Source organism: Thermodesulfobacteriota bacterium (genome assembly GCA_040756475.1).
Taxonomy (GTDB): Bacteria; Desulfobacterota; Deferrisomatia; order Deferrisomatales; family JACRMM01; genus JBFLZB01.
This window is the reverse complement of sequence record JBFLZB010000018.1, coordinates 1-41,956: the sequence shown is the minus strand read 5'-3', so window position 1 is coordinate 41,956 and position 41,956 is coordinate 1. Positions and strand designations below refer to the sequence as shown.

General features: G+C 71.9%; 37 protein-coding genes. 16 read left to right on the top strand and 21 right to left on the bottom strand.

The window, feature by feature from the left end:
- Positions 1-532: 532 nt before the first annotated feature.
- Positions 533-1,108 (top strand): NUDIX hydrolase, encoded by a 576-nt coding sequence (locus AB1578_04455; protein ID MEW6487153.1) that lies wholly within the window; start codon positions 533-535, stop codon positions 1,106-1,108.
- Positions 1,105-1,608, top strand: coding sequence for a hypothetical protein (locus tag AB1578_04450; protein MEW6487152.1), 504 nt, complete (start codon positions 1,105-1,107; stop codon positions 1,606-1,608). The genes AB1578_04455 and AB1578_04450 overlap by 4 nt, the downstream gene beginning before the upstream one ends.
- A gap of 31 nt (positions 1,609-1,639) precedes the next feature.
- Here AB1578_04450 and AB1578_04445 read toward each other — a convergent pair whose 3' ends face one another.
- From AB1578_04445 to pdhA, 5 genes are all read right to left on the bottom strand, one after another.
- A complete protein-coding gene (locus tag AB1578_04445) occupies positions 1,640-3,214 on the bottom strand; it encodes a HAMP domain-containing sensor histidine kinase (GenBank protein MEW6487151.1) in 1,575 nt (524 codons plus the stop codon).
- A 4-nt stretch (positions 3,215-3,218) separates the two neighbouring features.
- Positions 3,219-3,593: a pyridoxamine 5'-phosphate oxidase family protein gene (locus AB1578_04440; protein MEW6487150.1), complete on the bottom strand. Its 375-nt coding sequence runs from the start codon at positions 3,591-3,593 to the stop codon at positions 3,219-3,221.
- A gap of 35 nt (positions 3,594-3,628) precedes the next feature.
- Positions 3,629-4,993, bottom strand: coding sequence for a dihydrolipoamide acetyltransferase family protein (locus tag AB1578_04435; GenBank protein ID MEW6487149.1), 1,365 nt, complete (start codon positions 4,991-4,993; stop codon positions 3,629-3,631).
- A gap of 145 nt (positions 4,994-5,138) precedes the next feature.
- A complete protein-coding gene (locus tag AB1578_04430) occupies positions 5,139-6,116 on the bottom strand; it encodes an alpha-ketoacid dehydrogenase subunit beta (protein MEW6487148.1) in 978 nt (325 codons plus the stop codon).
- A complete protein-coding gene (pdhA, locus tag AB1578_04425; protein ID MEW6487147.1) occupies positions 6,109-7,194 on the bottom strand; it encodes a pyruvate dehydrogenase (acetyl-transferring) E1 component subunit alpha in 1,086 nt (361 codons plus the stop codon). The genes AB1578_04430 and pdhA overlap by 8 nt, the downstream gene beginning before the upstream one ends.
- 502 nt (positions 7,195-7,696) lie before the next feature.
- Between pdhA and ilvA the strand changes: the two genes are divergently transcribed.
- Positions 7,697-8,947, top strand: coding sequence for a threonine ammonia-lyase (gene ilvA / locus AB1578_04420; GenBank protein ID MEW6487146.1), 1,251 nt, complete (start codon positions 7,697-7,699; stop codon positions 8,945-8,947).
- Positions 8,944-11,931 (top strand): proline dehydrogenase family protein, encoded by a 2,988-nt coding sequence (locus tag AB1578_04415; protein ID MEW6487145.1) that lies wholly within the window; start codon positions 8,944-8,946, stop codon positions 11,929-11,931. Before ilvA ends, AB1578_04415 begins: the two co-directional genes overlap by 4 nt.
- A 365-nt stretch (positions 11,932-12,296) precedes the next feature.
- Here AB1578_04415 and AB1578_04410 read toward each other — a convergent pair whose 3' ends face one another.
- The 3 genes from AB1578_04410 to AB1578_04400 all read right to left on the bottom strand — a co-directional run bounded on the left by AB1578_04410 (position 12,297) and on the right by AB1578_04400 (position 14,717).
- Positions 12,297-13,085, bottom strand: coding sequence for an ABC transporter permease (locus AB1578_04410; GenBank protein MEW6487144.1), 789 nt, complete (start codon positions 13,083-13,085; stop codon positions 12,297-12,299).
- Between the two features lie 40 nt (positions 13,086-13,125).
- On the bottom strand, positions 13,126-13,707 hold the full coding sequence (locus tag AB1578_04405; GenBank protein MEW6487143.1) for a Uma2 family endonuclease: 582 nt from the start codon (positions 13,705-13,707) through the stop codon (positions 13,126-13,128).
- A gap of 77 nt (positions 13,708-13,784) precedes the next feature.
- Positions 13,785-14,717 carry an ABC transporter ATP-binding protein gene (locus AB1578_04400; GenBank protein MEW6487142.1) on the bottom strand — a complete coding sequence of 311 codons (933 nt, stop codon included), beginning with the start codon at positions 14,715-14,717 and terminating at the stop codon, positions 13,785-13,787.
- 420 nt (positions 14,718-15,137) lie between these two features.
- Between AB1578_04400 and AB1578_04395 the strand changes: the two genes are divergently transcribed.
- Positions 15,138-15,440, top strand: coding sequence for a GIY-YIG nuclease family protein (locus AB1578_04395; GenBank protein ID MEW6487141.1), 303 nt, complete (start codon positions 15,138-15,140; stop codon positions 15,438-15,440).
- 61 nt (positions 15,441-15,501) lie between these two features.
- On the opposite strand, the gene AB1578_04390 is transcribed toward AB1578_04395, so the two are convergent.
- Positions 15,502-16,596: an LbtU family siderophore porin gene (locus tag AB1578_04390; GenBank protein MEW6487140.1), complete on the bottom strand. Its 1,095-nt coding sequence runs from the start codon at positions 16,594-16,596 to the stop codon at positions 15,502-15,504.
- A gap of 30 nt (positions 16,597-16,626) precedes the next feature.
- On the bottom strand, positions 16,627-17,658 hold the full coding sequence (locus tag AB1578_04385; protein ID MEW6487139.1) for an energy-coupling factor ABC transporter permease: 1,032 nt from the start codon (positions 17,656-17,658) through the stop codon (positions 16,627-16,629).
- Positions 17,659-18,224: 566 nt separating this feature from the next.
- On the opposite strand from AB1578_04385, the gene nikR reads away from it, so the two are divergent.
- The 4 genes from nikR to AB1578_04365 all read left to right on the top strand — a co-directional run bounded on the left by nikR (position 18,225) and on the right by AB1578_04365 (position 21,444).
- Entirely contained in the window at positions 18,225-18,644 is a 420-nt protein-coding gene (nikR, locus tag AB1578_04380) for a nickel-responsive transcriptional regulator NikR (GenBank protein MEW6487138.1), read from the top strand.
- A gap of 6 nt (positions 18,645-18,650) precedes the next feature.
- Positions 18,651-19,463 (top strand): cobalt ECF transporter T component CbiQ, encoded by an 813-nt coding sequence (gene cbiQ, locus AB1578_04375; GenBank protein MEW6487137.1) that lies wholly within the window; start codon positions 18,651-18,653, stop codon positions 19,461-19,463.
- Positions 19,460-20,233: an ABC transporter ATP-binding protein gene (locus AB1578_04370; GenBank protein MEW6487136.1), complete on the top strand. Its 774-nt coding sequence runs from the start codon at positions 19,460-19,462 to the stop codon at positions 20,231-20,233. The genes cbiQ and AB1578_04370 overlap by 4 nt, the downstream gene beginning before the upstream one ends.
- Positions 20,234-20,619: 386 nt before the next feature.
- Entirely contained in the window at positions 20,620-21,444 is an 825-nt protein-coding gene (locus AB1578_04365) for an alpha/beta hydrolase (protein MEW6487135.1), read from the top strand.
- Positions 21,445-21,536: 92 nt separating this feature from the next.
- Here the strand turns inward: AB1578_04365 and AB1578_04360 are convergent, their stop codons facing one another.
- The 9 genes from AB1578_04360 to AB1578_04320 form a co-directional block, all read right to left on the bottom strand.
- Complete coding sequence (locus tag AB1578_04360) at positions 21,537-22,292, bottom strand: FmdE family protein (GenBank protein ID MEW6487134.1); 756 nt, start codon at positions 22,290-22,292, stop codon at positions 21,537-21,539.
- A 278-nt stretch (positions 22,293-22,570) separates the two neighbouring features.
- The gene (locus tag AB1578_04355; protein ID MEW6487133.1) at positions 22,571-24,352 is read right to left on the bottom strand and encodes an ABC transporter ATP-binding protein; all 1,782 of its coding nucleotides are present in this window, start codon (positions 24,350-24,352) and stop codon (positions 22,571-22,573) included.
- Positions 24,349-25,191: an ABC transporter permease gene (locus AB1578_04350; protein ID MEW6487132.1), complete on the bottom strand. Its 843-nt coding sequence runs from the start codon at positions 25,189-25,191 to the stop codon at positions 24,349-24,351. The genes AB1578_04355 and AB1578_04350 overlap by 4 nt, the downstream gene beginning before the upstream one ends.
- On the bottom strand, positions 25,181-26,143 hold the full coding sequence (locus tag AB1578_04345) for an ABC transporter permease (GenBank protein MEW6487131.1): 963 nt from the start codon (positions 26,141-26,143) through the stop codon (positions 25,181-25,183). Before AB1578_04345 ends, AB1578_04350 begins: the two co-directional genes overlap by 11 nt.
- Positions 26,140-27,726 carry an ABC transporter substrate-binding protein gene (locus AB1578_04340; protein MEW6487130.1) on the bottom strand — a complete coding sequence of 529 codons (1,587 nt, stop codon included), beginning with the start codon at positions 27,724-27,726 and terminating at the stop codon, positions 26,140-26,142. Before AB1578_04340 ends, AB1578_04345 begins: the two co-directional genes overlap by 4 nt.
- Positions 27,723-29,936 (bottom strand): TonB-dependent receptor, encoded by a 2,214-nt coding sequence (locus AB1578_04335; protein ID MEW6487129.1) that lies wholly within the window; start codon positions 29,934-29,936, stop codon positions 27,723-27,725. Before AB1578_04335 ends, AB1578_04340 begins: the two co-directional genes overlap by 4 nt.
- Positions 29,937-30,121: 185 nt before the next feature.
- Complete coding sequence (locus tag AB1578_04330; GenBank protein MEW6487128.1) at positions 30,122-30,961, bottom strand: TonB family protein; 840 nt, start codon at positions 30,959-30,961, stop codon at positions 30,122-30,124.
- Positions 30,958-31,356, bottom strand: a complete 399-nt coding sequence (locus tag AB1578_04325; protein MEW6487127.1) for a biopolymer transporter ExbD — start codon at positions 31,354-31,356, stop codon at positions 30,958-30,960. The genes AB1578_04330 and AB1578_04325 overlap by 4 nt, the downstream gene beginning before the upstream one ends.
- On the bottom strand, positions 31,356-32,036 hold the full coding sequence (locus AB1578_04320; protein ID MEW6487126.1) for a MotA/TolQ/ExbB proton channel family protein: 681 nt from the start codon (positions 32,034-32,036) through the stop codon (positions 31,356-31,358). Before AB1578_04320 ends, AB1578_04325 begins: the two co-directional genes overlap by 1 nt.
- Positions 32,037-32,495: 459 nt before the next feature.
- On the opposite strand from AB1578_04320, the gene AB1578_04315 reads away from it, so the two are divergent.
- Together AB1578_04315 and AB1578_04310 are read left to right on the top strand one after the other, a co-directional pair.
- Complete coding sequence (locus tag AB1578_04315) at positions 32,496-33,326, top strand: ChbG/HpnK family deacetylase (GenBank protein MEW6487125.1); 831 nt, start codon at positions 32,496-32,498, stop codon at positions 33,324-33,326.
- Positions 33,320-34,354 (top strand): glycosyltransferase, encoded by a 1,035-nt coding sequence (locus tag AB1578_04310; GenBank protein ID MEW6487124.1) that lies wholly within the window; start codon positions 33,320-33,322, stop codon positions 34,352-34,354. Before AB1578_04315 ends, AB1578_04310 begins: the two co-directional genes overlap by 7 nt.
- Before the next feature lie 128 nt (positions 34,355-34,482).
- On the opposite strand, the gene fusA is transcribed toward AB1578_04310, so the two are convergent.
- Complete coding sequence (gene fusA, locus AB1578_04305) at positions 34,483-36,522, bottom strand: elongation factor G (protein ID MEW6487123.1); 2,040 nt, start codon at positions 36,520-36,522, stop codon at positions 34,483-34,485.
- A gap of 12 nt (positions 36,523-36,534) precedes the next feature.
- Complete coding sequence (locus AB1578_04300; protein MEW6487122.1) at positions 36,535-37,185, bottom strand: GerMN domain-containing protein; 651 nt, start codon at positions 37,183-37,185, stop codon at positions 36,535-36,537.
- A 159-nt stretch (positions 37,186-37,344) separates the two neighbouring features.
- Here AB1578_04300 and hisC point away from each other — a divergent pair, with 159 nt between their 5' ends.
- From hisC to AB1578_04275, 5 genes are all read left to right on the top strand, one after another.
- Positions 37,345-38,484 carry a histidinol-phosphate transaminase gene (gene hisC / locus AB1578_04295; GenBank protein ID MEW6487121.1) on the top strand — a complete coding sequence of 380 codons (1,140 nt, stop codon included), beginning with the start codon at positions 37,345-37,347 and terminating at the stop codon, positions 38,482-38,484.
- Positions 38,481-39,518 carry a 3-deoxy-7-phosphoheptulonate synthase gene (gene aroF, locus AB1578_04290; GenBank protein ID MEW6487120.1) on the top strand — a complete coding sequence of 346 codons (1,038 nt, stop codon included), beginning with the start codon at positions 38,481-38,483 and terminating at the stop codon, positions 39,516-39,518. Before hisC ends, aroF begins: the two co-directional genes overlap by 4 nt.
- Positions 39,515-40,369, top strand: coding sequence for a prephenate dehydrogenase/arogenate dehydrogenase family protein (locus AB1578_04285; GenBank protein MEW6487119.1), 855 nt, complete (start codon positions 39,515-39,517; stop codon positions 40,367-40,369). Before aroF ends, AB1578_04285 begins: the two co-directional genes overlap by 4 nt.
- Positions 40,357-41,637 (top strand): 3-phosphoshikimate 1-carboxyvinyltransferase, encoded by a 1,281-nt coding sequence (gene aroA, locus AB1578_04280; GenBank protein ID MEW6487118.1) that lies wholly within the window; start codon positions 40,357-40,359, stop codon positions 41,635-41,637. The genes AB1578_04285 and aroA overlap by 13 nt, the downstream gene beginning before the upstream one ends.
- 126 nt (positions 41,638-41,763) lie before the next feature.
- A partial coding sequence (locus AB1578_04275) for a signal recognition particle-docking protein FtsY (protein MEW6487117.1) occupies positions 41,764-41,956 on the top strand: 193 nt, incomplete at its 3' end.

The window sequence follows — 41,956 nt, the reverse complement described above, 5'->3', positions numbered from 1 at the left end:
GAATCTCCTCACCCAGGAAACCTCCATCAAGCGCGGTACCCAGACCAAGCGCCGCCGCGCAGGCTGGGATGACGCCTATCGCCTCAAAGTGCTGGCTGGCTAAGGTTTTTATGTGCGATCGCCCTGGCCGACACGCCGAAACCGCTACCAGGCGCCCCAGAATCCACCACCGAATCTTGGGGCGGGGTCGCCCCGGAGCGTAGCCCCGTACCGCATCGACCGATCCGCCGCAACCGGTGGAAACCGAGGCGCGCCGGTTTCGTGAGGGGCCCCTCATCGAATGAGCGCGGATTGCGGGGTCGCTCCCGCCGCTCCTGGGCTCCGCGACACGCGCCCTTCGTGGCCAGCGGCGAAGCGCAGGGGCTCCCGGACCCCGCTCGCCACCCAGGTGGTGGATCGCGGGGCCGCCCCGGCGTGGGAAAGTCGCACGCAGGGTGGTAGGATGGCGCCTCGCGCAGCGTCGGCTGACCGGGAGGCGGCTTCCCCTGCGAACCACATGCCGGCCACGGCCCCCGGGAGAGAGGAGCGAGCGATGCCCCGGCACTGGCCCGTCACCGAGACCGTCGTGGAAGGGGACTACCGGATCTTTCGCCTCCGGCGCGACCGGGCTGTGAGCCCGCGCACGGGGGCCTCCCACGACTTCTACGTGCTCGAGACCCGGGACTGGGTCAACGTGATCCCCGTGACCGAGGCGGGCGAGGTGGTGATGGTACGCCAGTACCGCCACGGGGTGCGGGCCGTGACCCTGGAGATCCCCGGGGGCATCCTCGACGGACCGGGAGAGGACCCGGCGGCGGCCGCCCGGCGGGAGCTTCTGGAGGAGACCGGGTACGCCCCTCGGGAAATCCTGCCCTTGGGCGCGGTCCAGGCCCAGCCGGCCCTTCAGGACAACCTCTGCCACACCTACCTGGCTTTGGGGTGCGAGAAGGTCGCGGACCCCGAGCCCGACGCCGGGGAGGATTTGCGGGTGTTGCGCTTCCCCCTGGACGAGGTGCCGGCCCGAATCGCCTCGGGCGAGATCCGGCACGGGCTGGTGCTCGCGGCGTTCTACTGGTACGAGCTGTGGCGGCGCAACGCGAGGACGGGCGCGGGTCGGGAACCCCGGTGAAGGTCCTGCTGGCCTGGTGCAGCCGCACCGGGACGACGGCCGCCGCCGCGGCTCGCTCCCGAAGCCTCCTGGAGGAATGGGGCCACTGCGTCGCCGAGGCCCCCCTCGTGCCCCGCTGGGACCTGCCCTACCCCGTGTGGCTGCTGCTCTCCTTCGTTCCGGGCTGTCGAGTGCCGCTGGCGCCGGAAGACTCGGCCCAGGGGTGGCCCGATCCCCGGGCCTTCGACCGCTGCCTTCTCGCGCTTCCCAAGTGGACCTTTTCCTGCCCCCCCGTCAACGAATACCTGGCTCGCTTCGGCCCCCGACTGCCGCCCACCGCTCTCCTGGTCACGTGCGGCGGGTGGGACCAGGACCGCTACCTCGGAAGCCTCGCCCGCCGGCTCCAGGCCGGAGGCGTACCGGTGCTGGGAACCCTGGCGCTCCGGCGCCGACGGTTGGAGGAGGGGACTGCCGATGGGGCCCTGGGGGCCTTCCTTCTCCGGGCGTTTCCGCCGGCCTGAGGGCGGAGCGGGGACGGCCGGCCGCCGGGGCTCACGTCGCCGCCTCGCCAAAGGGGGGTGGAGGGGGCGCAGCAGGCGGGGCGGGAGGCAGCCGAAGGACGACCCGGGTGCCCTGCCCCACGGCGCTCTCCACGGCGAGCGCACCGCCGTGGAGCTCGGCAATCCGCCGCGAGAGGGAGAGCCCCACCCCCACCCCCCCGCCGCCCCCCTTGGGCACGAATCCCCGGAGGGCGCCGCGAAGGGTCTCGGCCTCCACCCCCGGCCCGGTATCGGACACCTCGATCTCGGCCCACCCATCCGCGGCCTCCCCTACCCTCACCCGAACCCATCCCTCCTCCGTATGGCGCACCGCGTTCTCCACCAGGTGGAAGAGGACGTTTCGCAGGGCCGACGCCTCTCCGAGCACGGCCGGGCACCCGGGTTCCACCCGGAGCTCCACGTCCAGGGGCTTGCCGGCCGCCAGCCGGCGACCGGACTCCACCACGGCTTCCGCGATGTCGTCGAGTCGAATGCGGTCCACGCACAGGAAGCGACGATGCCCTTCGAGCCGCGCCAGCTCCAGCAGGTTTTCCACCAGGTGGAGCAGGAGGCCGCCGTTTCGCCGGATGGTCTCGATGTCGCGGCGCTGCTCCGGGGCGAGCTCTCCTTCGATGCCGTCCAGGAGGAGGTCCGCGTACCCGATCACCGCCTGCAGCGGGGTCGAGAGCTCGTGGCTGATGCCCGCCAGGAACTCGGTCTTCATGCGGTCGCTGTCCTGCGCGGCCGCCAGGGCGACCTCCAGGTCGGCCGTGCGCGCCGCCACCTGGGCCTCCAGTTCGCGGTTGAGGGCTTCCAGGTCGGCGCGGGCCTGGGCGAGGGCCCCGATCATGATGTCGAACGCCCCCAGGAGCTCTCCCCACTCGTCGCTCCGGGAGAGCCGGCTTCGGGCCGCCAGGTCGCTTCGCCCCACGGCCCGCACGAGCCGCAGACACTCGGCCAGGGGTTTCTCGAAGGCCCAGCGAAACACCAGGAGCAGCGGCAGCACCGCCACCGCCAGCACCACGAGCCCCGCCACCACGGCCCGGGCCCCGAAGTCTTGCACCTGGCGGGCGATGTGGGACTCGTCCATCTCCACTTCGAGCACCCCCAACAGGCGCCACCCGTCGGCGTGGCAGCCCGGGCCGGCACACTCGGGATCGCTCGGCACCTGGGTATACAGGCGCAAGACCTCCCCTTCCCGGTGAAGGCACTGCTCCGGCATCAGCGGGCCCAGGCGGGGATCGGGGTGGCACCGCGTGCAGGCCGGCCCGGCCAGGTCCAGATCCGGTCCTTCCTCCGCGAGGGGGTGGCGGTGGCGACCGGCTTCGTCGTAGAGCCGCAGCCCCCGGACTCCCCGCTGCCGCGAGACGGTTTCCATGATGGCGTCCACATCGTCCCGGTTGAAGCTCAGCATGGCGTGCCGCGTCGCCCGGCGCACGGTGTCGGCAAAGGCGGCCGCGTGGGCCTCCGACTCCTTGCGCAGATCCTTGGCGGCCACCCTCACCAGGGCGGCCGACGAGACCACCACCACCGGCAACAGGCACAGCACGCTTAGCATGGCGATGCGGTAGCGAAGCGGCACGGTCACGAATTCACGCCAGGGGGCGGTCGGTGTGGGCCCGGTCGGTCATGACCAGCGTCTGCGCGGGCTTCACTGCCAGGCGGTACCGCACCTGGGGCACGTCCCTGTCGGCTGCCCCATACCCGTCGAGCACGGCGTCGATGGTCTTCTCCTCCACCGTCCCCACGAACTGGAGACCGTCGGGCCCGAGCCCCACGGCCAGGGACACCGCCCGGTTGTCCTCCAGGTTCGCCAGGGTGCGTGGGCAGAGCCAGCCCCGAAAGAGCAGGGCCTCCGCACGCACCTCCACGATCTCCCCGACGGCGAGGTGGGGCACCCCGGCGGCGTCGGCGGTGGCCAGGTAGGCGGTCTTTCCTTCCAGGTCCTGGAATCGAGCTGTGGCCATCCTCGCCTCCTGACCGCGCCGTTCCCGCCGGGTTCTCAGCCTCCCAGCAGGAACCGGTCCGGGTCCTCCAGGTTTCGCACGACGTTGCGCAGGAAGTGCTGGGCGGTGGCGCCGTCCACGGCCCGGTGATCGAAGGTGAGGGACAGGGGGAGCGTCTTCTCCACCTTGAGCCCCCCGTGCGCGGCCACCGGCCGGTCGGCGGCCCTCCCGAGCCCCAGGAGCGCCACCTCCGGGGGATTGAGGATCGGCGTCCCATAGAGCCCGCCGATGGAGCCGAAGTTGCTGAGGGTGAACGTGCCCCCCCGGAGCTCGTCCAGGGCGAGGACCCGGCGGCGCGCACGTTCGGCCAAGTCCCGCAGGTCCCGGGCGATCTCCAGCACGGACTTGCGGTCTGCGTCGCGCACCACGGGCACGAGGAGCCCGTCGCGGGTCTCCACCGCGACCCCGATGTGGTAGTAGCCCTTGAGCACCACCTCGCCGGCTTCGTCGTCGTAGGAGGCGTTGAGCCAGGGGTCCCGGCGCAGAGCCGAGACCACCGCCTTGACCGCGAAGGCGAGCAAAGTGAGCGGCACCCCCCGCTCCGCCGCAGCCGCTCTCTCCTTCTCCCGGATGTGCTCCAAGAGCCCCACCCGCGCCTCGTCGGTGGTGGTAACCTGGGCCGCCGTGGCCAGGGAACGCACCATGGCCTCGGCCACCTTGCGCCGCACCCCCCGCAGGGGCACCCGCTCCACGGGTCCCCAGGCGTCCCGGCCGGGCCTCCCCGCCGCCGGGGTCACGGCGCGGCCCGGGAGCCCCCGTTCGGCTGCCCGCCGCAGATCCTCCTCCGTCACCCTCCCGCCGGGCCCCGTGCCCCGCAGGGCATCGGGATCCACGTCGAGCTTCCGGGCCAGGAGCCGGTCCCGGGGCAGCACTCGGGCCCGGGGGCGGGAAACTCCCGCCTCGGGCTCCGCCTGCTCCCGAGCCTCCCCGTCGTCCTCCGGCGCCTCCTCCAACTCCCCCACGACCCCCACGGACCCTCGGGAAACCGCCACGGCAGGCTCCGCTCCCCGAAGCCCGGGGCGGGTTCCCCGCCGGCCTCCGGGGATGGGAATCTCCACGGCGAACTCCGGACGTTGCATCCCATCCGGGGGGGCCGGCTCGCGGGCGGGAGGCGCCGCCTCTCCCTCCTGGGCGATGACCGCCAGCACCTGCCCCACCGGGATCACGTCTCCCGGCTCTCCCCGGATCTCCCGGACCACCCCGGCCACGGGCGAGGGGATCTCCGCCACGGCCTTGTCGGTCTCCACGACCACGAGGATCTGGTGGGCCGCCACGGCGTCGCCGGGACGCACGCGCCACTCCACGATCTCGCCCTCGGCGATGCCTTCTCCGACGTCGGGAAAACGGAATTCGTAGGGCATTTGCGGGTTGCTCGTTGGAGGTTGGGGGTGGGGGGGGTGCGCCGGCCTAATCCGACGGATCCGTCGGATCGGTCCGATCGGTCGGATGGCCGACGCGCCGCCCCCGGCACCATTCACCTTTCACGTTTCACACTCTCGGCCGCCCTCAAAACCTCACCGCCCGGCGCACGCCGGCGGCGATCCGCTTCGCGTCGGGCAGGTAGTGGTGCTCCAGCTTCGCCAAGGGGACGACGGTGTCGAAGCCGGTGACGCGCACGACCGGGGCCAGGAGGTCGGTGAGGCAGTCCTCGGCCACCCGGGCGGCGAGCTCGGCGCCAAGACCGCAGGTGCGGGGTGCCTCGTGGGCCACGACGAGGCGGCCGGTCTTGCGTACCGACGCGGCCACGGTCTCCCCGTCCAGGGGCGCCAGGGTGCGCAGGTCCACCACCTCCGCCGAGACCCCCTCCTCGGCCAGGAGGTCGGCGGCCCCCAGGGCCTCCCGAACGAGCGCGCCCCACGCCACGACCGTGGCGTCCCTCCCCTCCCGCACCACGGCGGCCTTCCCGATGGGGACCAGGTAATCCTCCTCGGGGACCTCCTGCTTCACGGCACGGTAGATGCGCTTGGGCTCGCAGAAGACCACCGGATCGGGGTGGCGGAGCGCCGCCGTGAGAAGGCCCTTGGCGTCGTAGGGACTCGACGGCGTCACCACCGTGAGGCCCGGGGTGTGGGCCAGGAGGGCCTCGGGGGCGTCGGAGTGGTGCTCGGGGGCATGGATGCCGCCCCCCCAGGGGCAGCGCAGCACCAGCTGCACGGGCCGTCCCCCCCGGGTGCGGGTGCGGTACCGGGCGATGTGGTTACAGAGCTGGTTCAGGGCCGGGTAGAGAAACCCCTCGAACTGGATCTCGGGCACCGGGAGCATGCCCCCCAGGGCGAGGCCCAGCGCCGTCCCCACGATCCCGGCCTCCGCCAGGGGCGTGTCCACCACGCGCTGGGCGCCGTACTTCTCCTGGAGCCCCTCCGTGACCCGAAAGACTCCCCCTTCGCCCCCCACATCCTCCCCCAGGAGCACGATCCGCTCGTTGCGGGCCATCTCCCGATCGAGGGCCAGATTCAGGGCAGAGACGACGTTGCGCCTAGCCACGGCCTGCGCCCCCCCCGAGGGAGCCCAGGAGCTCCTCCTTCTGTCGCTGCAAGTAGGGCGGGAGCGCCGCGTAGGTGTGGTCGAAGATAACGGAGGGGTCCGGCTCGGGGACCGCGTAGGTCTCCTCCACGGCCCGCTCCACCTCTGCCCGCACCTCGGCGGCCAAGGCTTCCTCGTCGGCCTCGGACCAGAGCCCCTTGCCCTCCAGGTACGCCCGCACCCGCCGCAGCGGATCGAAGGGGCGCATCCGCTCCACTTCCGCCTCGTCCCGGTAGCGGGTGGGATCGTCGGCGGTGGTGTGGGGGCCCAGCCGATAGGTGAGGGCCTCGATGAGCGCCGGCCCCTGGCCCGAACGGGCCCGGTCCAGGGCCTCGCCCACGGCGCCGATCACCGAGAAGAGGTCGTTTCCGTAGATCTGAATCCCCGGGAAGCCAAACGCCACCGCCTTCTGGGCAATGGTCCGGGCGGCCGTCTGCCGGCGGCGGGGCACGCTGATGGCGTACTGGTTGTTCTGGCAGAAGAAGACGGTAGGCGTCTGGAACACCCCGGCGAAGTTCATGGCCTCCAGGACCTCCCCCTGGGAGGTGGCCCCGTCGCCGAAGAAGACGAGCACCGCGCCGGGCTCCTTGCGGAGCTTGAGCGCCCAGGCGAGCCCCACGGCGTGGAGCGCCTGGCTCCCCACCGGGATCGCGACCGGAAGGACCTGGAGCTCCCCGGGCCACACGCTGCCGCGCTCATCCCCGATCCAGTAGCGGTAGAGCGTGGCAAGCGGCACACCCCGCAGCCACATCGCCCCCGTCTCCCGGTACGACGGCACGAGCCAGTCGGCTTCTCCCAGGGCGGCAGCGGCCATCTGGCACGCCTCCTGACCCTCCATGGGGGCGTAGGTGCCCATGCGCCCCTCCCGCTGGAGGGCGAGCGCCATGCGGTCGGCGGCCCGCACCCGGTGCAACCACCCGTACAGCCGCCGGACCTCCCCGTCGGGCAGGTCCGGGCGCAGTGCCTCGTCCACCCTCCCCTCGGCGTCGAGGATCTCGAGCCTCTCGCCCTTGAGCGGATCGAAACGGTCCAGGTACATCGGTCCTCCATGCCGGGGAAATCGGATGGCCGGGAGTGTACCGTCGGTCCCGGCCGTGTCAAAGCCGAGCCGGCAACGAGGATTTCCTGACGGAGACTCCAAACCGCCGCCGCGCGGCAATCGGGAAACGGGGCCTCGCCCTACTACCTCGATGCATAAGTTCGTGTGACGCATGTATTCGTTCCCCGCCAGCGCGGTGTGCGGCTCACTCGTCGGCGGTTTAGCACACGAACGAGTAGTCTTTGGTACTAGAGGCTGTCCTTGAACCACTATGACACAAAGAATGGGCACTTCTTATTCCAGTGATCTCCTTTGTGTCTTCGTGTCTTTGTGGTTCGATGGTTTCAGACCTCTGCGTCGTGGGATTCGCCGAGCGCAGCTGGATGCGATTCGCACACGAACTGGTGATTTGGGGTACTACGGTTTGCGCGACACCCCCTGCGAGGTATCTTCGCCGGGACGCAACCCGCCGCGTCCCCCGAACCGCGAACGGGAGGTCCCCATGGTCGACCCCGCCACCCTCCGCCGGGCCCTCGAGGTGGTGCGCACCCACGTGCCCCCCTCGCCGCTGATCCTCTCGGAGCACTTCAGCCGGGTCACGGGCGCCCAGGTGTACCTCAAGCTCGAGAACTTGCAGCGCACCGGCTCCTTCAAGATCCGGGGCGCCCTCTTCAAGCTTTCCCGGTGCCGCGAAGCCGTAGGCCCCCAAGGGGTGGTGACGGCCTCGGCGGGAAACCACGCCCAGGGGGTCGCCCTGGCCGCCACGTGGACGGGCGTGCCCGCCACGGTGGTGATGCCCGAGGGCGCCTCCATCTCGAAGCAGCTCGCCACCCGGGACTACGGCGCCACGGTGATCCTCCACGGCCGCACGATCGCGGAGGCCCTGGAACGGGCATCGACGATGGTCCGCCAAGGCTACACCTTCGTCCACCCCTACGACGACGAAGACATCGTGGCGGGCCAGGGCACCGCGGGGCTCGAGATCCTGGACCAGGTGCCGGGCTTCGACGAGGTCTGGGTGCCGGTCGGGGGCGGCGGGCTCATCGCCGGAATCACGGCGGCGGTGAAGGACGCCCGGCCGGGCGTCCGGGTCGTCGGGGTCCAGGCCGAGGCCTGCCCCTCCGCCCGGGAGGCGCGGCGGGTCGGAGGCCCGGTGACGGTGGTGCCGGCCCGCAGCATCGCCGACGGCATTCTCGTACCCCGGGTGGGGGCGGTGACCTACCCGGTCCTCGCGACCGCGGTAGACGAGGTGCGCACCGTGGACGAGGACCGGATCGCCATGACCATCGTGGAGCTCCTGGAGAAGAAGAAGGTCCTGGCGGAGGGGGCCGGAGCGGCAGCCCTGGCCGCCCTGTTGGCGGCCCCGCCCGAGAGCATCCGAGGCCACCGGGTGGTGGTGGTGGTGAGCGGCGGCAACGTGGATCTCAACACCCTGGACCGCATCCTGGAGCAGGGCCTCATCCGCACGGGCCGCATCCTGCGCTTCGCCGTGGTCCTGGACGACGCCCCCGGCGCCCTGGGCACGCTGCTCTCGGTGGTCGCCCGGGAAAGGGCCAACATCCTCCACATCGTCCACGACCGCCTGAGCCTCGACCTCCCGCTGGGCCGCACCCGCGTGGAGGTAAGCGTGGAAACCCGGGGGGAGGACCACATCGGCACCCTGTGCGGGGCGCTGGCCGCCGCCGGCTTCCCGGCGGAGCCCCGGGGCCGCCCCTGCGCCCCGGCGGGCCGCCCGCCGGAAGAGCGCCCATGACCGCGCACCAGCCCCTGTCTCCCGAGACGCGCGACGCCGAGGTCCTGGCCCTGGGCCGGGAGCTCCTCCGCCGCATGGGGGATCGGGTCCCGGGCCTCTTCGACACCCGATGGTGGGTGGGTCGCGCTTTGGACTGGGCCATGCGCGATCCGGCCTTCAAGACCGACCTCTTCCGCTTCGTGGACGTCTTCCCCTCCCTGGGGAGCTCCCGGCAGGTGGCGCGCCACGTGCAGGAGTACCTGCTTACCGAGGGTCGAGAGCTCCCCGGACTTCCCGCCGCCGCCCTGAAGATCGCCGGGTCGGAAGCAGCGGCACCCGTCACGGCCCGGCTCGTGCGCCGCAACGTGGAGGCCCTGGCCCGCCGCTTCATCCTGGGAGCCGAGGCTGCCCAGGCGCTGCCGGGCCTCGAAGCCCTCCACCGGCAGGGGCTGGCCTTTACCGTGGACCTGCTGGGCGAGGCGACCCTGAGCGAAGGCGAGGCCGACGCCTGCCGGGACCGGTACCGGGACCTGATCGCCAACCTGCCGGCGCGGGTGGCCTCCTGGCCGCCGGACGGCCGGATCGACCGGGGGCACCTGGGCCCGCTCCCCCGGGCAAACGTCTCCCTCAAGGTCTCGGCGCTCGACCCGCGGCTGGAGGCAGCCGACCCGGCGGGGGGCGTCGCCCGCCTGGCAAGGCGGCTCCTCCCCTTGCTCCTCGAGGCGCAAGAGCTCGGCGCCTCGGTTCACCTGGACCTGGAACAGTGGGAGCTCCACGACCTCACCTTCGACCTCTTTGAGGAGGTCGCGTCCCACCCGGGCCTGCGCAGCTGGCCGCACCTGGGGATGACGCTCCAGGCTTACCTGCGCGGCTCCCGCCGCGACCTGGAGCGGCTGCTCTCCATCGCCCGCGCCCGACAGGCGCCCGTGGGGGTGCGCTTGGCCAAGGGGGCCTACTGGGACGCCGAGGTCGTGCGCTCGCGCCAGCACGGCTACCCCTGCCCCGTCTTCACCGACAAGGCCGCCACCGACGCCCGCTTCGAGGAGCTCACCGTGGGCCTGCTTCGGGAGCCACAGTGGTTCCAGGCAGCGTTCGCGAGCCACAACCTGCGGTCCCTGGCCCACGCCGCGGTGGCCGCCCGGGAGCTGGGTCTTCCCACGGAGGCCATCGAGATCCAGACCCTGGCAGGCATGGCCGAGCCGGAGCGGCTGGCCTTTCGCGACCTGGGCTACCGGGTCCGGGTGTACGCCCCCGTGGGAGAGCTCGTCCCGGGCATGGCGTACCTGGTGCGCCGCCTGCTCGAAAATACCTCCACCCAGGGGTTTCTGCGCCTGACCCACCGGGAGCGGGAAGCCCCGGAGGTCCTCTTCGCCCGCCCGGCCCCCGAGTCCTCCCGGGCGCGCACCCCGCGGCAGCCGCTCCGGGGCGTCGAAGTGCCCTTCGAGAACTGTCCCTTCTCGGACTTTGCGGACCGGAACACCCGCGGCGCCTTCTCCGCCGCCGTGGCCGCGGTATGGCGCCGGCTGCCCCTTGTCGCCCCGGTCGTCGTGGCCGGCAGGACCCGACCGGGGCAGCACTTTCTGGAGCACCCGTGCCCGGGCACCCCCGACCGCACAGCCACCCGCGTGGCCCTCGCCTCGAGTCAGGACGTGGCGCACGCGGTGGAGGAGGCCTCCCGGGCCTGGCCCGGCTGGCGGGACGAACCCATCGAGAAGCGCGCCGCGCTCCTGGAGCGCCTGGCGGACCGCCTCGAGGCGGACCGCCTGGCCCTGGCCGCGGTCCAGGTCGCCGAGGCCGGAAAGCCCTGGCGGGAGGCCGACGCAGACGTGGCCGAGGCCGTGGACTACTGCCGCTACTATGCGCGCCGGGCCCCGGCCGAGCTCGGCCCCCGCGCCCTCGGGGGCGCCCCCGGAGAAGAGAACACCCTCTGGTACGAAGGGCGCGGACCCACCGCCGTCATCGCCCCCTGGAACTTTCCCCTGGCCATCCTCACCGGCATGGCATCCGCGGCGCTGGTGGCCGGCAACCCTGTCCTCCTCAAGCCTGCCGAGCAGGCCAGCGGCACCGGCTACACCCTTTTCGAGCACCTGCTCGCCGCCGGATTTCCCGCCGGTGTCGTGTGCTTCTTGCCGGGCCTGGGAGAGGAAGTCGGCGCCCGGCTCGTGGGCGACCCCCGGGTAGCCACGGTGGCCTTTACCGGGAGCAAGGCCGTGGGGCTCGCCATCCTCCGGGCTGCCGGCGAGACGGCGGCCGGCCAGCGCCACGTCAAGCGGGTCGTGTGCGAGATGGGGGGAAAGAACGCGATCGTGGTGGACGAGACCGCCGACGTGGACGCCGCCGTGGCCGGCGTGCTCCAGGGGGCCTTCGGGTACGCGGGCCAGAAGTGCTCCGCGTGTTCCCGGGTCATCACCGTGGGAACAGCCCACGAGCCCTTTGCCCGGCGCCTGGCAGACGCCTGCCGGAGCCTGCCCCAGCTCCCCCCGGACGACCCCGGCTGCCGGCTGGGGCCGGTGGTGGACCGGGAGTCCTACGCGCGGCTCCAAACGGTGCTCGCGGACCCCGGCCCCGGGGCCGAGCCCCTCTTCGTGGGCGCCCCGCGGGAAGGCGGCTGGTACGTCCCCCCCGCCGTCTACCGGGTCTCGAGCCCCGACCACCCCCTCATGCGCGACGAGCTCTTCGGGCCCGTCGTCGCCCTCTGCCGGGCCGAGACCTTCGAGGAGGGCCTCCAGGTCGCCACCGCCACCGACTACGCCCTCACCGGCGCCGTCTACTCCCGCACCCCGAGCCACCTCGCCCTCGCCACCCGCAAATTCCGGGTCGGCAACCTCTACCTCAACCGCACCTGCACCGGGGCCGTGGTGGGCCGCCAGCCCTTCGGGGGCTTCGGCCTGAGCGGGGGCGGCACCAAGGCGGGAGGGCCAGGGTACCTCCTCCACTTCGCCGATCCCCGGGTCGTGTGCGAAAACACGGTGCGCCGCGGGTTCTCACCGGGGGTCCAGATCTGACCCCCCGGAGGTCCTTGCAACACACGATACTGCCTCTGCCGACTCGGGATCAACGAGCGCCGCCCTTCCTTTCGGTAGGGAAACCCTCCCGCGGATGGCCGGGGCGCGGGGCGGCAACGCGTCAACCTGTGGACAACCCCGGTTGACCGCGCCGATCGCCTTGGCTGGCCTGGGTTTTTTCGGGCACACCTCGAATTTTCCCGTCAAATCAACACTTCGCTCCTTGCACAAGAATCCATCGCTCCCGGCGGCAAGCCCGCGCCGGCCGGGATCGCCGCCGCCTTCCACAGGCTTACCCACACGTTATCCACAGACCCCTGTTGACGGCCCGCAGGGGGCGCGATCGGCCCTGCCGAGGGGAGCACCTATCGGATGAGCCGGCGGCGCATGCGGGCCACGGCCACGGGGTAGAAGACCCCCGCGAACGCGGCCAGGTAGGCCAGGGAGAACCACCACCCCGGGGGGCCCTGGCCCAGGGCCAGGGCCCGGACCAGGGCCACCAGGTGGGTGAGGGGAAAGACCTGGGCGAACGCCTGGGCCCAGCGCGGCAGGGCCTCCAGGGGGAAGAAGGTGCCGCTGAAGAGGAACATGGGGGTCACGAAGAGGAACACCGGCAGGTTGAAGACCTCGATGTTGGGTACCATCCCGGTGAACCACATGCCCACGCACCCGAAGGCAATGCCCCCCAGGAGGGCCAGAGGGAGGACCCCCAGGACGTGGGGGTAGGCCACGAGGCCAAAGGGCGTGAGCACGGCCAGCATGATCGCGGCAGAGATGAGCGCCTTGGTGGCCCCCCAGGCGATCTCGCCGGTAATCACGTCCTCCAGGGAGAGGGGCGTGGCGAGCATGGCGTCGAAGGTCTTCTGGTAGTACATCCGGACGTAGGAGGCGTAGGTGGTCTCGAAGAAGGCATTCTGCATGATGGTCACGGCCAGGAGCGCCGGCGCGATGAAGCGCACGTACGACACCGCCGCGCCCTGGTAGGTCACCTCGCCCACCAGGGTTCCCAGGCCGGCGCCGAAGGCCACCAGGTAGAAGAGCGGCTCCAGGAGCGGCGGCACGAACCCGATCTTCCAGGTCTTCTTGTAGACGGTGAGGTTTCGCTGCCAGACGCGCAGGAACCGCCGGGAGAGTCTGGGGGATGATGCGCTCATGCCCCGCGGGTCCTTCCGAGGAAACCGCCCGGCAGCCCCATCACGCGGCCCCGATGCCCTCGATCTTCTCGTACACCTCGGCGAGCGGAAGCGCGCACCCGATCGACGAAAGCTCTGCCGTCGCCGCGATTTCCGAGGCCTCGGAGAAGAGCCAGGTGCCCCCTTCCTGGCGCAGGAACCGCTCCACCCTGGGCGCGGTCGGTGACACCAGCACGTATTCCTGGAGGGAATCGATCCGGCGGTAGTGCTCAAACTTCTTTCCCCGGTCGTAGGCCTCGGTGGCGTCGGAGAGCACCTCGACCAGCAGGGTGGGGTTCAGGAGCGTGTCGCGCTTTTCGTCGAGGAAACGGGGCTCGCCGCACACGACCACGACGTCGGGGTAAGTGTAGAGACCGGTCTCGCTCACGAGCACCCGCAGGTCGCTGGGGTAGACGCGGCAGGGGCGCTGCTTCAGCCGCTGGCGAAGCTCGCCCACCACGTTGGCCACAACCAGATTGTGGGCCTCCCCGGCTCCCGCCATCGCGAACACCTCGCCCGCGAAGTACTCGCTCTTCGTCTCCGCCGACCGCTCGGCCTCCAGGTACTCTTCGGGCGTCATTCTGGACGCAGGGGAAACGAGCATGGTCCGCCCTCCCTTCTCCTTCGGCGAAGCCGCACAGTCGGCCCCATCATACCGCGGACCGACGGCCCCCCAAAGGGCTACTCCCGAAGATCCCGGCCGGTGAGCTTCAAGAACACGTCCTCCAGCGTCGCCATGCGGAGCACGCACCCCCCCCGGCAGTGCCCCTCGCCGATCCGGCGAAACACCTCCTCTCCAGCGCTGGAATACACCAGGAGCCGATGGGGCAGCGCCTCGTGGGACCACCCCTCCTGGGCCACCAGGGCGCGCAGCTCCGGGCTCGGGTCGTCCACCTCGATGACGTCGCGCCCCACGTGCTCCCGCACCAGGGCTGCGGGCTCCCCCTCCACCAGCACGCGGCCGTGGTCGAGGATCAACAGGCGGTCGCACAGGCGCGCGGCCTCCTCCATGTAGTGGGTGGTGAGGAGCACCGTGAGCCCCCGGGCGCGCAGCTCCTCCACCTTGTCCCACACCTGGTGGCGGGCCTGGGGGTCGAGGCCGGTGGTGGGCTCGTCGAGGATGAGGAGCTCGGGGTCGTTGATGAGGGCGCGGGCGAGCACCAGGCGGCGCATCATGCCCCCCGAGAGCTCGGGCACCCGGGAGGTGCGGCGGTGGTCCAGGGCCATGAAGCGCAGGAGCTCGCCGGCCCGCTCCGCCGCGCGGGCCCGGGGGATGTCGAAGTACCGGGCGAAGACCGCCAGGTTCTCCTCCACCGTGAGGTCGGGGTCGAGGTTGTTTTCCTGCTGGCACACCCCCACCCGTTGAGCGACCGCACGGCGATCCTGGGTCACGTCGATGCCGAAGACCGTGAGGGCGCCGGACGTGACCGGGCTGTAGCCGTAGGTCATCCGGATGGTGGTGGTCTTGCCCGCCCCGTTGGGCCCCAGGAGCCCGAAGCACTCGCCCCGGCGCACGCGAAAATCCACCCCGTCCACGGCGCGAAGGCCCCCGAAGGCCTTCACCAGCCCCCGGGCCTCCACCACCACGTCGCTCTCCCCTTGGGATGACACCACCCCGCGGCCCCCGGGCCTCGGCGGCGACCCGTCCACGCACCACCTCCCGGCAAGGCTTCCCGTGCGGCCCAACCCCGGCCGGAGGCGCAAGGTAGCACGCGGCGGACAGGCGGGCAACGGGGCGGGGCGACCGCGATCCGCCACCCGGGTGGCAAACGGGGTCCGGGAGCCCTTGCGCTCCGCCCCGTAATCCGCGGTGTTCGGATGCAGCGTAGCCGAGGGAGCCGGCGCGCCGACCCTCACCGCTTTCGGCCTCGCTGCTGCGGTTCGGTCGAGGCGGTACGGGGCTGCGCTCCAGGACTCCCGGACCCCGCCCCAAAGATTTGGGTCGCGGATTCTGGACGGCCTGGAATCCCCAACGCTGTCGATGATAGGTTCGCCAGACCGATGGGCTGCGACGACGGGGGGAGGAGATGGGGCGTGGGCGTAGATCCGTGCGCGGTTCCCCCCTCTGCTTGGTACTGTTACCTCCTTCTGTGCGCCGACGGCACCTTCTACGCCGGCATCACCACCGACGTCGCGCGCCGGCTGGCCCAGCACAACCGGGGCGCCGCCTCCCGGTGCACCCGGGCCCGCCGGCCCGTGCGCCTGGTCTACGCCGAACCCCACCCCGACCGCAGCTCCGCCACCCGGCGGGAGCGGGAGCTCAAGGCCCTGCCGCGGACGGCGAAGGCGGCGCTGGCCCGGCAGGCAGCCGGCGCCGCTGCCTTCCAAGGGACGTAGGGGCGACGCATGTGTCGCCCCTACCTGCCCCACCTGCTCCCGGAACACTGGCGGCGGATCGTCAGAACTCCACCGCCAGCTGGGCCGTGACGCGGTCGCGGGACTTGAGCCCCTCGCCGAAGTCCCGGTCGAAACGACCCCGCAGGTACTCGAGCGATAGGCTCACGTGCTCCCAGGGACCCCAGGAGGCACACAGGCCGTACTGGAGCTCGGGCTGGCCGGCGAACTCCCGGCTGCCCTCCACCCGGCCTGCGAGTTCCACACTTTCCAGGGCCTCCCACGCGGCCTCCACGTTCCAGGCCAGGGGGCGGTCGCCCGAACCGTCGCCGTCCTCGTCCAGGTCCTCGGACGAAAACGCCCGCACCGCGCCCAGCACCTCACCGCTCACCGCCACCGGGCCGAGGGAGGCGGCCGCGTAGGCGCTCCACCCGGGCACCCGCCGTCGGTACTCCGCAGCCAGCTCCGCATCCGTGTCGGCCAGGTCCGAGAGGAAGCTCCCCCCGAGCTCCAGCCACTCCACGGGCATCAGCTTTACGCCCACGCCCCAATCCTTCAGGTGGCTCTCCTCGGCCTCGCCGGCCGCGTTGACCCGTTCGGCATCTCCGTTGAACAGGAAGGCCGCGATGGAGAAGGGCTCGTGCGCGTAACCCACCAGGGCCGCCGTCTCCCGGGTCTCGCCCAGCTCCAGGGTCAAGGGGTCGGAGACGAAGTGGCTCGAAAACTCCCCGAAGGGCACGTACTGGCGCCCGAAGCGCGCGAACCACCCGTCGCGGGCGTAGCCGATGATCGCCTCATCCACCTCCGGCGGGTCGGTCTCGCCCTCCTCGAAGAGAAACGCGATCGCCCCATCCACGTGCTCGGTGATCCGGGCCCCGAAGCCGAGCTGCGCGGCGGCCACCACGAGGTCGCTGGTCGACTCGTGCCCCTCGTCTCCGAACTTGAGCCGCTCGTAGGACGCCTCGACCTCCAGGAGCCCCGAGACCCAGAGGCGCTCACCGATGGAAGCCAGAAGACCTGCCGACTTTCGCTCGGCCAGGGTGTGGTAGAGCTCGGCGTCGCGCTTCTCCAGGGTTTCCACCCGTTCCTCCAGAGTGGCGGCGGCTACGCTCAAGGGCACGAGTGTGGACGCGAGGACCACGGCAAGCGGCTTCTTCACGGTTCCTCCTCCCCTGCGAATGGGAACAGGTCAGGCCGTTCTCGCTCGGCGTCGCAGAACCCATCCGGCCGCACCGGCCACGACCAACGTCAGCACGCCGCCCACCACCCCGGAAACGCTCGTGCCGGGATCCACCGCGGGCCACGCCGGCTCCCCCTCCCCCTCCCCTTCTTCCCCGGACGACTGGAACCCGTAGTCGGGCAAGAAGGAGAGCTTCTCCTGGAGGCGGCCCAGGCTCTCGTGCACGCCGCCCTCCGGGGGCTCCACCTCCTCGGAGCCCGTCACCCCGGCGATGGACCACTCGAGCCCGTCGGGGTGGGAGGAGGCGAACCAGGAAACCACGGCCCCGATCACCAGGGCCGCTGCCCCCAGCCCCAGCAGGACGCTCCGGACCGAGGCCCCGGGCCGCGCCCGGGGGGCCGACTGCCGGGCCAGGATGTCCGGCTGGGCGCGCGCTACGAAGGTGACCACCGCCGCCGTGACGAGCCCCTCCACCACCCCGATGGCCAGGTGGATCGGCAGCATGAGGGCGAGGAACGGGGCAAAGCGCAGCTCGGAGATCCCCGAGAGCACCGTCTGGAGTACCACGCCCAGGGCGCCGAACTGGAGGCCGATCACTGACGCCAGCACGGCGGCGGCGGCGATGCGCCCCGGGGTGGGGTCGCGCCCCGCCAAGGGCCGGTACAGGAGGGGATAGGCCACGAAACACGGGAAAACGCCCAGGTTGAAGATGTTGGCCCCCAGGGCCAGGAGCCCCCCGTCGGCGAAGAAGAGCGCCTGCACCGCCAGCACCGAGGCCATCACGAGAAAGGCCGCGTGGGGGCCGAGGAGGATCGCCAGGAGCAGCCCTCCCCCCAGGTGGCCGCTCGACCCGGTGCCCGGGATCGCGAAGTTGATCATCTGGGCCGCGAAGACGAACGCCCCCAACACCCCCATCAGAGGCACCTTCCGGTCGTCCATCTCCTCGCGGACCTTCCGGGAGCAGTAAGCCGTGGACGCCGCAGTAGCGGCCCACATGGCCCCGCCCACGGCGGGGGACAAGAGCGCATCGGCCATGTGCATGGGCGACCTCCTGTGTAATCACTTTTGATAATCGTAACACGAAACGCGGCAACCATAGCCCGGCGTCGCACCCAAGGTCAAGAGTCTTGTGGGTGCGTAGCACGGGGTTGGCAGGTTGCAGGTTGCGCGTTGCGGGTTGCGGGTTGCGCGTTGCGGGTTGGGGACCGGGCGGTCCATGGGACCGCTCGGACAGATCCGACCGAGCCGACGAATGGGGCAGATGGCAGGCCCGGGTTCTCGCCGGTGCCCCCCGGCTCCATGCCCCATGCCCCACGCCCCAGAATCCACCACCAAGGTCTGGGGCGGGGTCCGGGAGCCCTGGAGCGGAGCCCCGTGCCGCCTCGACCGAACTGCAGCAGCTCAGCCGAAAGCAGTGAAGCTCGGAGCACCGGCTCCCTCGACTACACTGCTTCCGGACATCGTGGATTGCGGGGCGGAGCGCAAGGGCTCCCGGACCCCGCTTGCCACCGAGGAGTTGGATCCAGGATGTGCCCCCCACGCCCTTGACCGCCCGGCTTCCGATGGTCTACACAGGAGCCCTCTGCACTGTGGAGGGGAGACATGTCATGGCCGAGGTGGTGCGGTTTGGAATCTCCATCGACGACCGCTTGCTCCAGCGGTTCGATGAGCTCATCGACCGCAAGGGGTACGTGAACCGCTCGGAGGCCATCCGGGACCTCATCCGCAACGCCCTGGTGGAGGACCAGTGGTCCCGGTCCGACGAGGAGATCGTGGGCACCGTCACCCTCGTCTACGACCACCACACCCGGGACCTCTCGGACAAGCTCACCGAGCAGCAGCACAGCCACCACGGCTCCATCGTCTCGGCGCTCCACGTGCACCTCGACGCCCACCACTGCCTGGAGGTCGTGGTGGTGCGGGGCAAGACCACCGAGGTGCGCCGCCTGGCGGACGAGCTCATCGGCACCAAGGGCGTCAAACACGGCAAGCTCGTCACGTCTACCACCGGCAAGGATCTGGTCTAAGCGCCCGTGGCCCGCATCGACGCCTCCTACTTCGACGTGGGCCGCCTCGACCGGCTGGCCCGCCAGGACACCTCGGTCCACCGCCTCGACGCCCGCGCGAAGCTCTTGACCACGATGGCGTTCCTCGTCGCCGTGGTCTCCTTCGGCAAGTACGAGATCTCGGCGCTCCTTCCCTTCTTCCTCTACCCCGTAGCACTGGCGAGCGCCGGGCGGATCCCCTTGGGCTACCTGGGCCTTCGGCTCCTGGCCGTGACCCCTTTCGCCATCCTCGTCGGGATCTTCAACCCCCTGCTGGACCGGGAGATCCTCGTGCGGCTCGGACCCCTGGAGCTGAGCGGGGGATGGGTGTCCTTCCTCTCCATTCAACTGCGGTTCTGCCTCACGGTGGGCACGGCGCTGGTCCTCATCGCCACCACGAGCTTCCAGGGGCTGTGCGCCGCCCTGCAGCGGCTCGGCACGCCCCAGGTGCTCACGGTGCAACTCCTCTTCCTGTACCGCTACATCTTCGTGCTGGGTGAGGAGGCGGTGCGCCTGGTGCGCGCCCGGGCGCTGCGTACCTTCGGGAAGAAGGGCTTGGGGATGGGGGTGTACGGGAGCCTGCTCGGCCACCTGCTCCTGCGCACCCTGGACCGGGCCCAGCGCATCCACCTGGCCATGCGCTGCCGGGGATTCACCGGCGAGCTGCGGGGCCGGCACGGGGCGCGGCTGGGCGCCCGGGAGCTCGCCTTCGGGACCGGGTGGGGGCTCGCCTTCCTGGCGTTTCGGCTCTTCGACCTCCCCCAGCTCCTGGGAGCAGCGGTCACGGGGCTCGTAGGATGAGCCACCACATTATAGAGGTGGAGGGGCTCGCCTACGCCTACCCGGACGGCACCCGGGCCCTGCGGGGCCTCTCCTTCCGGGTGGTGCACGGGGAATCGGTGGCGGTGGTGGGGGCCAACGGGGCAGGCAAGTCCACGCTGCTCCTGCACCTCAACGGCTACCTCACCCCCCAGGAAGGCCGCGTGCGCATCGGCGATTTCCCTCTGACGAGGCAGACCCTGGGGGAGGTGCGAAAGACCGTGGGCATGGTCTTCCAGGACCCGGACGACCAGCTCTTCATGCCCACGGTGGGCGACGACGTGGCCTTCGGCCCCCTGAACCTGGGCCTCCCCGCCGACGAGGTGGAGGCGCGGGTCGCCCGGTCGCTGGAGCGGGTGGGGGCGCTGGCCCTGCGGGAACGGCCCCCCTACCATCTCTCGGGGGGCGAGAAGCGGGCCGTGGCCATCGCCACCGTGCTAGCCATGAGCCCCGACATCCTGGTGATGGACGAGCCCTCCTCCAACCTCGACCCGGGGGCCCGCCGCCGCCTGATTCGGCTCCTCCAGTCCTTCGAGCACACCAAGATCATCGCCACCCACGACCTGGATCTCGTCCTCGAGCTCTGCCGGCGCACCATCGTGATCCGCCAGGGCCAGGTGGCCGCCGACGGCCCCACGACCGAGATCTTCCGGGACGATGCGCTGCTCGCGGCCTGCGGCCTGGAGCGGCCCCTGAGCCTCCAGGGGTGCCCCGTCTGCGGCGCCCGCGCCCCCGGGGGGCCCGCTACCTGACCCGTCGGCAGCGCGCCCGGGACGCCAGAGTCCACCACCAAATCCTTGGGGCGGGGTCCGGGAGTCCTGGAGCGCAGCCCCGTACCGCCTCGACCGAACCGCGGCGGCGAGGCCGAAAGCGGTGAGGCTCGGCGCGCCGGCTCCCTCGGCTACGCGGCCTTCGAACATCGCGGATTGCGGGGCGGAGCGCAAGGGCTCCCGGACGCCGCTTGCCACCCAGGTGGTGGAGCGTAGGACGCGTGAAGCCTTGGAGTCATCCAGACGTTCGTGCTACCATTCGCAACATGCGTCACACCATGGCCGTTTCCCCGACACCCTGGGCCCCTCCCGCCCCCTGCGCTTCCGCTGCCCTTCGTCTGCCCGAAGTGCGGGCGCTCGAGGTCGGGGTGCGGCTGTGCCTGCGCCTCTGGCCCGGGGAAGAGCCCGGCTTCGTCCTCCTCCACGGCCTGGCGAGCAACGCCCGGACCTGGGACCTGGTGGCCCGGGAGCTCAGTGCCGCAGGCCACGCCGTGGCGGCGCCGGACCTGCGCGGGCACGGGTGCAGTGAAAAGCCCCCGGCGGGCTACGGCCCGGGGGACGTGGCGGCCGACCTGGCGGGGCTTGTCGGCGCGCTGGGCTGGGAGCGGCCCGTGGTGGTGGGCCAGTCCTGGGGCGGCAACGTGGTGCTGGAGCTCGGCGCCCGGCATCCCGGGCTGACCCGCGGGTTGGGGCTCGTGGACGGCGGCTGGATCGCGCTTCGGGAACGGCCCGGAGCCACGTGGGAGGAGACAGCCCGGGAGCTTCGGCCACCGGAGCTGCGCGGCACCCCGTGGGAGCGGCTACGGGAGCGTATCCGAGCCGGGAACCCCGAGTGGACCGAGGAAGCCGTGGACGCCGTGATGGCCTGCTTCGAGCGGCTACCCGACGGCACCGTGCGCCCCTGGCTCACCCTGGAGCGCCACCTTGCGATCCTGCGGGGCCTGTGGGAGCAGACGCCTTCGGCGCTCTACCCCCAGGTGGGGGAGCCCGTCGTCCTGTGCGCCGCCGAGGATGGGAGCCGCCACCGGGAGGTGCGCCGCCGGGAGGTCGCCGCCGCCCGGCGCGCCCTGCCCCGCTCCGCGCTCCACTGGTTCCCCGACACCCACCACGACATCCACCTCCACCGCCCCCAGGCGCTCGCAGCGGTGTTCCTCCGGGAGCTCCGTCAGGGCGGTTGGAGTGGGCCGGAGTAACCCGAAAACACCCGTCCGACCGAATCGCCGTGGGATCACGGGCTCACCCGGCTGGTTCCGGCCTTCCCCGGCATGCGAAGGCTCCCCCCTCCCTATGGCGCCGGGCGCGACTCTCGCCTGCCTTCCCCCACTCGGCCGTCTCCCCCTTGGCCCGGCGCCTGGAAGATGCCGCCGCCGTTCAGCTCCCCGTAGCCGCCCCCGGCGCAGGGCACGCACCGGCGACTGCCGTTTCGGTCCACGACCTTGGACTCCATGACGTTCTCGCCGCAGGAAGCGCACCGGACCGAGGGAAAGATCCGGGCGTAGGCGGGCACGTCGATGGTGCTCCGCTGGATCCGAAAGACGGCCTCGGCGGGCAGCTCCAGGGCGGCGACGGCAAGTTCCTGGAACAGTGCCAGCAGGCGGCGCCGCTCCTCGGGGGTGCCCTCTTCGCGGCGGGCCACCAGCTTCTGGAACAGGGCGCCCGCCTCCGGGCAGTCGCGAAATGCCGCCTCCTGGCACTCGGGGCGCAGGGCCAGGCGCACGGCGTCGCCCGCCCGGGTCGCCAGGGTCACGGCGGTCTTGCCGTAGTCCCGGTAGACCAGGCAGTTGTTGCCGAAGGTGCAGCCGGTGACGGCCTGCACCCCGTCGGGGAAGCAGGAGTTGGTCTCCACGATGGCCACCACCTCCTCCATGCCCTGGTGGGTCGCGGCCCCCAGGAGGGTCAGACCGTGGTAGCCGGCCAGTACGCCGTAACCCACGAAGCCGCACACATGGCCGTGGAGCTGGCCGGCGCGGTCGAGCAGGCCCTTCAGGTTTCGGGATGCGAGCAGCGCTTCGACCTCTTGGCGGTACGGGGATGGGTCCATCTACGTCCTCCTTCGTCACGTTTCCGGAGTTCCGAAATCCTAAGCCGACATAGTCTGAACCAATCAGGGTTGAAACCACGTGGGTGTCACGCCACGGCGCTTCAGTATGTTCACGGAGCCAAGATCAAGAACTTGTTTCACGCAACGCCGCAACGGCGCTACGTAAACCTTCTTCTTCCAAGAACCATCATTACGTCGCGCCGTCGCATGAACCACTGAACCCGCCTTACGTTGCGTCGTTGCGCCGTCGCGTGAGCCAACCCCCGTGGTTCTCGGTGTCACGCCCCGGCGCTGGCCAGCAACTGCCGGGTGCAGGGGTGCTCCGGGTGCGCGAGAACGTGGGCGGCGGGGCCGATCTCCACCAGCCGGCCGCGGTCCATCACGCCGATGCGGTCGCTCACCTTGCGGGCCAGGCCCAGGTCGTGGGTCACCAGGAGCAGGGTCAACCCCTTCTCGATCTGCAGGTCCAGCAACCGTTTGAGGACCTTGGCCTGGACCCCGGGGTCCAGGGCGCTGGTGGGCTCGTCGGCGACCACCAGCGCCGGCTCGGTGATCAATGCGCGGGCGATGCACAGGCGCTGGAGGGCGCCCTGATTGAGCTCGTGGGGGTAGCGCCCGAGGAACTCGGGGCGGGTAGGCAGGTGCACCTCGGCGAGGGCCTGCACCACCCGGCGGCGGAGCTCTTCCGGGTCTCGCCGGCCAGCTTGGATGCGCAGGGGCTCGGCCACGATCTCGAAGGCGTTCAGGCGGTGGCTCACCGCCTGGCCGGGGTTCTGATAGATGACGCCGATCCGGCGGGCCAGGCCGCGGGGGTCCGTGGCCAGCCAGGCGTCCAGATCGCGGCCGGCGAAGGAGCGGGAGCCGCCGTCGGGCCGCAGGGCGCCGGCGGCGATCAGGGCCAGGGTGCTCTTGCCCGAGCCGGTCTCCCCCACCAGGCAGAAGACCTCGCCGCAGCGTAGCGTCAGATCCTGGGGCGCCAGGGCAGTCACCGGGCCGTAGGTCTTGCCCACCTGGACCAGCGCCACAAGGTCGGCGATCCCGCCCCGTAGGCAGCGCACGGCGTGGGCGCCGGCCGGCACCAGGAACACCTCCTGCTCGGCACACGCCGGCAGCGCCTGGGTGCAGCGGGGCTCGAACAGGCAGCCCTGGGCCGGCCCGTGCCCGGTCTCGTGGCCAGGCTCCGGGGTGATCCCGGGGGCGCTGCCGTGGGTGTGGGGCGGCCCGTCGTTGCGGCCGTGGGCGTGGACGAGGCGGTAGAAGGCGTCGCCCCGGATGCCCCCCAGGTCCCGCACCGCGTCCAGGGCGGGATAGGAGCGGCCCAGGGCGAGGGTGTAGGGGTGACGCGGCCGGCACAGCAGGTCGGCGGCCGACAGGGTCTCGACCACCTGGCCCAGGTAGAGCACCGCTACCTCGTCGGCCAGGGTACGGGCCACCTCCAGGTCGTGGGTGATCAGCAGGATCGCCTTGCCCCGGTCGCGCAGGCCGCGGATCACCCCGGCCACGAACCGCTTGGTCACGGCGTCCAGCGCCGCGGTCGGCTCGTCGAGGACCACCACCGCCGGATCGAGGATCAGGGCCATGGCCAGGAGTGCCCGCTGGACCTGGCCGCCGCTCAGCTCGTGGGGGAAGCGCCGTGCCAGGGACAGGTCGAGCCCCAGCGCTTGGAGCGCGGCACCCGCCCGGTGGGCCGCTTCCCGTCGGCCCAGGCCGAGGTGCTCGACCAGGGGCTCGGCCACCTGATCGATGACGGCGTGCAGGGGGTTGAGGCTTGCCGCGCCGTGTTGAAACACCAGGGACACCTGGGTCCAGCGAAGCCCGCGCCAGTCGGCTTCGGGCAGACCGCCGAGGGCTCTCGCCCCCAGCCCCAGGGAGCCGGTGACCCGGGCGTTGGGCGGCAGCAGCCCCAGCAGCGAGCGCGCCAGGGTGGTCTTGCCCGAGCCCGACTCCCCCACCAGTGCCACGATCCGACCGGGCTCCAGGCTCAGGTCGACCCGGTCCAGGGCCAACAGGTCGTGGTCGCCGTCGCGGTAGGCAACGCTCCACCGGGAGAGTTTCATCATCGCCAACCACCCACAAGGCGCGGGTCGAACGCCTGCTCCAGGCTGACCGCCAGGCAGGTCAGGGCCAGCAGCAGCAGGGTCAGGCACGCCACCGGCGGCAGCAGCCAGTGCCACCACCCGGCGAGGTAGTAGAACTGGCTCCCGGTGCGGATCATGAGGCCCAGGGACAGGTGCCCCGGGTCGAACAGCCCGAGGAAGGCGAGGGTCGCCTCCATGGTCACGGCCAGGCGGGTCTTGCCGACGAAGCTGACCAGGTAGAGGGGGAAGAGCTCCGGCACAAGGTGCCGGACGATGACGTAGCGCCCCGAGGCACCCATTTGCTGGGCCGCCCGCACGTGGAGGCGGTTTCGCAGCACCAGGGCCTGGGCCCGGATGCCCTTGGCGGTGGTCGGCCAGATCAGGCACGCGAGCAGCACCGCCAGGAGCGTCGGCGTGGGTCGAACCAAGACCGCCGCCAGGATGAGCAGCATCACGGTCGGGATCGCCAGCAAGACGTCTGCCAGCCGCATGCAGAAGGCGTCGACGGCGCCGCCGAACCAAGCTGCAGCGAGGCCGATCCCGACCCCCAGCACCAGGGCCGTCGACCCGCCCAGGAGGCCGAACCACGCCGTGTGGCGCAGGCCGTGCACGAGCTCGGACGCGAGGTCCATCCCCCCGTCGTTGGTCCCGAGCCAGTGCTCGGCGGACGGCGGGCTCAAGGGCGCGAAGGAGATGTCGTGGGGGTCGTGGGGGGTCAGCGCCGGGCCGAGCACGGCCAGGGCCAGCAAGGCCAGGGCCAGCAGGCCGGCGGTTCCAAACCAGGGGTCCCGGGCCAGGGACCGGCGGGAGTTACCGACCACCGGTCACCAGGGGGTCGAGGCGGCCGTACGCCAGCTCCAGGGCCAGGTTCACCAGCAGCACCAGCAGGGACGAGCAGAGCGCGATCCCCTGGACCAGGGGCAGGTCCCGCCGGCCGATGGCGTGGAAGAGCAGGCTGCCCAGCCCGGGGTAGGAGAAGAGCGTCTCCACCACCAGGGCTCCGGTCACCAGGGCGGCGAGGCGCAGACCGAAGCGGGTGACCAGGGGCAAGAGGGCGTTGCGGGCGGCGTGGGCGTAGCGCACCCGCAGGGGCGGCAGCCCCTTGGCCCGGGCGGTCTGCACGTAGGGCGCGCCGAGCACCAGGGCCATGCTGCCCCGGGCGAGGAGGAAGTTGCCGGGAAACTGGGCCAGGACCAGGGTAGCCAGGGGCAGCGCCAGGTGGTGGGTCAGGTCGGCCAGCCGCCGGACGCCGGTGAACTCGGCGTAGGCGGTCTCGGCCCCGGCGGCCGGGAACCACCCCAGCTTGAGGGCGAAGACCAGGAGGAGCAATACGCCGCTCACCAGCTCCGGCACGCCGTCGAGCACGGCCATGGCGCCGACGCCGGCTTTCTCGAGCCGGGAACCGCGCCGCCACGCCACCTCGACCCCGGCCACAAAGCCGCCCAGGGTGGCCAGCAGGTGGGCGCTGCCCACCAGGACCAGGGTCCAAGGCAGGGCGTCCCCAATCAGCGTGAGGACCGGCTGCTGGAAGGCGAAGGAGGTGCCCCAGCGGCCCCGCAGGAGGTCGAGCCCATAGGCGGCCAGGCCGTCGCCCCCGGCGTAGTGGGCCCGGAGCCGGGCCGCCTGCTCGGCGGCCAGGGGCACGTCGGCGGCCCCCCAGGTGGCGGTGACGAAATCCCCCGGCAAGAGGCGCGGCAGTCCGTAGCTCAAGCAGAGCAGCAGCGCGCCGGCCAGCCAGTAGGCCAGGACGCCTCGAACCGTTTTCCGGCTCACGGCAGGAGCGCCAGCTTGTTCTGGGCGATGGGGACCCCCCGGGCGAGCCCCCCCGGGGTGTAGAACCAGCGGATCCCCTTGGCCGGGCGAAACGCCGTCATCGCAGCCGGATAGTAGAGCGGAATGGCCGGCAGCTCCTCGGCGACGAGCTCCTGGATGCGGTGGACGAGCGCCACCCGCTTCGCCGGGTCCATCTCTGCCAGTTGGGCGGCCAGCAGTTGATTCAGCTCGGGGCTGCGGTCGTAGTGGGAGCTGTTGACCGAGCCGGCCGCCGGCAGGATCAGCTCGTTCAGGCCCCGGGGGTCGCCGCTGATGCCGCCGTGCCCGGAGATCGCCAGTTCGAAGTCGAAGCTGCGCACCCGTTGGTCGGCCGTGGTCGGCTCCAGGGCGAGCGCCCGGACCCGGATGCCCACCGCCTCGAGCTGCTTCTTGAGGATGGCGCCATCCCGGTCGCTCCCCGCCCCACCCGACACCGTGATGGACGAAGCCAGGAGTTCCACCTGAAGCGACCGGCCATCCTTGTGGAAGAAGCCCTGGTCGTCCGGGCGGTAGCCCAGGCCGGCCAGCAGCGCCCGGGCCCGGGCCGGGTCGTGGGGGTAGGCCGGCGCGGCCGGGTTGTACAGGGGGTGATCGGGCGAGAGGAGCCCGCAACCCGCCGGGCTGGCGAAGCCCCGCTGGCCCTTGGCGATCAGCTCCTCCCGGTCCAGGGCGTGGGCCAGGGCCCGGCGGAAGTCCCGCTGGTCGAAGGGTGCCCGGGTGTGGTTGATCATCAGCTTGCGCACCCAGCTCCGTTCATCCTCGAGCACCGTCAGGCCCTGGCGCCGCAGCGGTTCGGCCAGGTCGGCCTGGATCTGGGCCAGGTCGGCCTGGCCCGAGGACAGGGAGACCAGGGGGTTGGTGGAGCGGAAGTAGATGAGCCGGTCGGCCCGGGGCCGCCCCTGGTAGTAGTCGGCGAAGGCCTCGTAGAGGTAGGTGCCCTGGGTCGGGTCGAAGTGCCGGAACCGGTAGGGGCCGCTGCCGACGAAGGCCGAGGGCCCGTCGAAGGCCTGGGGGTTCTCCACGGGGGCCCAGATGTGCCGGGGGAGGATCGGCAGGGTACCGCCGATCTCGGCGAGAAAGGGCGCATAGGGCCGGGCGAGATAGACGGTGACCGCGTGGGGTCCCGCGACCTCGGCCCGGTCCACCGCGTCCAGCGACACCCACGGGTAGGGGTGCTCGCGCAGGTAGGCGAGGGTGAAGGCCACGTCTTCGGCGGTCAGCGGCCGGTCGTCGTGCCAGCGGGCCCGGGGATCGAGCTGGAAGGTGTAGGCCCGCTTCGCCCCGTCGTAGGACCAGGACCGGGCCAGGGCAGGCACGAACTGGCCCCCCTCGTCCTTCCAGACCAGGGTATCGAACACCCAGCTCATGCGCACGTAGCCCGAACCGCGGGGGTAGTGGCGAAAGGGGTTGGGCGGGCCGTGGTCCCCCCGGTCGTCGGCGATCCGGATCTCGGCCACGCGGCCCCCGCCGGCTGCCGGGGCCGCGGCCGGGAGCGCCAGGCTGACGGCCGCCAGGAGGAGCAGGGGCACGCCCAGGTTGCTCACAGTACCACCCCCAAGGTCACCAGGGCCGCGAACGACTGGCCCGGGTGGAAGGTGGCGGTGCCGTCCCGGGTGTCGTCGGCGGCGTTGATCACCGAGACGTACCGGCGGTCGAAGAGATTGGTCACCTCCAGCCCCAGCTTCACCCGCTGGGCCCCGAGCACCCGGTCCCAGGTGTAGCTCGCCCGCAGGTCCACCACCGTGTGGGAGCCGACCCGGTTTTGGTGCTCCGCGTCGGCGTGCCGAGGTCCCAGGGTCTGCACCAGGGGCGTCACCTCGAAGCCCCCGGGCCGGTAGCTCAGGCCGGCCTTGAAGAGCCACCGGGGCGTGTCCACCACCTGCCGGCCCTTCGTGTCGAGGGTGCTGCCGGCGAAACCCAGGTCCTCGTCGTAAGTGAGGACCGTGTAGGTCGGGTTGACGAAGAGCGTCAGGTCGTCCCCCACGTAGGCGTTGGCCTCGAGCTCCACCCCGTAGCCGGTGGCCTTGCCCACGTTCTGCTGGTAGTTGAGATTCACCCGGGGATCGTGGACCGTGGTCAGGAGGTTGCGGTGCTTGGCGAAGAACACCGTGGGGGCCAGGTCGAACCACCCGCCGCTCAGCCGCAGGCCCAGATCGAAGGTGTCGGAGGTCTCCAGCTCGTAACCGTCGAACAGCTCCTGGAGGTCGATGCCCTGGGCCTGGAAGGCGGCCCGGTTCTGGTTGTACAGGTTGACCAGGGGCAGGTAGGAGTAGGGGCGGATGAAGCTGCGGCCGTAGCTGCCGTAGACCTGCGCCCGTTCCGACAGGGTGTAGGCGGCCCCCAGGGTGGGGAGCCAGACCTCGTAGACCTCCGACCCCCGATCCAGGTCCGGGGCCCGCACCGGCGCGAAGTCGGGCGCCGGCCCCGCGACGAACCCCTCGCTCGACGCTTCCTCGAAGCGGAAGTACTTGAGCCCCGCCTGCCCGTCGAAGGCGCCCAGGCTCCCGGAGAGCTTGCCGTAGGGGCTGTGGAGGTAGGTGTCGCCCGTGGTGGCGAAGACCCCCAGGCCCCGATACGCCAGGCACTGGGGCGTGATGGCGAAGTTGCGGGTGAAGATGTCCATGTCGGCCTGCTCGAAGTGGTAGCCGAGCACGCCGTTCAGCGACGCCCCGCCGGCCTGGGCCTCGGCGATCACGCCCGCGCGCTCGATCTCGCGGTTGCGCTCCTGCACCCGGCCGCCCCCCGCGGTGACCCCCTGGAGGATCTTCGTGTCCTCCTTGGCGTAGTAGGGCTTGAGGGTGAGGCCGAAGACCTCGGCAGGGGTGAGGGTGAAGATCGCCAGGAGATCGTCGTTTTCGAAAGTGCCCCGGTTGTAGCCGTAGTAGAAGATGTCCTCGGCGGGAACGCCCGTGGCGTTTCGCGCGTAGTCCTTCCGGTAATTCTCGTCCAGGTCCTGGAGCTCGGCCCAGGTCAGGGGCCGGTAGAAGTGCTGATCCAGGTCGTTGTGGTTGTACCGGAGCTTGAGGTCCGCCTTGGGCCCCAGGGGCTTGGCCAGCCCCACGGTGGCGTTGTGCCGCGGGCCCAGCTTGCCGGGGCCGCGCCACTTGTCCGCGTCGGTGTAGGAGTAGGAGCCCGAGAGCCGCGTGCCGAGAATCGGGAGGCTCCCCGAGTCGATCCGGCCGAAGGTACGGGAGTAGTCGTGGGACCCCAGGCTCTGCCGGACCTCGGCGCCGAAGGTCTCCCCGGGCCACTGGGGCCGGAGCACGATCGCCCCCGCCCGCGACCCCACCCCGGTGCCGATGTCGGCGGGCGTGACACCTTTGTAGACAGAGACCGCCTGCATGTTTTCCAGGTCGTACAGGTAATCCCGGGGGCCGATGGGGTTGGCGCCCCAGTTGGGCACCCCCTCCACCGTGAGCGCCCCCAGCATGCTGCGCACCCCGCGCACCCGCACGCTGCCCTGCTCGGCCGCCAGGCCCCGGGCGTCGGCGCCCGCCACGTTGATCCCCGGCACGATGCCCAGGGCCTGGTACACGCTGGTGGCGGCCCGGGTCCCTTGCAGGTCCAGGCCCTGCCGGGTCACCTCGCTGCCCGTGTATACCGTCTCGCCGGTCTGGCGGGTGGGTGTAACGAGCCGGTCTTCCGAGACCTCGATGGGCGCGAGCTCCGTGGCCGCCAGCACGGCACCGGCCGCCGCCAGGCCACCGCACAGCAACAGGGCGACCGCCGCCCCCAAACAGAAACGCTGCCCCATGGGTTCCTCCTCTCCTCCAGGAAATCCGCGCCCCTCGTTCGACCGCCCGATCCTGTCGTCTCAGGACCCCGCCAGAACTCCAGTGCGACAGCCCAGGTCACACGAAAAGCTTACGAATTATGCAATCGTGCTACTGTGGGCCGCAGTATTCCTTTCCCCTGGCTTCTTCGGCGTCCACGGCACCGTCAGTGCAGTGTAAAGACCACGGTGACCGCCAGTTCCCCGGGGCTCGCATCCGGCCGCCGAGGATAGGGTGCCCCACGGCGGACCGCCGCCACCGCCGCCTCGTCCAGGACCGCGGAGCCCGCGCTCTCCCGCACCGCGGCCTCGGCCAGGTCGCCCGCGGCTGTGAGCCAAAAGGCCACGGTCACTCGCCCCTCGATCCCGTTTCGCCGGGCCCAGGCCGGATAGCGTTTGGCCGCTTCGATCCGCGCCCGAACCGCAGCGTAGTATGCCTCCACGGCCGCCGGGTCGGGGCTCGGGTCCGGCTTGGGGACCTCCCGGGCCCCCTCAGTCCGAACCGACGACTCCGCCTCTTCCAAGGGCTCCGGATCGGCGGCGGGCACGGCGGGCGCAGGGGCAAGAGCGGCCACCGGTACCGGGGTAGGCGCCGGGTCTGCCGGCGCGGGCTTCGGGTCCGGAAGCGGGGCGGCCGCCTCCCTGGGCTCCGACTCGGGCTCCGGCTGCGGCGCCGGTTCGGCTTCAGGCTCCGGCTCGGGTTCCGGTTCGGGCTCGGATTCGCACTCCGGCTGCGCCTTCGGTTCGGTCTCCGGCTCCCGCGAGACCACCGCCTCTGGTTGTGCCGCAGCAGCGGGGGGCGCCGGCTCCGGCGCCTGCGGGACATCCGGCGGAGCTGGAGCCTCGGGCTCGGGAGGGGGGGCCGCCAGGGCCACCTCGAACTCGACCTCCACTCCGGCTTCCGGCGCCGGCGGGTCCGGCGGCCGAAGCGCCAGGCCCACCCCCCAGACGGCCGCAGCATGGAGGAAGAACGACCCCGCCACGGCCGCGGCGGTGCGCAGCGTCACGGCCCCCCGTGCTCCGTAGCCACCACCAGGCGCACGGCTCCGGCGGCCCGGGCGGCATCGAGCACCGCGACCGCAGCCTGGAGGGGCGCCTCCCGGTCGCCGCGCACCACCACCGGCCGGCCACCCGGTCCCACCTCGACCCGTAGGCGCTCCACCAGCCCGACCAGGGTCACCGCCTCGGTCCCCAGGTAGACCGAGCCGTCCCGGGCCACGCTCACCGTCACCGGCTCCTCGGGGCGCTCGGTCTGGCTCTCGGCGGTGGGGAGCCGCAGCCCCACGCCCCCTTCCTCCACGAAGTGGGTGGTGAGGAGAAAGAAGACCAGGAGCAAGAACACGATGTCGATCATGGGCGTCAGGTTCAAGCCCGGCGCCCGGGGCCGCACTGGGATGTCCATCAGGCGCCTCCCCGGGCCTCGCGGCCCGCGTGGCCGTGGCCGTGGGACAGCCGGCCGCCGTCCTCCAACAGGTCGAAGAGCGCCCCGGCCTCGTCCTTGAGATCGGCCACCAGGGCGTGGACCCGCCCCTGGAAGGCGTTGTGGACTACGGTGGTCGGGATCGCCACCGCCAGGCCCAGGGCGGTGGTGAGCAATGCCTCCCAGATGCCGCCTGCGAGCACCGAGGCGTTCACCTTCCCCCCAAGGGCCTCGATGGCCCGAAAAGCCTCGATCATCCCGGTCACGGTGCCCAGCAGCCCCAGGAGCGGCGCCACCTGGGCGATGAGGGCCAGGGTGGGGAGGAAACGCTCCAACCGCCGTACCTCGCGGGAGGCAGTGTGGGAAACGGCCTTCTCCAGTTCAGCCCGCCCCGTGCAGCAGCCCCGGTCGGCCCGGCCGAGCACGTGGGCCAGCGACACCGCCAGGGGGTGGCGCTCCCGGCCCGCCAGGGACGCGGCTCCGGCCAAGTCTCCGGCGGCAGCCTTCTCCCGGACGCCGTGGAGCAGCCCGGGATCCTGCAACCGCACCCGGCGGAATACCCAGGCGCGCTCCAGGGCGATGGCGGCGGCGGCAACGGAGCAGAGCAGGATCACCCACCCCAGGGGTCCGGCTTTTTGTAGTAACGCGGCAACGGCCTCCATGACGCGATCCCGTCCACCCCCCGAAGGTGGCGCAGCAGGCGCCACCCCTCAGTCTGGCCTGCCGAAACAGCGGTCGTAACACGAAGTAGAAGATTGTGGCACGCGCGTGATCCTACCCATCTGAACCCCTCCCAGCAAGGGAGAAATGCGACGCTTTGACAATTCGTGGCACGGGAGCCCGAACTCCCGATCGTCACCCCCCGGGAACTCCTCCCGGATCGGGAGAAGAAGCCCCTGTGGGTGCCGACCCGTCATGGGAAGAGAGCCGATGTCTTGCGAGCATCGACCGGGAGGCCGCGGGCCGGAGGGGCGGAGTTGTTCCTCTGGGAGCTCCGCCAGGGCGTTTGGAGCGGCGAGGGGTAGACACCATCGTCCACCGGCAGGGACCGGCGCGCGGCCCACGGTTCCGCGAGGCCTTGGGGCGAGGGTGCGGGCCCCCATTCGTGCTACCATCCAGCCATGATTGGGTTGATCGTGACCGCCGATGATTTTGGGGCCGGGGTGCGCCGGGACGAGGGCATCGCCCGTGCCTTCTGCGAGGGGGTCGTGACCGGCGCTTCGCTGCTGCCCAACGGCCCGTCCTTTGCCTGTGCCGCGCGCCTGGCAAGGGACCTGCGTCTACCGGTGGGAGTGCACCTGAATTTGTCCGAGGGCCGACCCCTGACGGGGGACGTGCCCGGGCTCACCGGACCCGACGGAGGATTTCCCGGCAAGGCAGGCCTGCGCCGCGCGCTGGGACAGGGCCTTCCCGACCCCGGGGCCGTGCTCCGAGAGCTGGAGGCCCAGGTGGAGCAGGTGAGGGAGGCAGGCCTCGAGCCCGACCACCTGGACACCCACCAGCACTTCTTCCTCTTTCCGGCCGCGACCGGCCTCGTGCTGGAGGCCGGCCGCCGGGCCGAGCTGCGGGCGGTGCGCCTGCCCCGTCCCGCCGAGCCGGCGCGGGAGGACCCCCCGGGCCCCCTGGGGGAGGAGCTCGCTCTCTACCGCCGGCTCGCCCCGAAGGCGGCTCGGCGGGTGCACCGGTCGGGTCTCGCCGCCCCCAAGGGCCTCTGGGGCATGCCGCTCCTGGACCGGCTCACCGAGGACTCCCTCTGCCGCACCTTGGGCCGGCTTCCGGCGGGCTGCTGGGAGCTCATGGTTCACCCGGGCTACGCCGAATCGGGAAATCACTTCTCGGGGCCGCCGCGGGAGGTGGAGTTGCAGGCCCTCGTCTCCCCGGCGGTCCGAGAGCTGATCCGGCGCCGGGACATCCGCCTGGCCTGCTTCGGAGATCTCCCCTGCGCGTGCTGATCGCCCTGCCCCGGCAGCACGGGGCCACCGGAAACGAGGTGACGGCCGTCCGCCACCGCGACGGCCTGGTGCGCCTCGGCCACGAGGTGCTCCTGGCGCGGCTCGAGGTTTCCGACGCCGCACTCCTCGCCCGCGAAGCGGCGCAGCTTGCGCCCCACGTCCTCCACCTCCTGCATGCCTACCGCACCGGCCTCCCCTGGCTGGAAGCGGGGCTTGCCTCCCGGTACCCCACCGTGGTCACTCTCACCGGCACCGACCTCTACCCGGAAGTGGTGGACCCCGCCCGGGAACGAATCGTGACCACGGTGCTCGCTGCAGTCGACGCCGTCATCACCCAGAACCGCCTGGCAGCCCGGGCTCTGGCCGCCGACCGCCCCACCCTCGCGGCAAAGCTGCGCTACCTGGCCCCCGGAATCGCCCTGGGCCGGGCGCCCTGCCCTTCCCTGCGGCCGCCGGGCGTCGGCCCGGAGACCCCTTTGCTCCTCCACCCGGCGGGCATCCGCCCGGTGAAGGCGAACCTGGAACTGCTGCACCTCTTCGATCCCCTCGCCGAGGAAGGGCTTCCCTTCGCCCTCGCCTTCTGCGGGCCGGTCCTCGACGAAGCCTACGCCCGGTGCCTCTTCGCCGCCCTGGAACGTCGCCCCTGGGCGTACCATGCGGGAGTGATCTCCCCCCAAGCCATGCCCGCCGCCCTGCGTCAAGCCGACCTGGTGCTCAACCACTCCCGCAGCGAGGGCCTCCCCAACGCCCTGGTGGAGGCCGCGGCCCTTGGGGTGCCGGTGCTCGCCCGCGACATTCCCGGCAACGCGGCGGTGGTGGAGCCGGGGGTCAACGGACTTCTCTACGAGGGAGAAGAGTCCTTTCGCCGCGAGGCGCGCCGACTCCTCGCAGATCCGGGGCTGCGCCGAGGCCTCTGCGCCCCCCGCCCAGAGGGCTACGACCCGGGCCGGGAGAGCCGGGAACTGGAAGAGATCTATCGCGGGGTACTGGAACGTAGACGAGAGCAGGTTCGAGGGGCGATGGGGTAGGACCTTCCGGTCGGAGCAATGCAGACCAGTGCGCCCGGGGGCACGCCCGGGCGCCTACGGGGCACCCCGACTGCCACGAAAGGGGCCTCGCCGGGAGCTCCGGGAGACGTCCCCCGCTCCGGCGCTCGCTACCCCTGGGACCGGTCGTAGCGCTCGAAGGTCATGGTGAAAGTGGCGCGGCCCTGGGTGAGGGAGCGAAGCTCCGTGGAGTAGCCGAACATGCGCCGCAAGGGCACCAGGGCCTCGATCTCGGTGGTGCCGCGGCCGGCGGACATGCCCCGAATTTCGCCCCTCCGGGCGTTGAGGTCCCCGAGCACCTCGCCCACGTGGTCCTCGGGGGTGACCACGTCGACCCGCATGAGGGGCTCCAGGAGCACCGGGCGGGCCACCTGGCACGCCTCGCGGAAGGCCTGGTTGGCCGCTACCTTGACGGCCATCTCGCTGGCCGAATCGGCCTCCGCCTCGAGCTCGGCGATGTAAACCCGCACGTCCTCCACGGCGTGCCCCGCGAGGATGCCGCTCAGAAGGGCCTCGCGCACGCCGCCCAAGGCGGCTTCCACGATCGCCGCAGGAAACCCGGCGGGGTCAGGCTCGAACTCCACCCGGTTGCCCTCGCCCCGGGGCGCCTTCTCCACCCGCATGGCAACTGCCGCCCGATGCCGCTTGTCGCCGAGCATGCGGTCGAACACCGCGCGGCCGGCCCCCTGCCCGTCGAGCGTCTCCTTGTAGACGACCTGGGGCTTGCCCACCTGGACCCGCAGGTTGTAGTCGTCCGCCATCCGGCGCACCAGCACCTCCAGGTGCAGCTCTCCCATGCCCGAGATGAGGGTCTGGCCGGTCTCCTCGTTCACCTCGTGGCGGAAGGAAGGGTCCTCCGCGGCCAGCCGCTCCAGCACCTCCACGAGCTTCTCCTCGTCCTGGCTCCGCTCGGGCTCCACCGCCACGCTGATGACCGGCTCGGCAAAGGCGATGGTCTCCAGGAGCAGGGGGTGGTCCGGGTCGCACAGGGTGTCGCCGGTCACCGTCCACTTGAGCCCCGTGAGGGCCAGGATGTCGCCGGCCAGCGCCTCTTCCACCCGCTCCTTCTTGTCCGCGTGCACCCGCACGATGGCGGCGGGCTTTTCCAGCCGTTTGCGAGTGACGTTGGACAGCCGCCCCCCCGCGTAGGCCCCGGAGTAGACCCGCACGTAGGTGAGGACACGCCCCTGCTCCTGCTGGAGCTTGAAGGCCAGCGCCGCAAAGGGCGCCTTCACGTCGGCGGCCCGCTCCTCGGCCGCCCCGGTCTCGGGGTGGATTCCGTGGACCGGCGGCACGTCCACGGGGCTCGGGAGGTAGCCCACCACGGCGTCCAGGAGGAGCTGCACCCCCTTGTTGCGCAGCGCCGCTCCGCTCAGGACCGGCACCACGCGGTTGGCCACCGTGAGCCGGCGGATGACGGGGCGCAGGGCCTCTGCTCCGGGCCAGCGGCCCTCCAGGTAGGCCTCGGCCACCGCGTCGTCCAGGTTCCCCAGGGTCTCCAGGAGCCGGTCGCGGCCCCGGGCCAGGAGCGCTTCTTCCTCGTCCCCCCGCGGGGCACGGCGCACGGGGTGCGCTCCCAGGTCGGTCTCCTCCCACTCCACCGTCTCGCCGGTCAGCAGGTCCAGGCAGGCCCGAAACCCGGACTCGGCACCCACCGGCACCACCAGGGGCAGGGTGGTACCCCGTAGCCTCTGCTCCAGGCTGTGGACGCTCCGGTCGAAGTCGGCGCCCACCCGGTCCATCTTGTTCACGAAACACAGGCGGGGAACCTTGTAGTGCTCCGCCTGGCGCCAGATGGTCTCGGTCTGGGGCTCCACCCCGGAGACCGCGTCCAGCACCACCACCGCGCCGTCGAGCACCCGCAGGCTGCGCTCCACCTCCATGGTGAAGTCCACGTGGCCGGGGGTGTCGATGAGGTTGAGCTGGTGCTCCTGCCACTCCACCCGGGTGGTGGCCGCGGTAATGGTGATGCCCCGCTCCTGCTCCTGCTTCATCCAGTCCATGACCGCCTGGCCGTCGTGGACCTCGCCGATCTTGTGGGTGCGGCCGGTGTAGTAGAGGATCCGCTCGCTGATGGTGGTCTTGCCCGCATCGATATGGGCAAAGATCCCAAAGTTGCGGATCCGGTTCATGCGCCGGATGTCAGACATGGGGGGTTCCCTTCACTTTCGGTCCGCCGTCCACTGGGGGTCGGGGGTCAGGGGCTCGGAGATCTTCACGTGGCCGGCCAGGGTCTGCCGCTCCTCGCCCCCCACCAGGAGCTGCACCGAGCGGATGTCCGGCACGTTCTCCGCGAGGGTGTGGACCAGGGCGAAGACCGTGAGGAGCTCCCCCGACGCGCCCCCGGGGGAGAAGTCGCCCAGCGCCGGCTCGAAGTCCACCACCGCCAGACCCTCGGCGCCCAGGTAGGCGCGGCGCAAGCGGGTTCCCCGGGGCAGAACGGGGGCGCCACCCTCCTGCCGAGGGCCCTCCGCCAGGGCTTCGACCAGGGCGCCCAGCTTCTGCACCGCGTCGAGCCCGCCGGGAAGGCGGCGCGCCTCGGGGACGAGCCGCGTCCAGCGCGGGTCGGCAAAGTAGAGCGTCGCCTCCTGCCCGGCGGGTGCCGTGAGGCCCCGCAGGGGCACCTTCTCGATGGCGCGCCGGTCCACCCAGCCCAACCGCACCGCCACGGTGGCCGCCACCGCGAGGGCCACGAGCAGGAAGAGCACCCCGCCCGTCCACCCCCAGCCGCCCCAGCCCCGGGCTCGCCCCCGGGTGCGGCGCACCGTGCCGCGCGCGCGCGCCGGCTTCTCCCCAGCAGACCCAGCAGACATGCTCACCTCCTCCCAAAGGCGGGGCACTGTACCACAGCGCCGCCGCCCGATTCGAGGGTGACCGCCGCTTCTCCACCTGGACTCCCGCGGCCGTTCGGGATATACAGAGTCCCTTCTCGGGGCCCGGTGGCCCCGGTGTCCACCGACGCGCGGAGTGCCATGCCCACCCAACCCGCCCCTGCCGGGGCAGACCTGTTCGCCCAGGCCGTCAGCCCCCAGGTGCTCGACCTCAAGCCCTACGTGCCCGGCAAGCCCATCGAAGAGCTGCGGCGGGAGCGGGGGCTTTCCTCCATCGTCAAGCTCGCGAGCAACGAAAATCCCCTGGGGCCTTCCCCGGCCGCGGTGGCGGCCCTGGAGGCGCAGCTCGCGGGGCTCCACCGTTACCCCGACGGGTACGGTTTCGCCCTCAAGCAGGTGCTGGCCCGGCGCTGGGCGGTGGCACCCGAGAACCTGGTGCTGGGCAACGGCTCGTCGGAGATCCTGGAGATGGCGGTGCGCCTCCTGGTGCGGCCAGGCAAGGGGGTCGTGCTCGCGAGCCCCTCGTTCAGCATCTACGAGCTCGCCGCCCGGGCCCAGGGGGGAACCGTGCACCGGGTGCCCCTCCGGGACCACGCGGTGGACTTGGAGGCCGTGGCCGCTGTCGTGGACGCCGACACGGCCTTGGTGATCCTGGGCAACCCCAACAACCCCACGGGAACGATCTTTCGCCGGCTCGAGTGGGAGCGCTTCCTCGCGGCGGTGCCTCGCCGGGTGGGCATCCTCCTGGACGAGGCCTACGCGGAATACGCCGAGGACCCTGCCTTCCCCGTGGGCCGCGACTACCTGGACGAGGAGCGGCTCCTGGTGGTGGCGCGCACCTTCTCCAAGGCACATGGGCTCGCCGCCCTGCGCATCGGCTACGGCATCGCCCCGCGGCGCCTGGTGGACTACCTGAACCGGCTGCGCCTGCCCTTCAACGCCAACGGGCCGGCCCAGGCCGCGGCGGCCGCCGCGGCCGACGACGACGACCACGTGGAGCGCTCGCGCCGGGTCAATCGCCAGGGGTTGCAGCGGCTGGCGCGCTTCTTCGCGCAGCGGGGCGTACCTGCCGTGGCGAGCCAGGCCAACTTCCTCCTGGCCCGGGTGGGAGACGGGGATCGGTGCTTCGAGGCCCTGCTGGACCACGGGGTCATCGTGCGCAGCACCCGCAGCTTCGGGATGCCGGAGTGGATCCGGGTGACCGTGGGAACCCCCCAGGAGCTGGACCGTTTCGAGGCCGCCTTCGCCCGCGTGGCCGAGGCGGGAGGAGGTGTACCGTGATCATCGTGCTGCGCCCCGACCATCGGCCCGAGGACCGGCGCCAGCTCGTGGAGACCCTCAAGGCCCTGGGGCTGTCGGTGCACGAGTCGGCGGGGGAGAAGCGCACCATCCTGGGCGCCATCGGCGACGAGGACTCCCTGCGGGAGCTGCCCCTGGAGTCCATGCCCGGGGTGGAGCGGGTCATTCCCATCCTCAAGCCCTACAAGCTCGTGAGCCGGGAGTTCCGGGCCGAGGACAGCGTCGTCGACGTCCGGGGGGTGCCCATCGGCGGGCCCCTGGTCCAGATCATCGCCGGGCCCTGCTCCATCGAGGACCGGGGGCTCCTCCTGGAGACCGCCCGGGCCATTCGGGAGGCGGGCGCGACGCTTCTTCGCGGCGGCGCCTTCAAGCCCCGCACCAGCCCCTACGCCTTCCAGGGGCTCGGGGAAAAGGGGCTCGAGCTCCTGGCGGAGGCCCGGGAGCACGCGGGCCTGCCGGTGGTGACCGAGCTCATGGACCCCCGGGACACCCTGCTCGTGGCGCGCTACGCGGACGTGGTCCAGATCGGCGCCCGCAACATGCAGAACTTCCGACTCCTCAAGGAGGTCGGAAATCTGGAGAAGCCCGTCCTCATCAAGCGGGGAATGTCGGCTACCCTGACCGAGTGCCTCATGAGCGCCGAGTACGTGGCCGCCCAGGGCAACCGGAGGGTGATCCTGTGCGAGCGGGGCATCCGCACCTTCGAGACAGCCACCCGCAGCACCCTGGACCTGTCCGCGGTCCCTGTGCTCAAGTCCCAGACCCACCTTCCGGTCATCGTGGACCCGAGCCACGCCGCCGGGCGCTTCGAGCTCGTGGCCCCCCTGGCCAAGGCGGCGCTGGCCGCCGGGGCCGACGGGCTCATGATCGAGGTTCACGCGCGGCCCGAGCAGGCGCTGTGCGACGGCAACCAGAGCCTGAAACCCGAGCGCTTCGCCCGGCTGGTGGCCGAGCTGGCCGCGGTGGCCCGGGCGGTGGGGCGCGAGCTCGGCCGGCCGCCGGAGCGCGCGCCGTGAGCCGCACCCTGGCGCTGGTGGGGCTGGGGCTCATCGGTGGGAGCCTCGCCGCCTCCCTCAAGACCCGCAACGCCCCCTGGCGGGTGCGCGCAGCGGACCGGCGCAGGAGCGCGCTGGACTACGCCCTGGACCGGGGAATGATCGACGAGGCCGCCCCGAGCGCATCGGCGGCCGCCGAGGGCGCCGACCTGGTGGTGCTCGCGACGCCGGTGCAGGCGATCCGGGCGTCCCTTCGGGAGGTGGGGCCGGGGCTTCGGCCCGGCCAGGTGGTCACCGACGTGGGGAGCACCAAGGCCGGCATCCTCCGGGAGGCCCGGGAGGTGCTGCCGGCGGGCGTTTCCTTCGTGGGCGGGCACCCGGTGGCCGGCACCGAGCGCTCCGGGGTGGAGAGCGCCGTACCGGGGCTCTTCGAGGGGCGCACCTGCGTTCTTACCCCCACCGACGATTCCGACCCCCGAGCCGTGGAAGCCGTCACGGACCTGTGGCACGACCTGGGCGCCCAGGTCGTGTGCATGGCGCCCGAGACCCACGACCGGGTCTTTGCCCTGGTGAGCCACCTCCCCCACGCCCTGGCCTACGGCCTCGTGGACACCGTGGCCGGCGAGCTGGAACCCGAGCAGGCGGCTCTCGCGGGCGGATCGCTCCGGGATTTCGCCCGGGTCACCTCCGGCTCACCCGTGGTCTGGAGAGAGATCTTTCTGGAGAATCGCGACGCCCTCCTCTATGCCCTGGACGCCTTTGCCGGGCGCATCCGGGTGCTGCACGACGCGGTGAGCCGGGGCGACGCCGAAGCCCTGGACCGCCTTCTGCGGCGCGCCACCGAGACGGGAGACCCTTCGTGGAGACGGTAACCTTGGCTCCTCCTGCCCCCCTGAGGCGCGACCTCCGGGTGCCGGGCGACAAGTCGGTGTCGCACCGGGCGCTGCTCTTTGCCGCCCTGGCCCAGGGCGAATCGCGCATCGAGGGCCTCCAGGCCGGGCTCGACGTAGCGGCGACCCGCCGGGCCCTCGAGCACCTGGGGGTCGCCATCCGGGACGAGAAGGGGGTCGTCGCGGTGGAAGGGGTCGGCGTGGGGGGGCTCGCCGAGCCCGGCGATGCCATCGACTGCGCCAACTCGGGCACCACCATGCGGCTCCTGGCCGGGGTGCTCGCGGGCCATTCCTTTCTCTCGGTGCTCACGGGGGACGCCTCCCTTCGGCGGCGCCCCATGGCCCGGGTGCTCGACCCCCTGCGGGAGATGGGGGCCCTGGCCCTGGGGCGGCAGGAGGACACCCGGGCGCCCCTGGTGCTCCGGGGGGGGAGCCTGCGGGCTCTGACCTGGCTCCTGCCCGTGGCCAGCGCCCAGGTGAAGAGCGCGGTACTCCTGGCGGGCCTCCACGCCCGGGGAACCACCTGGGTGGAGGAACCCGAGCTCAGCCGGGACCACACCGAGCGCATGCTCGCCGCCATGGGGGCCGAGGTGCTCCGCGAGGGCCGCCGGGTGGGCGTGCGGGGCCACCCCCGCCTTCGCGCGGGGGAGCTCGCCGTGCCCGGAGACCCGTCCTCGGCGGCCTTCTGGGTAGCGGCGGCGCTCCTGGTGCCGGGCTCCCGGGTGCGGGTGCGGCAGGTGAGCCTCAACCCCACCCGCATCGGGTTCCTCCACATCCTCCAGCGCATGGGCGCCCCGCTCTCCATCGAGCCCACGGGGGACGCCTGCGGCGAGCCCGTGGGCGACGTGGTGGCCGAGCACGGCCCCCTCCGGGGGGTCTCGGTGGACCCCGCCGAGGTTCCCTCGGCCATCGACGAGTTTCCCGTGCTCGGGGCGGTGGCGGCCGTGGCCCGGGGCGAGACCGAGGTGCGGGGCGCGGAAGAGCTGCGGCACAAGGAGTCGGACCGCATCGACACCCTGGCCGGCGAGTTGCGAAAGGCGGGAGTCGCGGTGGAGACCTTTGCCGACGGGATGCGGATCTCGGGGGGCAGGCCCTTGCGCCCGGCCCGGTTCCAGAGCCACGGCGACCACCGCCTGGCCATGGCCCTGGGGGTGCTCGCCCTGGCCATCCCCGGAGGGGGCGAGGTGGAGGGGGCCGACGCCGCCAGCGTGTCCTACCCCGGCTTCTGGAAAGAGCTCCTGCAGGGATAGCCGTGGGCAAGCCAATGGCATAGTCTCGACCGTAGGGGCGAGGCATGCGTCGCCCCTCCCACGCGCGGCGCCCACACGATTCCCCCAAGCCGCTCCACATACCATGCGTATCGGGAGACCTCACCCGTGTCCGACATCGAGAAGGAGCACAAGAAGAGGGGATTCTTCGGCCGCCTGTTTCGCAGGGGTCCCGCAGACGAGCAGGACGCCTCCGGGAAACCCCCTGCCGAGGCCCCCGCCGAATCCGAGGCACAGCTGCCGGCGGAGCCCGAGACCAAAACGGCGGAGCAACCGGCCGCCGGGAGGGAGCCGCAGCGCC

What these genes read in the sequence shown, in the direction of transcription:
- AB1578_04300 (MEW6487122.1), bottom strand. Translation starts at nt 37,185, where the DNA reads ATGTCTGCTGGGTCTGCTGGGGAGAAGCCGGCGCGCGCGCGCGGCACG.
- nikR (MEW6487138.1), top strand. Translation starts at nt 18,225, where the DNA reads ATGGCCGAGGTGGTGCGGTTTGGAATCTCCATCGACGACCGCTTGCTC.
- AB1578_04440 (MEW6487150.1), bottom strand. Translation starts at nt 3,593, where the DNA reads ATGGCCACAGCTCGATTCCAGGACCTGGAAGGAAAGACCGCCTACCTG.
- AB1578_04360 (MEW6487134.1), bottom strand. Translation starts at nt 22,292, where the DNA reads ATGGACCCATCCCCGTACCGCCAAGAGGTCGAAGCGCTGCTCGCATCC.
- AB1578_04315 (MEW6487125.1), top strand. Translation starts at nt 32,496, where the DNA reads ATGATTGGGTTGATCGTGACCGCCGATGATTTTGGGGCCGGGGTGCGC.
- AB1578_04335 (MEW6487129.1), bottom strand. Translation starts at nt 29,936, where the DNA reads ATGGGGCAGCGTTTCTGTTTGGGGGCGGCGGTCGCCCTGTTGCTGTGC.
- AB1578_04435 (MEW6487149.1), bottom strand. Translation starts at nt 4,993, where the DNA reads ATGCCCTACGAATTCCGTTTTCCCGACGTCGGAGAAGGCATCGCCGAG.
- AB1578_04385 (MEW6487139.1), bottom strand. Translation starts at nt 17,658, where the DNA reads ATGCACATGGCCGATGCGCTCTTGTCCCCCGCCGTGGGCGGGGCCATG.
- AB1578_04355 (MEW6487133.1), bottom strand. Translation starts at nt 24,352, where the DNA reads ATGATGAAACTCTCCCGGTGGAGCGTTGCCTACCGCGACGGCGACCAC.
- AB1578_04325 (MEW6487127.1), bottom strand. Translation starts at nt 31,356, where the DNA reads ATGGACATCCCAGTGCGGCCCCGGGCGCCGGGCTTGAACCTGACGCCC.
- AB1578_04455 (MEW6487153.1), top strand. Translation starts at nt 533, where the DNA reads ATGCCCCGGCACTGGCCCGTCACCGAGACCGTCGTGGAAGGGGACTAC.
- AB1578_04415 (MEW6487145.1), top strand. Translation starts at nt 8,944, where the DNA reads ATGACCGCGCACCAGCCCCTGTCTCCCGAGACGCGCGACGCCGAGGTC.
- AB1578_04410 (MEW6487144.1), bottom strand. Translation starts at nt 13,085, where the DNA reads ATGAGCGCATCATCCCCCAGACTCTCCCGGCGGTTCCTGCGCGTCTGG.
- AB1578_04405 (MEW6487143.1), bottom strand. Translation starts at nt 13,707, where the DNA reads ATGCTCGTTTCCCCTGCGTCCAGAATGACGCCCGAAGAGTACCTGGAG.
- fusA (MEW6487123.1), bottom strand. Translation starts at nt 36,522, where the DNA reads ATGTCTGACATCCGGCGCATGAACCGGATCCGCAACTTTGGGATCTTT.
- hisC (MEW6487121.1), top strand. Translation starts at nt 37,345, where the DNA reads ATGCCCACCCAACCCGCCCCTGCCGGGGCAGACCTGTTCGCCCAGGCC.
- pdhA (MEW6487147.1), bottom strand. Translation starts at nt 7,194, where the DNA reads ATGTACCTGGACCGTTTCGATCCGCTCAAGGGCGAGAGGCTCGAGATC.
- AB1578_04320 (MEW6487126.1), bottom strand. Translation starts at nt 32,036, where the DNA reads ATGGAGGCCGTTGCCGCGTTACTACAAAAAGCCGGACCCCTGGGGTGG.
- AB1578_04370 (MEW6487136.1), top strand. Translation starts at nt 19,460, where the DNA reads ATGAGCCACCACATTATAGAGGTGGAGGGGCTCGCCTACGCCTACCCG.
- ilvA (MEW6487146.1), top strand. Translation starts at nt 7,697, where the DNA reads ATGGTCGACCCCGCCACCCTCCGCCGGGCCCTCGAGGTGGTGCGCACC.